This window comes from Streptomyces yangpuensis, from assembly GCF_001005295.1.
Lineage (GTDB): Bacteria > Actinomycetota > Actinomycetes > Streptomycetales > Streptomycetaceae > Streptomyces > Streptomyces yangpuensis.
In genome coordinates this window covers 1-46,012 of sequence record NZ_LBMK01000010.1, presented here as the reverse complement: position 1 = coordinate 46,012, position 46,012 = coordinate 1, and the positions used below count along the sequence as shown (strand labels likewise).

Sequence of the window (46,012 nt, the reverse complement as noted above, 5' to 3'; positions counted from 1 at the left end):
CTCGCCCAGCGGGATCCTGATGTCGATCAGGTCCTCCAGCCGGTTGAGGAGGGCCAGCGTCGCCTTCGGGTTCGGCGGCTGCGACACGTAGTGCGGCACGGCCGCCCACAGCGACACGGCCGGCACCCCGGCGTGCGTACAGGCCTCCTGGAGGACGCCCACGATGCCCGTGGGGCCCTCGTACTTGGTCTCCTCCAGGTCCATGGTCCGCGCCAGGTCCGCGTCCGAGGTGACCCCGCTCACCGGCACCGGCCGGGTGTGCGGCGTGTCCCCGAGGAGCGCCCCGAGGATGACGACCATCTCGACGCCCAGCTCGTGCGCGAAGCCGAGGATCTCGTTGCAGAACGACCGCCACCGCATGGACGGTTCGATTCCGCGTACCAGCACCAGGTCGCGAGGCTTGGCCCCGCCGATCCGGACCACCGAGAGCCGGGTCGTCGGCCACGTGATCTTCCGTACCCCGTTGTCCAGCCACACCGTGGGCCGGTTGACCTGGAAGTCGTAGTAGTCCTCGGCGTCCAGAGCCGCGAAGACCTCGCCCTTCCACTCCCGGTCCAGGTGTGCGACCGCACCGGAGGCCGCGTCACCCGCGTCGTTCCAGCCCTCGAACGCGGCCACCATGACCGGGTCGATCAGCTCGGGCACGCCCTCAAGCTCGATCACCCAGGTCTCCTTCCGAAGTTCCTTGCGTACGTGGGTCAGCCTAAGCCTTGGAGGGACACCGGCCACAGCCCACGACAGAGGGGCGGTTCCCCTCGGAACCGCCCCTCTTCCCCACCTGCGTGAGAGCTATGCCTTGCGGGCCAGCATCTCCTCGACCCGGGCCTTCACGGACTCGTCGTCCAGGCCGCGGATCGTCACCGTCGTGCGGCGGCGCAGCACGTCGTCGACCGTCTCGGCCCACTCGTGGTCACGGGCGTAGGCGACCTGCGCCCAGATCTCCGGACCGTCCGGGTGGATGCGCTCGGCCAGCGCCGGGTCCTCGTTCGCCAGGCGGGCGATGTCGAAGGCGAGGGAGCCGTAGTGCGAGGCCAGGTGGCGCGCGGTCAGCGGGTCCATCCGGGTGCCGGGCTCACGGTCCACCAGCAGCCGGTGCGCGACCGCGTTCGGGTTGGCGACACCCGGCAGCGCGATCCGGCGTACGAGGGACTTCACCGGCTCCATGTCCTCGGTCAGCGGGCTGCCCGGGAGCTTGGCGAGCTTGTCCATGACGACGCGGCCGATGTGGCGGTACGTCGTCCACTTGCCGCCGGCGACCGACAGCATGCCGCCCGCGCCCTCGGAGACGACGGTCTCGCGCTTGGCCTTCTCCACGCCGCCGGGGCCGCCGGGCAGCACGCGCAGGCCGGCGAAGGCGTACGTCATCAGGGAGCGGTCGAGGTCGGCGTCCTTCACCGAGAAGGCCGCCTCGTCCAGGATCTGCTGGATGTCGGACTCGGTGGCGCGCACGTCCGCCGGGTCGCCCTCGTACACCTCGTCGGTGGTGCCGAGCAGCAGCTGGTCCTCCCACGGGAGGGCGAAGGTGATGCGGTACTTGTCGATCGGGGTGGCCATGGCGGCCTTCCACGGCGACTTGCGCTTCATGACGATGTGCGCGCCCTTGGAGAGGCGGATCGACGGCAGGGAGTGCTTGTCCTCCATGCGCCGCAGGTGGTCCACCCACGGGCCGGTGGCGTTGAGCACGACGCGGGCGTCGATCCCGAACTCGGTGCCGTCCAGACGGTCCTTGAGCTCGGCGCCGGTGACCCGGCCGCCGGTCTTGCGCAGGCCGGTGACCTCGGCGTGGTTGAGGACGACGGCACCCGACTCGACGGCCGCGCGGACCGTCATGACGGCAACGCGGGAGTCGTTCATCTGGTGGTCGTAGTAGACCGCGACGGCCTTGAGGTTGTCGGTCTTCAGACCGGGGTTGTCGGCGACGGCACGGGCGGGGGATATGACCTTGCCCATGCCGTCGCCGAAGGCCGAGAGGGCGGAGTAGGCGAAGACGCCCGCGCCCAGCTTGGCCGCACCCACCGGACCGCCCTTGTAGACCGGCAGGTAGAAGGTGAGCGGGTTGACCAGGTGCGGGGCCACGTCCTTGGCCAGCACCCGCCGCTCGTGGTGGTTCTCCGCGACCAGCTTGACCGCGCCGGTCTGCAGGTAGCGCAGGCCGCCGTGGACGAGCTTGGAGGAGGCCGAGGAGGTGGCGCCGGCGAAGTCGCCGGCGTCCACCATGGCAACCCGCAGGCCCGACTGCGCGGCGTGCCAGGCCACCGAGGTGCCCAGGATTCCACCACCGATGACCAGCAGGTCGTACGTGGCCTTCGCCAGCTGCTCGCGGGTCTCGGCACGGCTCGCGTTCGCGCCGGCGGTCGGGTGCGTACCCAGGGCGGGGACGCTCTGCAGGGTGCTCATATCTCTTATCGCTCCTCGTCGATTGACTCAGCTGGTGCGGATCAGCTGGCGTCTTCGTCGTCGACCCAGCCCATGGACCGCTCGACGGCCTTGAGCCAGCTCTTGTACTCGCGCTCCCGCTGCTCGGCGGGCATCCGCGGGGTCCACTCCGCCGCGCGGCGCCAGTTGGCGCGCAGGGCGTCGGTGTCGGGCCAGAAGCCGACGGCCAGGCCGGCGGCGTAGGCGGCGCCGAGGCAGGTGGTCTCGGCGACCATCGGGCGCACCACGGGGGCGTCCAGGAAGTCCGAGAGCGTCTGCATCAGCAGGTTGTTGGAGGTCATGCCGCCGTCGACCTTGAGGGCGGCGAGCTCGACGCCCGAGTCCTTGGTCATGGCGTCGGTGATCTCACGGGTCTGCCAGGCGGTGGCCTCCAGGACGGCACGGGCGATGTGCGCCTTGGTGACGTACCGGGTGAGGCCGGCGATCACACCGCGGGCGTCGGAGCGCCAGTACGGGGCGAACAGGCCGGAGAAGGCCGGCACGAAGTAGGCGCCGCCGTTGTCCTCCACGGAGGAGGCGAGGGTCTCGATCTCGGCCGCGGACTTGATCAGGCCCATCTGGTCGCGCATCCACTGGACGAGCGAGCCGGTGACGGCGATTGAGCCCTCCAGGGCGTAGACCGGCTTCTGGTCGCCGATCTGGTAGCCGACCGTGGTCAGCAGGCCGCTGTAGGAGTTGATGATCTTGTCACCGGTGTTCAGGAGCATGAACGTTCCGGTGCCGTACGTGGACTTGGCCTCGCCCTCGGCGAAACACGTCTGGCCGAAGAGCGCGGCCTGCTGGTCACCGAGCGCCGAGGCGACCGGGACACCGGCGAGGACACCCTCCTTGACGTGGCCGTAGACCTCGGCGGAGGACTTGATCTCGGGGAGCACGTTGAGCGGGACGCCCATCGACTCCGCGATCTTCTCGTCCCAGGCCAGGGTGTGCAGGTTCATCAGCATGGTGCGCGAGGCGTTGGTGACGTCGGTGACGTGCGCACCGCCCTGGGCGCCGCCCGTGAGGTTCCAGATCACCCACGAGTCCATGGTGCCGAAGAGGATGTCGCCGGCCTCGGCGCGCTCGCGCAGACCCTCGACGTTGTCGAGCAGCCAGCGGACCTTCGGGCCGGCGAAGTAGCTCGCCAGCGGCAGGCCGGTCTCGCGGCGGAAGCGGTCCTGCCCGACATTGCGGCCGAGCTCCTTGCACAGGGCGTCGGTGCGGGTGTCCTGCCAGACCAGCGCGTTGTGGACCGGCTCGCCGGTGTTCTTGTCCCACAGGACGGTGGTCTCGCGCTGGTTGGTGATGCCGATCGCCTTGACGTCGGCGGCGGTGATCTCGGCCTTGGCGATGGCCCCGGCGACGACCTCCTGGACGTTGGTCCAGATCTCGGTGGCGTCGTGCTCGACCCAGCCCGGCTTCGGGAAGATCTGCTCGTGCTCCTTCTGGTCGACGGCGACGATACGGCCGTCGCGGTCGAAGACGATGCAGCGGGAGGAGGTGGTGCCCTGGTCGATCGCGGCGATGAAGGGGCCGGTGCTGCTGGTCATGATGGCTGCTCCTGGCAGGTCTGGTGAGTAGGCGGAATCAGGAGTGCGGTGCGGATCTTACGAGCGCTGCAGATGCTGATCAGGCGAACGCGATGTTGTAAAGACCGCCGGCGAGCACGGCACCGACGAGCGGGCCGACCACCGGGATCCAGGAGTATCCCCAGTCGGAGCCGCCCTTGTTGGGGAGCGGCAGCAGGGCGTGGACTATTCGGGGTCCGAGGTCGCGGACCGGGTTGATGGCGTAACCGGTGGGACCACCGAGCGAGAGGCCGATGCCGACGACCACGAAGGACGTGATCAGGACACCTATGACACCGAGGCCCTTGCCGCCGTCCTGGAGGCCCTGGGTCAGGATCGCCAGGATCAGGACGGCGGTGCCGATGATTTCGGTCGCGAGGTTCTGCACGACGTTACGGATCTCGGGGCCCGTGGAGAAGATGCCGAGCACGGGGCCGGCCACGTCGTGCGGGTGCGGGTCCTCCGGACCGAGCTTGGCGTCGCGGATGTGCTCCGGGTCCGCCAGGTGGGCGCGGAACTGGCCGTAGTAGGTGACCCACATGACGACCGCGCCGAGCATCGCGCCCAGGAGCTGGCCCGCGAAGTAGACGGGGGTGTCGCCCCACTCGCCGGTCTTGACGGCGAGGCCGACGGTGACCGCCGGGTTGAGGTGCGCACCGGAGAGCGGCGCGGAGACGTAGGCCGCGATCAGAACGGCGAAGCCCCAGCCGAAGGTGATCGCGAGCCAGCCCGCGTTGCGGGCCTTGGAGCTCTTGAGGGTCACTGCGGCGCAGACGCCACCGCCGAGCAGAGTGAGCAGGGCGGTACCGATGGTCTCGCCGATGAAGATGTCGGAGCTGGACACCCGCGACTCCTTACGTACGTCCAGGGGTGGGCGGAAACCGGGTCCCTCCGGTGGTTCCGCGCACTCGGTGAGTGCTGCACCGGTCCTTGGCCTTGTCGCATCCTAGCGCGTATTGCCGGTAGGTGTTCGACAATGTCGACCGGTGAACGGCAGTTTTCCGCCCAGGTGAAGAATGCGTCAAGGGTCGGCCAGGCCAATGTGTCGGATCGTTACCCGTAGGTGCGATCAGCCAAATCCGGCCATCTCAAGGTCGAGATATGGCGAAAAATGGGCAGAAGGGTGCCAGGTGATGGCCGAAGCCTGCTAAAGGGAGGTCAGAACCGGCCTGCGCCGAGGTCGCGTGAAACCGCGCGCGCACAGTCCCGCACCGAGGCCACGAGGGCCGCACGGGGCTCCCCGGACTCGCCGCAGACCCGCTCCACGGCGCCCGCGACCGCCACGGCACCCACCGGCATCCGGCGCCGGTCGTGGATCGGCGCCGCCACCGAGGCGATGCCCTCCCACGTCTCCTCGACGTCCGCGGCCCAGCCGCGCGCCCGGGTCAGGCCCAGGATCTCCTCGAAGCCGGCCGCGTCCGTGACCGTACGGGGGGTGAACGCGTCGCGCTCCACCTCCAGCGCCTGGGTGTGCGCGACCGGGTCGTACGCCGACAGCACCTTGCCCAGCGCCGTCGAGTGCAGCGGCTGCATCGCCCCGACCTCCAGCACTTGACGGCTGTCGTCGGGCCGGAACACGTGGTGCATGATCAGCACCCCGCTCTGGTGCAGCACGCCCACGTACACGCTCTCGCCGCTCGCCCGGGCCAGGTCGTCGGTCCACACCAGGGCGCGGGCCCGCAGCTCGTGCACGTCGAGATAGCTGTTGCCCAGGCGCAGCAGCTCCGCGCCCAGCTGGTAGCGCCCGGAGGCCGGGTCCTGCTCGACGAAGCCCTCGGCCTGCAGGGTGCGCAGGATGCCGTGGGCCGTGCCCTTGGCCAGGCCCAGCGACGAGGCCACGTCGGAGAGCCCCAGCCGGCGCTCGCCGCCCGCCAGGAGTCGCAGCATCGCAGCGGCTCGTTCGAGCGACTGGATGTTCCGTGCCATCGCGCAGCCTCCTGCTGACCTTCGTTACTACTGACATCTTGACGCGGTTCGACAATGCTGAACAGTATCGGTCGATGCCGACCTCGCGCACCGTCGGCCGATCTGTTCGCCGTACGGGCAACGGGACACCCCTGACAACTTCCCGCCACAGAATGCAGTCCGCCACGTGGGACACCCACACCGGGGCCGGTGCCTCGCGGTTACCCTGGCCGCGTGCACCCCTGACACAGCGGGGGTGCAAAGCCGACAGCCGTCGCATCCCAGGGAGCACTCCATGGCCTCGTTGCCGAACCCGCCCGCCGACACCCAGACCAGGGCCGATGCGCTCCGGGAGGCGCTCGCGACCCGCGTGGTCGTCGCCGACGGAGCCATGGGAACGATGCTCCAGGCGCAGGACCCCACCATGGAGGACTTCCAGCAGCTCGAAGGCTGCAACGAGGTACTCAACATCACCCGCCCCGACATCGTGCGCTCCGTCCACGAGGCGTACTTCTCGGTCGGCGTGGACTGCGTCGAGACCAACACCTTCGGCACGAACTACGCGGCCCTCGCGGAGTACGACATCGCCGAACGGAACTTCGAGCTGTCGGAGGCCGGCGCCCGCATCGCCCGCCAGGTCGCCGACGAGTTCACCGCCTCCACCGGACAGCAGCGCTGGGTCCTCGGCTCCATGGGCCCCGGCACCAAGCTGCCCACCCTCGGCCACATCACCTACGCGCAGATCCGCGACGCCTACCAGACCAACGCCGAGGGCCTGCTCGCCGGAGGCGCCGACGCGCTGCTCGTCGAGACCACCCAGGACCTCCTGCAGACCAAGTCCTCCATCATCGGCGCCCGCCGCGCCATGGACGCCCTCGGCGTCAGCGTCCCGCTGATCTGCTCCGTCACCGTCGAGACCACCGGCACCATGCTCCTGGGCTCCGAGATCGGCGCGGCCCTGACCGCGCTGGAGCCCCTCGGCATCGACATGATCGGCCTGAACTGCGCCACCGGCCCCGCCGAGATGAGCGAGCACCTGCGCTACCTCGCGCGCAACGCCCGCGTCCCGCTCTCCTGCATGCCCAACGCCGGCCTGCCCGTCCTGACCAAGGAGGGCGCGCACTACCCGCTGACCGCCGCCGAGCTCGCCGACGCCCAGGAGACCTTCGTCCGCGAGTACGGCCTCTCCCTGGTCGGCGGCTGCTGCGGCACCACCCCCGAGCACCTGCGCCAGGTCGTCGAGCGGGTCCGCGGCGCGGCGGTCGTCCAGCGCGACCCGCGGCCCGAGCCCGGCGCCGCCTCGCTCTACCAGACCGTGCCCTTCCGCCAGGACACCTCGTACATGGCGATCGGCGAGCGCACCAACGCCAACGGCTCCAAGAAGTTCCGCGAGGCCATGCTGGAGGGCCGCTGGGACGACTGCGTCGAGATGGCCCGCGACCAGATCCGCGAGGGCGCGCACATGCTCGACCTCTGCGTGGACTACGTCGGCCGCGACGGCGTCGCCGACATGGAGGAGCTCGCCGGCCGGTTCGCCACCGCCTCCACCCTGCCGATCGTCCTGGACTCCACCGAGGTCCCCGTCATCAAGGCGGGCCTGGAGAAGCTCGGCGGCCGCGCGGTCATCAACTCGGTGAACTACGAGGACGGCGACGGGCCCGAGTCCCGCTTCGCCAAGGTCACCCGGCTGGCCCAGGAGCACGGCGCCGCGCTCATCGCGCTGACCATCGACGAGGAGGGCCAGGCCCGCACCGTCGAGCACAAGGTCGCCATCGCCGAACGCCTCATCGAGGACCTCACGGCCAACTGGGGCATCCGCGAGTCGGACATCCTCATCGACACCCTGACCTTCACCATCTGCACCGGCCAGGAGGAGTCCCGCGGCGACGGCATCGCCACGATCGAGTCCATCCGCGAACTCAAGCGCCGCCACCCCGACGTCCAGACCACCCTGGGCCTGTCGAACATCTCCTTCGGCCTCAACCCCGCCGCCCGCGTCCTGCTGAACTCCGTCTTCCTCGACGAGTGCGTCAAGGCCGGCCTCGACTCGGCCATCGTCCACGCCTCCAAGATCCTGCCGATCGCCCGGTTCGACGAGGAGCAGGTCTCCACCGCCCTCGACCTGATCTACGACCGGCGCACCGAGGACTACGACCCGCTGCAGAAGCTGATGGCCCTCTTCGAGGGCGTCAACACCAAGTCCCTCAAGGCCGGCCGCGCCGAGGAACTCCTCGCGCTGCCCCTGGAGGAGCGCCTGCAGCGCCGCATCATCGACGGCGAGAAGAACGGCCTGGAGGCCGACCTCGACGAGGCTCTCCGGACCCGCCCCGCCCTCGACATCGTCAACGACACCCTCCTGGAGGGCATGAAGGTCGTCGGCGAGCTCTTCGGCTCCGGCCAGATGCAGCTCCCCTTCGTCCTGCAGTCCGCCGAGGTCATGAAGTCGGCCGTGGCCTACCTCGAACCCCACATGGAGAAGACGGACGACGAGGGCAAGGGCACCATCGTGCTGGCCACCGTCCGCGGCGACGTCCACGACATCGGCAAGAACCTCGTCGACATCATCCTGACCAACAACGGCTACAACGTCGTCAACATCGGCATCAAGCAGCCCGTCTCCGCGATCCTCGAAGCCGCCCAGGAGCACAAGGCCGACGTCATCGGCATGTCCGGCCTGCTCGTGAAGTCGACCGTGATCATGAAGGAGAACCTGGAGGAGCTGAACCAGCGCAAGCTGGCCGCCGACTACCCGGTGATCCTCGGCGGCGCCGCCCTCACCCGCGCCTACGTCGAGCAGGACCTCCACGAGATCTACGAGGGCGAGGTCCGCTACGCCCGCGACGCCTTCGAGGGCCTGCGCCTCATGGACGCCCTCATCGCCGTCAAGCGCGGCGTGCCGGGGGCCGCCCTGCCCGAGCTCAAGCAGCGCCGCGTCGCCAAGCGCACTGCGACACCAGGGGGCCCGGCCCTCCAGGCGGAGGAGCCGGAGGAGGCCGGCGGCCGCTCCGACGTGGCCGTCGACAACCCGGTGCCCACCCCGCCGTTCTGGGGCACCCGGGTGGTCAAGGGCATTCCGCTCAAGGACTATGCCTCCTGGCTGGACGAGGGCGCCCTCTTCAAGGGCCAGTGGGGTCTGAAGCAGGCCCGCGCCGGCGGAGCCACCTACGAGGAGCTCGTCGAGAACGAGGGCCGCCCGCGCCTGCGCGGCCTGCTGGAGAAGCTGCACACCGAGAACCTGCTGGAGGCGGCCGTCGTCTACGGCTACTTCCCCTGCGTCTCCAAGGGCGAGGACCTGATCATCCTCGACGACGCCGGCAACGAGCGGACCCGCTTCACCTTCCCGCGCCAGCGCCGCGGCCGCCGCCTGTGCCTCGCGGACTTCTTCCGCCCGGAGGAGTCCGGCGAGACCGACGTCGTCGGCCTCCAGGTGGTCACCGTCGGCTCGAAGATCGGCGAGGCCACGGCCCGGCTGTTCGAGTCCGACTCCTACCGCGAGTACCTGGAGCTGCACGGCCTGTCCGTCCAGCTCGCCGAGGCCATGGCCGAGTACTGGCACGCCCGGGTGCGCGCCGAGCTCGGATTCGGCGGCGAGGACCCGGCGAAGGTCGAGGACATGTTCGACCTCAAGTACCGGGGTGCCCGCTTCTCCCTCGGCTACGGCGCCTGCCCCGACCTGGAGGACCGCGCGAAGATCGCCGGCCTCCTCCAGCCGGAGCGGATCGGCGTCCACCTCTCGGAGGAGTTCCAGCTCCACCCGGAGCAGTCGACGGACGCGATCGTGATCCACCACCCCGAAGCGAAGTATTTCAACGCACGCTGAGCTCCGCCGACGTACACTTGTCGGTCCCATACAGGCCGGTCGCCTGTTCCGAGGGGTGGTATGCCCCGAGGAAGAGGTGACCGGCCTTCTCGTCCCTTCGGAGAGGCATGCGCATGACGAGCACCGTTCCCGCCCCGGTCACCCGCACGGCCGACGGTTCGGCCCTGCAGGCGGTGCTGCTCGACATGGACGGCACCCTGGTGGACACCGAGGGCTTCTGGTGGGAGATCGAGGCGGAGATCTTCCAGGAGCTCGGGCACCGGCTGGAGGACGCCTGGCGCGACGTGGTGGTCGGCGGCCCGATGAGCCGCAGCGCGGGCTTCCTGATCGAGGCCACCGGCGCCGCCATCGGCATCGCCGAGCTGAGCGTCCTGCTCAACGAGCGCTTCGAGGCGCGCATCGCCGACCGGGTCCCCCTGATGCCGGGCGCCGAGCGGCTGCTGACCGAGCTGGCCCGGCACAACGTGCCCACCGCCCTCGTCTCCGCCTCCCACCGCCGGGTCATCGACCAGGTCCTGCTCACCCTCGGCCGCGACCGCTTCACGCTGACGGTCGCCGGCGACGAGGTGGCCCGTACCAAGCCGCACCCCGACCCGTACCTCTTCGCCGCCCGGTCGCTGGGCGCCCACCCCTCGCGGTGCGCGGTCATCGAGGACACCCGCACCGGCGTGGCGGCCGCCGAGGCCGCCGGCTGCCGGGTCGTGGCGATCCCCTCCGTCGGTGTCATCGAACCGGCTCCGGGGCGCACGGTCGTCCGCTCACTGGAGGACGTCGACCTCACGTTCCTGCGCTCCCTCATCGCCCCGATGAACTGAGCGAGGCTCACCGAGAGTGACGATCCGGCCGGTCCCGCCGCCCGGCGCACTCCTCGTCCGGCATGTACACAGCGCAAGCGGACACATCGGCATGCAGTGACCTACATCGGTATGCATTGCCACGCACCGGATTGCCGTGAACACGCTCCGTACCGAACGGAACCCCGTCCATGCGCATCACGACGGGAGGATCTTCCGCCGCAGGCCCCGGAGGCTGAAATTCCATCCCCTCCGAGGTCGTTGCGCAGGGTGACCTTGGTCACGCGTCACGCCCCCGACGGCCCTGTCCGAGGGTCCATCCGGCTTCCCATGTGTCCGGATTGATCAGCCCCTGACCGAATCTGCGGAGCCCTGCCTGTGAACAGGCAGTTCGCTCCGATCACGGTGCGATTACGCCCCAAGTCCGGTGCGTTCCAGCCACCCCGCCCCGGACCACTAGTGTCGATCCGGGCACTACGCCGCACCCAGCCGCGTTCCGGACACACACCCCTGGTCCGGAACCGCGTGGACCGATCGTCACACCACCGGCCCGATCGTTCCGCCCTGAACGGGCGGCCGCCGCGAAGTGCCCTTCACACCGCTTTGACCAAGTGCCGGTTACAGGGAGTACTTCCAGCATGAACCGCAAGACCATGGTGCTGACGGCCGCGGCCGGACTGCTCACCCCCGCGCTGGCCGCATGCGGCACCGCGAGCGGTGGAGGAGCCGGATCCGCGGCGATCGTCGTCGGGACCACCGACCGGTTCGAGGCCGCAGACTTCGCTCCCGCCCCCTTCGACCCCGCCTACGCCTACGACGCCGGCGCCTGGAACATCCTGCGCCAGACCGTCCAGACGCTGATGCACACCCCGCGGGGCGGCGGCCAGCCCGTCCCCGAAGCAGCCTCCGCCTGCCGCTTCACCGACTCCGGCAACGAGAGCTACCGCTGCACCCTGCGCCCCGGGCTCAAGTTCGCCAGCGGCGACCCGCTCACCGCCAAGGACGTCAAGTTCTCCATCGACCGGGTCCTCGCCATCAAGGACGAGAACGGCCCCTCCTCGCTGCTCTCCACCCTCGACAACGTCGAGACCAAGGGCGAGGACACCGTCGTCTTCCACCTGAAGACCCCGGACGCGACCTTCCCCTTCAAGCTCTCCACCCCCGCCGCCGGCATCGTCAGCGAGAAGAGCTACGACGCCAAGAAGCTCCGCGAGGGCTTCGAAGTGGACGGCTCCGGGCCGTACACCATGAAGGCCGAGGTCAGGGAGAACCGCCTCGTCCGCGCCGTCTTCAGCAAGAACCCCCACTACAAGGGCGACATCAAGCTGCAGAACGACAAGGTCGAGCTGCGCACCTACCGCGACTCCACGGCCATGGGCAAGGCCCTCACCGACGGGAAGATCCACATGGTCTCCCGCACCCTGTCGCCCGCCCAGATCACCGAGCTCAGCGCCAACCCGCCCAAGGGCGTCAAGCTGGTCCCGATGCCCGGCCTGGAGATCCGCTACCTCGGCTTCAACACCGACGCCCCCGTCGTCAAGGACAAGGCCGTCCGCCAGGCGCTCGCCGCCGCCGTCGACCGCGGCGCGCTCATCTCCAAGGTCTACGGCAAGTCCGCCCAGCCGCTCTACTCGCTGGTCCCCACCTCCGTGACCGGCCACGTCAACTCCTTCTACAACAAGTACGGCGACGGCAACACGCCCAAGGCCGCCGCACTCCTGAAGGAGGCCGGGATCAAGACTCCGGTCAAGCTGACGCTGCACTACACCAGCGACCACTACGGCGACGGCACGGCGGCGGAGTTCGAGGCCCTCAAGGCCCAGCTCAACTCCACCCAGCTCTTCGACATCACCGTCCAGGGCAGCGAATGGGGCGACTTCCGCCCCGCGCAGAAGAAGGGCGACCACGCCGCCTACGGGCTCGGCTGGTTCCCCGACTACCCGGACGCCGACAACTTCCTCGCCCCGTTCCTGGAGCAGGACAACTTCCTGGGCACGCCGTACGCCAACAACGCGGTGCGCACCAGGCTCCTCCCCGAATCCCGGCGCGCGGTCGACCGTAACGTCGCCGCCCCCGCGATCACGGAGATGCAGGACATCGTCGCCGAGGACGTACCCGTCCTGCCCCTGTGGCAGGGCAAGCAGTACGTCGCCGCACGCGACGGGATCACCGGAGTGGAGTGGTCGGTCAACGCCATCTCCGACCTCCAGTTGTGGGAGCTCGGCCGCGGCGTAAGCGGCTGAGCAAGGCAAAGACCGGCAGCGGGTGTCGCGGGCCGGAGCAACGAAACAGTTCGACTGTGAAGGACGTTCGCGTGAATCGACGTAACCAGTGGCTCGCGGCCCCGCTCGGCGCGGCCACCGCCGCCGCGCTGCTCAGCGGTTGCGGTTCGACCGATGGCTCCAATGCCGGCAGCGGCAAGGGCGTGGTCATGGGCATATCCGACAAGGTGAAGTCCACCGACCCGGCCTCCGGCTACGACCCGGGCTCCTGGCTGCTCTTCAACAACGTCTTCCAGTCGCTGCTGAGCTTCCCCAAGGGCGGCACCACCCCCGAGCCCGACGCCGCGCAGAGCTGCGCCTTCGAGGGCGGCGACAGCAAGCTCTACAAGTGCACGCTGAAGCCCGACCTGAAGTTCAGCAACGGCCACGACCTCACCTCGAAGGACGTCAAGTACTCCTTCGAGCGCACCCTGAAGATCAACGACGAGAACGGCCCCGCCGTCATGCTCTCCTCGATCGCGGGCATCGACGCCCCCGACGAGCAGACCGTCGTCTTCCGCCTGAAGAACTCCGACGCCACCTTCCCGAGCAAGATCGCCTCGGGTGCGGGCTCCATCGTCGACCACCGCGAGTACCCGGCCGACAAGCTCCGCACCGACAACAAGGCCGACGGCTCCGGCGTCTACAAGCTCGACTCCTTCAGCGAGAAGAGCGCCACCTTCTCGGTCAACGAGTCCTACACGGGCAAGGCCAAGCCCAAGAACACCGGCGTCACCCTGAAGTTCTTCAACGGCGACCAGGCCGGTCTCAAGAGCACCCTCGAAAGCGGAGACGTCGACTTCGCCTTCCGCAGCCTCGCCGCCAAGGACATCGCCGCCCTCGCCTCCTCCAAGACCGGCGACAACAAGGTCGACGTCGTCCAGGGCACGGGCGCCGAGGTCGAGCACATGGTCTTCAACGTCAACGACCCCGTCGTCGGCAAGCTCCCCGTGCGCAAGGCCATCGCCTACCTCGTGGACCGCGAGGCCCTCGTCAAGGACGTGTACGCCGGCACCGCCACCGCGCTCTACTCCATCGTGCCGACCGGCATCGCCGGCCACACCACGCCGTTCTTCGACCGCTACGGCGGCACCCCGCAGCCCGAGAAGGCCAAGGCCGTCCTCAAGGCCGCGAACATCAACGGCAAGGTCAAGGTCACCCTGTACTCGACCCCGTCCCGCTACGGCCCCTCCACCGACCAGCAGTTCGAGGTCATCGCCAAGCAGCTCAACGACAGCGGCCTCTTCGAGGCCGACGTCAAGTCCGTCGAGTACGAGCAGTACGAGAAGGACATCCAGGCGGGCAAGTACGGCATCTACGTCAAGGGCTGGGTCCCCGACTACCCGGACGCCGACAACTTCACCCAGCCGTTCTTCGGCCCGGGCAACGTCCTGAACAACAACTACGACAACAAGGAGATCACCGGGACGATCATCCCGTCGACCTCCGCGAAGTCCGACCGCACCGCGGCCAACACCGACTACAACCGGCTCCAGGACATCGTCGCCGACGAGCTCCCGCTCCTCCCGCTCTGGCAGGGCAAGCAGTACGCCGTCACCCGCCAGAACGTGAACGGCCTGCAGTGGTCCCTGGACGCCTCCACGGTCTTCCGCTTCTGGGAGATCAGCAAGGGCTGATCCTCCGGCCCGCCCCGGACACACCACGGGGCCGCACGCGCGACCTTCCCTCGCACGTGCGGCCCCGTGGCCGTCCCCGGGCCGCCTTCCCGGCCGGACAGGAAGGCGGCGCCGGATGCGACTACTGCGCCCCGGGCCGGACCAGACCGCTCTCGTACGCGTACACCGCCGCCTGGACCCGGTCACGCAGCCCCAGCTTCGTCAGGACGTGCCCCACATGCGTCTTGACCGTCGTCTCGCTCACGAACAGGTCCGCGGCGATCTCCGCGTTCGACAGCCCCCGCGCCACCAGCTTCAGGACCTCCACCTCGCGCTCGGTCAGCGTCCCCAGCGTGTCCGGGAGACGCTCCTCACCCGACGGCAGGTGCCCCGCGTACTTGTCCAGCAGCCGGCGCGTGATGCTCGGCGCGAGCATCGCCTCACCCGCCGCCACCACCCGGATCGCCTGCACCAGCTCGCCCGCCGGCGCGTCCTTCAGCAGGAAGCCGCTCGCCCCCGCCCGCAGCGCCTCCACCACGTACTCGTCCAGATCGAACGTGGTCAGCACCAGCACCTTCGCCGGACCGTCCCGCCCCGGACCGGTGATCCGGCGCGTCGCCTCGACCCCGTCCATCCGCGGCATCCGGATGTCCATCAGCACCACGTCCGGCTGCAGCGCCCGCACCTGGTCCAGCGCCTGCAGGCCGTCCCCGGCCTCGCCGACCACCGCCAGGTCCTCCTCCGCCTCCAGGATCATCCGGAAGCCGGTGCGCAACAGGGGCTGGTCGTCGACCAGGAGAACGCGGATGGCCACGGGCGATACCTCGTATTCGTCGGACAGCTCGGACGGCTCGGGCGGACACGCCCATTCTGCCCTGACCCGACGATCAAGAAATCCCGCCCCCGGGCCCGTGCGACGCAGACCCTTCCCGGCCGACAGACTGAGGGGATGAAAGCCTGGAGCACCGCCACCGAGAACGAACTGCGGCACCTGATCAACGACTGGGATCCGATCGGCGTCGCCGACTCGGTGCGGGACGAGTACGACTGCATGCTCCCCCCGCTCCTCGGACGGCTCCGCGGCGGCGCCGGCCGGACGGAGATCGCCGCGTTCCTGCAGCACGAGCTGGAGGACCACTTCGGTCTCGCAGCCCCGTGCCCGCGGCCCGACGCGATCGCCGCCCGGCTGGTCACCTGGTGGGCCACGACCGCCCCGGCCCGAGAAACCCCCTAGGGGGTGTCCGGCCCCACGGCCGGCCTCGGCACGACCGGCAGCGGATACACCGGGGGAGTACCACCGAACTCCGGACACGACGCCTGGTGATCGCACCACCCGCACAGCTTCGTCGGACGCGGCCGCCACTCACCCGACTCCGTCGCCTCCCGGATCGCCTCCCACAGCGCGAGCAGCTTGCGCTCCACCCGCTCCAGGTCCGCCACCACCGGGTCGTACGTCAGCACATCCCCACTGCCCAGATACACCAGCTGCAGCCGCCGCGGCACGACCTGCTTCAGCCGCCACACCACCAGCGCGTAGAACTTCATCTGGAACAGCGCACCCTCGGCATACTCCGGCCGCGGCGCCTTGCCCGTCTTGTAGTCGACGATCCGCACCTCACCCGTCGGCGCCACGTCCACCCGGTCGATGATCCCGCGCAGCCGAAGCCCCGACTCCAGCTCCGTCTCCACGAAGAACTCCCGCTCCACCGGCTCCAGCCGCGTCGGATCCTCCAGCGTGAACCAGCGCTCGACCAGCGCCTCGGCCTCCGTCAGCCAGCGCGCCAGCCCCGCCCCCTCGTCACCCTCCGGGAACAGCTCCGACAGCTCCGGCCGCGACTCCAGCAACCGGTCCCACTGCCCCGGAATCAGCTCCTTCGCCCGCGGCGCCGTCCGCTCCTGCGCGGGATGATCGAAGAGCCGCTCCAGCACCGCGTGCACCAGCGTCCCCCGCGTGGCCGCCGCACTCGGCTTCTCCGGCAGCTTGTCGATCACCCGGAACCGGTACAGCAGCGGGCACTGCATGAAATCGCTCGCCCGGGAAGGAGAGAGCGAAGAGGGCGCCACAGCGCCCGGGCTTGCGGCTTCGGCCGCACCGGGCACGGCACCGGGGCTCGTCGTCATGGACAAAACCCTACGACCCGCGACCGACAGCACGCGCATACCATCGACGCCAGGCCCCCTCGCACTGCATGATCGGAGCATCACCCGGCGCTACGCACACCGCGCCCCACACCGCGAGAATCCCCCCGGAACCGCACGAGAACCGCATAAGAACCCCAGCACCGAACGAAGGACAGACGTGGCAGACACCGACCAGACCGGCGAGCGCGACAAACGGCGCTCAGGACCGGGCGGCGGACTCCTCATGGGCCGCCCCTTCGGCGTGCCCGTCTACGTCTCACCCAGCTGGTTCCTTGTCGCCGCCCTCATCACCTGGGTCTTCGGGGACCAGCTCGACCGCGTCCTGCCCGACCTCGGACCCGTCCGCTACCTGGTCTCCCTCTTCTTCGCCGTCGCCTTCTACGCCTCGGTCCTCGTCCACGAACTCGCCCACACCGTCGCCGCCCTCCGCTTCAAACTCCCCGTCCGCCGCATCCAGCTCCAGTTCTTCGGCGGAGTCTCCGAGATCGAGAAGGAATCCGAGACCCCCGGCCGCGAATTCGTCCTCGCCTTCGTCGGCCCCCTGCTCTCCCTCCTCCTCGCCGGCGGCTTCTACCTCGGCATGAAGGCCGTCGACCCCGCGACCGTCCCCGGTGTCCTCCTCGCCGGCCTCATGATCTCCAACCTGCTCGTCGCGGCCTTCAACCTGCTCCCCGGCCTCCCCCTCGACGGCGGCCGCATGCTCCGCGCCGTCATCTGGGGCATCACCGGCAAACCCATGGCCGGCACCGTCGCCGCCGCCTGGGTCGGCCGCGCCCTCGCCGTCGCCGTCCTCCTCGGCCTGCCCCTGCTCACCCACACCGGACTCCTCGGCAACCGCACCGAGGAGATCGGCGGCATGGACACCGTCATGGACGCCCTCCTCGCCGCCATCCTGGCCGCCATCATCTGGACCGGAGCCGGCAACAGCCTCCGCATGGCCCGCCTGCGCGAACACCTCCCCGAACTGCGCGCCCGCAGCCTCACCCGCCGCGCCATCCCCGTCGAGAACGCCACCCCCCTCTCCGAAGCCCTCCGCCGCGCCAACGAAGCCGGAGCCCGCGCCCTCGTCGTCGTCGACGGCCAGGGGGACCCCACCGCCATCGTCCGCGAGAGCGCCATCGCCTCCGTCCCCGAACACCGCCGCCCCTGGGTCGCCGTCAGCACCCTCGCCCAGGACCTCACCGACGGCATGAAGGTTTCCGCGGAACTCACCGGCGAAGAACTCCTCGACCACCTCCGCGCCACCCCCGCCACCGAATACCTCGTCCTCGAACCCGGCGGCGCCATCTACGGCGTCCTGTCCACCCTCGACGTCGAGAAGGCCTTCGTGAAGGCCATGGCACGGCCCCAGTCCTGAAGCCAATACACTGGTCACATGTCCGAACCGACCGGTGCCGCCCGCCGACGCGGGCCCTTCAAGGTCGGGGACCAGGTTCAGCTCACCGACCCCAAGGGCCGCCACTACACGTTCACGCTCGAAGCCGGGAAGAATTTCCACACCCACAAGGGTTCCTTCCCCCACGACGAGCTGATCGGTGCTCCCGAAGGCAGTGTTGTCCGTACCACGGGGAACGTCGCGTACCTCGCGCTGCGCCCCCTGCTCCCCGACTACGTCCTGTCCATGCCCCGCGGCGCCGCCGTGGTCTACCCCAAGGACGCGGGCCAGATCCTGGCCTTCGCCGACATCTTCCCCGGCGCCCGCGTCGTGGAAGCGGGCGTGGGCTCCGGCTCCCTGAGCAGCTTCCTGCTGCGCGCCATCGGCGACCAGGGCATGCTCCACAGCTACGAGCGCCGCGCGGACTTCGCCGAGATCGCCACCGCCAACGTGGAACGTTACTTCGGCGGCCCCCACCCGGCCTGGCAGCTCACCGTGGGCGACCTCCAGGACAACCTGTCCGACACCGACGTCGACCGCGTCATCCTGGACATGCTCGCCCCCTGGGAATGCCTGGAGGCCGTCTCCAAGGCCCTCGTCCCCGGCGGCATCCTCTGCTGCTACGTGGCCACCACCACCCAGCTGTCCAAGACCGTCGAGTCCATCCGCGAGATCGGCTGCTTCGCCGAGCCGCAGCCCTGGGAATCGATGATCCGCAACTGGCACGTCGAAGGCCTCGCCGTCCGGCCGGACCACCGCATGATCGGCCACACCGGCTTCCTCGTCACCGCCCGCCGCCTCGCGGACGGCGTCGAGCCCCCCATGCGCCGCCGCCGCCCCGCCAAGGGCGCCTACGGCGAGGACTACGAGGGACCCGGCAGCGACCGCTCCGCGTAACCCCCGTCCGACCCAACACGACGGCGCTGTGGCGTAGTTCCCCCGACCCCGGGGGAACTACGCCACAGCGCCTTTTCGTTGTCCCCGTGCCGACCCGGCCCCTGCCGTTCCGCCCCCGTGTGAGGTGTGGCACGATGCTGGCTCCCCGTCACCCTTCGCACAGGAGACACCCCGCGTGCTGCCCACCCCCGCCACGCTGGCAACCCCGGACACCCTGGCCCACACCCGGACCAGGCCCCTCCACTGGCTCGCCACGGCCACCGCCATGGCCGCCGTCATAGCCGCCGCGGGACTCGTACAACCGGCCACCGGCACCCCCGCCGCCGCGGACGAGCCCGCCGCGAAGGGCCCCCAGGCCACCGCACCCGACCCGGCGGCGGCCACCTACCCCCTCGACTGCAAGGGCGCGCCCCAGGCCGTCACCGCCACCGCCCAGGGCGACCTCGACGGCGACGGCCGACCCGAGACCGTGGCAGCCGTCCGCTGCGACGCCGGCTCCGGCACCCCGCCCCACGCCATCTACGTACTCACCCAGGACCGGGCCGAAGGCGCCCGCCCCCGCGTCGTGGCCACCCTCCTGGACACCCCGCAGCGCCGGACCGCCACGGAACTGACCGTAGGCGACCGGACCGTCACCGCGAGCCTCCTCGGCTACTCCGGACCCGAGGTCCCGCGCTGCTGCCCCGACAAGAAGCAGCTCGCCAAGTGGCGCTGGGCCGACGGAAAATTCCGCCAGGAGCTGACGGACTCGGCCGCCAGGAGTGTTTGAAGCGTCACTCCGCGTCCGGGCCGAAGACCTCCACCCCGTCCGAAACGCGCCTTACGTGAATGCAGTCGCCCGGGCATTCCTTCGCCGAGTCCACCACGTCCTGGAGCAGCGGCAGCGGCACCGGAGTGGTCGCCCCCACCTCCTGCAGGAGCTCGTCCTGCGCGCTCTTCACGTACGCCAGACCGTCGATGTCCAGCTCGAACACCTCGGGCGCGTACTGCGCGCAGATGCCGTCCCCGGTGCAGAGGTCCTGGTCGATCCAGACCTCGAGCGGCTCGCCGGCCCCACCGGCGCCGCCCGTCGGAGCGTCCTGCTGCACGGTCATATCTCCTGCCGTTCCCTGCGCTGAGTGATCCATCCCGGTCACAACCCGCAGCAAGTCGCGCGGGCCCTGACGGGTGTTGAACACTTCGACCTTACAACCGGCGGCTTCCCGAGTTTGAGGGGTGGGTATTTCTTTGGCGTGAGGGAGTACGCAAGGGTGAAGATCGGACACACCTCTATCGTCTTTGTGATCTAGGGGTTTCAATCACCACCAGCCCAGGTAGGGTCAGGAAGCGTCCAGCTCCCCTTGGAGGAGGTGAGGACCGTGGCAGCCCACGACGACGACATCAACCGCGGCATCCGGCCCGCGCGAGGGTCCGAGGACCCCGCCGGCCAGGTTGCCTATCTCGAGCAGGAAATCGCCGTCCTGCGACGTAAGCTCGCCGACTCTCCGCGACACACGAGGATTCTCGAAGAGCGGATCGTCGAGCTCCAGACGAATCTGGCCGGCGTCTCCGCACAGAACGAACGACTGGCGAATACCCTCCGTGAGGCCCGCGACCAGATCGTGGCCCTCAAGGAAGAAGTCGACCGGCTCGCACAGCCGCCGGCAGGCTTCGGTGTCTTCCTCCAGGCGAACGAGGACGGCACCGTCGACATCTTCACCGGAGGCCGGAAGCTCCGCGTGAACGTCAGCCCCAGCGTCGACCCGGAAGACCTCCGGCGCGGCCAGGAAGTCATGCTCAACGAGGCCCTCAACGTGGTCGAGGCCATGGAGTTCGAGCGGGCCGGGGACATCGTCACCCTCAAGGAGATCCTCGAGGACGGCGAGCGCGCCCTGGTGGTCGGGCACACCGACGAGGAACGGGTGGTGAGGCTCGCCGAGCCGCTCCTGGACATCACCATCCGCCCCGGCGACGCCCTCCTGCTCGAACCCCGATCCGGCTACGTCTACGAGGTCGTCCCCAAGAGCGAGGTCGAGGACCTGGTCCTCGAAGAGGTCCCCGACATCGACTACGACAAGATCGGCGGCCTGGGCGACCAGATCGAGCTGATCCGCGACGCGGTCGAGCTCCCGTACCTCTACCCCGACCTGTTCAAGGAACACGAACTGCGGCCCCCGAAGGGCATCCTGCTCTACGGCCCGCCCGGCTGCGGCAAGACGCTCATCGCCAAGGCAGTCGCCAACTCCCTTGCCAAGAAGGTCGCCGAGGTGACCGGACAGGCCCAGGGGAAGTCGTACTTCCTGAACATCAAGGGCCCCGAACTCCTCAACAAGTACGTCGGCGAGACCGAGCGGCACATCCGCCTGGTCTTCCAGAGGGCCCGCGAGAAGGCCAGCGAGGGCACCCCCGTCATCGTCTTCTTCGACGAGATGGAATCCCTCTTCCGCACCCGCGGATCCGGTGTCAGCTCGGACGTGGAGAACACCATCGTCCCGCAGCTCCTCGCCGAGATCGACGGCGTGGAGGGCCTGGAGAACGTCATCGTCATCGGCGCCTCCAACCGCGAGGACATGATCGACCCGGCCATCCTGCGCCCCGGCCGCCTCGACGTGAAGATCAAGATCGAGCGTCCGGACGCCGAGGCCGCGAAGGACATCTTCGCGAAGTACCTCAAGGCCTCGCTGCCCCTGCACACGGACGACCTGTCCGAACACCAGGGCTCCACGGCCGGCACCGTCCACAGCATGATCCAGACCGTCGTCGAGCAGATGTACGCCGAAACCGAGGAGAACCGCTTCCTCGAGGTCACGTACGCCAACGGCGACAAGGAAGTCCTCTACTTCAAGGACTTCAACTCGGGCGCGATGATCCAGAACATCGTCGACCGTGCCAAGAAGATGGCCATCAAGGCCTTCCTCGAACACAACCAGAAGGGCCTCCGCGTCTCCCACCTCCTCCAGGCATGCGTGGACGAGTTCAAGGAGAACGAGGACCTGCCCAACACCACCAACCCGGACGACTGGGCCCGAATCTCCGGTAAGAAGGGCGAGCGGATCGTATTCATCCGCACCCTCGTCACCGGAAAGCAAGGCGCGGACACCGGACGCTCCATCGACACGGTGGCGAACACCGGTCAGTACCTGTGATGCGGAGCGGCTGCGGATGCCCTCCCCGGGCATCCGCAGCCGCCTGCTTTACCCCACCGATCGACCGGCGGTATTCCAGCCGGTGACAGGGCAGATTCAATGACGGAAATGATCTCCCCACGAGCGCGCAGTGGTTCTAGGCTCTTCCGTACCGCCGGTCGCGCAGTGCGGGGACGGGCACCGCACAGTCACACGCACCGGAGCACCAGCGGTACTTGAGCGCCGCCCCCGGACGGGGGCGCCGCCGGGCAAGGAGGGCCGCATGACCGTACGGCGAGTAATGGGGATCGAGACGGAGTACGGGATCTCCGTCCCCGGTCACCCGAACGCCAATGCCATGCTCACCTCGTCCCAGATCGTCAACGCCTACGCGGCGGCGATGCACCGGGCGCGACGTGCCCGCTGGGACTTCGAGGAGGAGAACCCGCTGCGGGACGCCCGCGGCTTCGACCTCGCCCGCGAGGCCGCCGACAGCAGCCAGCTGACCGACGAGGACATCGGCCTCGCCAACGTCATCCTGACGAACGGCGCACGGCTCTACGTCGACCACGCGCACCCCGAGTACAGCTCCCCGGAGATCACCAACCCGCTGGACGCCGTGCTCTGGGACAAGGCCGGCGAACGGATCATGGCCGAGGCCGCCGTCCGGGCCGCCCAGCTGCCCGGGGCCCAGCCCATCCACCTCTACAAGAACAACACCGACAACAAGGGCGCCTCCTACGGCACGCACGAGAACTACCTGATGAAGCGGGAGACCCCCTTCTCGGAGATTGTGCGCCACCTGACCCCCTTCTTCGTCTCGCGCCAGGTCGTGACCGGAGCGGGACGCGTGGGCATCGGCCAGGACGGCCGCGAGCACGGCTTCCAGATCAGCCAGCGCGCGGACTACTTCGAGGTCGAGGTCGGCCTGGAGACCACCCTGAAGCGGCCCATCATCAACACCCGCGACGAGCCCCACTCCGACGCCGAGAAGTACCGCCGGCTCCACGTGATCATCGGAGACGCCAACCTCTCCGAGATCTCCACCTACCTCAAGCTCGGTACCACGGCCCTGGTCCTGTCCATGATCGAGGACGGCTTCATCGGCGTCGACCTGGCCGTCGACCAGCCCGTACGCACCCTTCACCACGTCTCCCACGACCCCTCGCTGAAGTACCTGATCACGCTGCGCAGCGGCCGGACACTGACCGCGGTGCAGCTCCAGATGGAGTACTTCGAGCTGGCCAGGAAGTACGTGGACGAGCGTTTCGGCACGGACGCGGACGAGCAGACCAAGGACGTGCTGTCCCGCTGGGAGGACGTCCTGGGCCGGCTGGAGAGCGACCCGATGAGCCTGTCGGGCGAGCTGGACTGGATCGCCAAGCGGGAGATCCTGGAGGGCTACCGGCGCCGGGACGGCCTCGACTGGGACGCGGCGCGGCTGCACCTGGTGGACCTCCAGTACTCGGACGTACGGCCCGAGAAGGGCCTCTACAACCGCCTGGTGGCCCGCGGCAAGATGAAGCGGCTGGTGGACGAGCCGGCGGTGGAACGGGCCCAGAGCAAGCCTCCGGAGGACACCAGGGCCTACTTCCGCGGCCGCTGCCTGGAGCAGTACGCGGACGACGTGGCCGCGGCCTCCTGGGACTCGGTGATCTTCGACCTCCCGGGCCGGGACTCGCTGCAGCGCGTCCCGACGCTGGAACCCCTGCGGGGGACCCGCAACCACGTCAAGGAGCTCCTGGACCGCTGCCGCACGGCGGAGGACCTGGTCCGGGTGCTTTCGGGGCAGTGAGCGGGCCTGAAATGCGATCGGTCCGGGAATCATGAAGAGAACCGGACTGTGAAAGTACGGGGACGAATGCCGGACCCTCCCTATAGGGTCCGACGTAGGGTCTGATCTTGAGAGATCCCGAAATCCCGGGGTCTCTCGACATGAGCGTGCGAACCGAGCGGGGTGAGGTAGACATGGCGACCAAGGACACCGGCGGCGGACAGCAGAAGGCGACGCGCTCGACCGAGGAGGTCGAGGAGGCGGCGGTCGAGGAATCGACCGACCTCAAGGAGCGCCAGGAGAAGCTCTCCGACGACGTCGACTCCGTACTTGACGAGATTGACGATGTCTTGGAGGAGAACGCCGAGGACTTCGTGCGGTCCTTCGTTCAGAAGGGTGGAGAGTGATTTTGCCTTTGAATCGAAGGCGGAAGGCTCTCGGGAGGGTGTGTGTCGGGGGAGGGGAAGCGGTGCCCGCGGTGCGGCTTGCTCAAGCCGCTTGAGGCGTTCGCCGCAAACAAGGCCATGCGCGACGGCCTGCAGTGTTACTGCAGGCCGTGCGCGGCCGAATATCACCAGCAGCGCCAGATGGCCAGGGGCATGAATGTGCGTCCCCGCGTCGAAGCACCCGAGGGGCACAAATACTGCCGTCGGTGTGGGGAGATCAAGCCTCACGCCGAATGGGATCGGAACAAGACGGCATCAGATGGATTATCGACACGCTGCAAGGCGTGCCGCGCCGTCGAGAGCCGGGCTGCCCATCTGAAGCGGGCGTACGGCATGACCGAGGCCGATCGGGACGAGATGATCGCAGCTCAGGACGGGCTCTGCTGCATCTGTCTCAAGGCTCCGGCCGTACATGTGGATCACTGCCACAAGACGGGTAGGGTCCGAGGCGTACTGTGCTTCAACTGCAACACGGCCATCGGCAAGTTGGGTGACGACCCCGACGCAGCCCGTCGGGTCGTCTCATACTTGGAGGGACACGCGTGGAAGCCAACAATCGTGGCACAGGGCGTCTACCGGCAGCCTTCCTGACGCCGGGGTCGTCGTCCTTCATGGACTTCCTGGGCGCGCACTCGCCGGAGATGCTGCCCGGCAACCGCAAGCTGCCGGAGGGTGTCGTCGAGGCGCCGCACGGGACGACCATCGTGGCCGCCACCTTCCCCGGCGGGGTCGTGCTCGCCGGTGACCGGCGGGCGACCATGGGGAACATGATCGCGCAGCGGGACATCGAGAAGGTGTTCCCGGCCGACGAGTACTCCGCGGTCGGCATCGCCGGTACGGCCGGACTGGCCGTGGAGATGGTCAAGCTGTTCCAGCTGGAGCTGGAGCACTTCGAGAAGGTGGAGGGGACGACCCTCTCCCTGGAGGGCAAGGCCAACCGGCTCTCCACCATGATCCGCAGCAACCTCGGCATGGCGATGCAGGGCCTGGCCGTGGTACCGCTCTTCGCCGGCTACGACGAGGCCAAGGAGAAGGGCCGCATCTTCTCCTACGACGTCACCGGCGGCCGCTCCGAGGAGCACGGGTACGCGGCGACCGGTTCCGGTTCGATCTTCGCGCGGGGCTCCATGAAGAAGCTCTACCGCCCGGATCTGACCGAGGAGCAGGCCACCACGCTGGTGGTGCAGGCGCTGTACGACGCTGCCGACGACGACTCGGCGACCGGCGGGCCGGACCTGTACCGCCACATCTATCCGATCGTCACCGTCATCACCGACGAGGGCTTCCGCAGGCTGACCGAGGACGAGTCGCAGGCGCTCGCCCGTTCGGTCACCGATCGTCGTCTCGAGCAGCCCGACGGCCCGCGCGCCGCCCTGCTCTGACCGCCCGTCACCTCGTCGCCCAGAAGAAAGGGACGGAAAGCCGGTGTCGACTCCGTTCTATGTGTCACCCCAGCAGGCCATGGCCGACCGGGCGGAATACGCCCGGAAAGGCATCGCCCGCGGTCGCAGCCTTGTCGTGCTGCAGTACGCCGACGGCATCGTGTTCGTCGGCGAGAACCCGTCCCGTGCGCTGCACAAGTTCAGCGAGATCTACGACCGGATCGGCTTCGCGGCCGCCGGCAAGTACAACGAGTACGAGAACCTGCGGATCGGCGGTGTGCGCTACGCGGATCTGCGTGGATACACCTACGACCGTGACGATGTGACGGCCCGTGGGCTGGCCAACGTGTACGCGCAGACCCTCGGCACGATCTTCTCCAGTGCCGGTGAGAAACCGTACGAGGTGGAGCTGGTGGTGGCCGAGGTCGGTGCGACGGCCGCCGGTGACCAGATCTACCGGCTGCCGCACGACGGGTCGATCGTGGACGAGCACGGTTCGGTCGCGGTGGGTGGCAACGCCGAGCAGATCAGTACCTACCTGGACCAGCGGCACCAGGACGGGATGACGCTGTCGGAGGCGCTGAAGCTGGCGGTGGCGGCGCTGTCCAGCCAGGCCAACGGCGCCGACAAGGCGATTCCGGCGGAGCGGCTGGAGGTGGCGGTGCTGGACCGGACCCGGTCGCAGCAGCGCAAGTTCAAGCGGATCCGTGGCCGGCAGCTGTCGCGGCTGCTGGAGGCGGACGTGCCGGCCGCTGCGCAGGCGGACGCGGTGTCGAACGACGAGGCGCCGGAGGACGACGCCGAGTAGGACCAGGAGCCGGGTGCGTGGCCCCGGTCGCCCCTTCGGGGGTGGCCGGGGCTTCGTCGTGTCCGGGCTCAGGGTGCGGGGGCGGGTGCAGGGGCGGGGCCGGTGGAGTCGCGGACGACGAGGGTGACGGGGATGTCGGGGGCGGTCCAGGGGGTGCCTTCGAGGACGGCGAGGAGGGCGGTCATGCCCTGTTCGCCGACGCGTTCGGCGGGGAGGTGGACCGTGGTGAGCTCGGGTTCGACGGCGGTGGCGAGGGCGAGGTCGTCGAAGCCGGTGACGGAGAGGTCCTCGGGGACACGCAGGCCGAGGCGGCGGGCGGCCTTGCAGGCGCCGGCGGCGAGGATGTCGTCGTCGCAGACGACGGCGGTGGGCCGGCCCAGGGGGGCCGCGAGGGCCGCCTCCATGGCCGTACGGGCACCGTCGGCGGTGAGGGGGGACCGTACGGTGCGCAGCTCGGTGCCGGGGCCCAGGAGGGTCGTGAGGGCTTCGGCGCGAGTGTCGAAGGTCCAGGAGTCGACGGCGGACGCGAGGTGGAGGAAGTGTCGGTGGCCGAGGGCGAGGAGGTGTTCGGTGACCTGGCGCATGCCGTCGGCCATGGCGAGGTTGACGTGGGCGGCGGCGCCTCCGGCGCGGGGGTCGCTGTCGAGCATGACGAGGGGGAGGGTGTCGCCGCCGATGGCCTGGAGGGCGTGGGCGGCCATGGAGGAGGCGATGACGCCGTCGAGGGCGGCGCGGGCGGAGGCGAAGGGGTCGCGGGCGGGGCCGGTGCCGTCGGGGGAGGGGTAGAGGACGACGCCGAAGCCGTGTTCGGCGGCGACGCGGGCGGCGCCGGTGTAGACGCGGGCGAAGAACTCGTTGGTGAGGGCGGGGACGACGAGGAGGGCGGTGCGGGTGGAGCCGAGGCGGAGGTTGCGGGCGGCGAGGTTGGGCCGGTAGCCGAGGCGGGTGGCGGTCTCGCGGACGAGGGCGGCGGTGCGTGTCGAGACGCGGCCGGGCCATTTGTCGCCGAGGACGAGGGAGACGGTGGCCTGGGAGACCCCGGCGGCGGTGGCCACGTCCCGGCTGGTGGGTCTCGTCACACGGGGCTCCTGCGGGGCGGGGTCGGGGGTGGTTTCGTGGTCCGCGGGTGGACCCGTGGACTGTGGCCATGGTACGTATGACGAGTCACGTTATACGTATTACCCCGGCTGGGTCCGGGCAGAAGGGGGCCGTCATGGCCGCGGGATACGCGGAGCTGCTGAGGACCCGGCACGCCGCGAGGCTGCTGGCGGGGACGCTCGTGGGCAGGCTGCCGAACGCCACCGCGCCGATCGCGATCGTGCTGTTCACGCGCGCGGAGGGTGGCAGCTACAGCCTGGCGGGGGCGCTGGCCGCGGTGTACGGGCTGGCGAACGCGGTGGGCCAGCCGTTGCTGGGGCGGGCCGTGGACCTGTTCGGGCAGCCGCGGGTGCAGCTGCCGGCGGCGCTCCTGTCAGCGCTCGGGATGGTGTGGCTGGCGCTCGCGGGCACCGGCTCGGCGGTCGCGGCGTACGGCGCGGTGGTGGTCGGCGGGCTGTTCACGCCGCCGCTGGAGGGCGGGCTGCGGGCCCTGTGGCCGGGCGTGCTGGGGGGTCGCGAGGAGAAGGTCCACGCGGCGTACGCGATGGACGCGGTGGCCCAGGAGATCATGTTCACCGTCGGTCCGCTGCTGGTGACGCTGTTCGTGGCGGTGTGGTCGCCGGCCGGGGCGCTGCTGGCCCTGAACGCTGTCGGGGTGCTGGGCGCGCTGTCGGTCGTGGCCAGTGAGCCGTCGCGGGCGTGGCGCTCTCAGCCGCGGGAGGCGCACTGGCTGGGCGCTCTGCGCTCGCGCGGGCTGCTGGCGCTGCTGGGTGCGTTCTTCTTCGTGGGCATGGCGCTGGGTTCGATCACGGTGGCCGGTGTGGCGTACGCGGACGGCAACGGAGGCCAGGCGGTGTACGGCTGGCTGATGGCGGCGCTCGGGCTGGGCGCGCTGATCGGCGGGGTGTTCTACGGCGCCCGTCAGTGGGCGGGTGCGCCCGAGCGGCGGCTGCGGCTGCTGGTCGCGCTGCTCGCGGTCTGCTACGTGCCGTTGCTGCTGACTCCGGGGCCGGGGGCGATGACGGCGCTGGCGGCGCTGTCGGGCGTGTTCCTGGCGCCGGCTCTGGCGTGCGCGTTCATCGTGGTGGACCGGCACGCGCCGACGGGCACGGTGACCGAGGCCTTCTCGTGGCTGGTGACCTTCTTCGGGGTGGGGGCGGCGATCGGTACGGCGGCCGCCGGTCCGGCGGTGGAGCTGGGCGGCACCGCGTGGGGCTTCGGCGTGGCGTGCGCTGCAGGCGGTGCGGCGCTGCTGGTTCTGATGGTGACTCAGGGGGTGCTGTCAACTGGTGGGCGCAGCCGTGCGGTGGCGGGTTCGTCGCAGGAGGTGCCGGACGGCAACGGCTCCGGCGAGGTGGCCGCGCAGGCCCGGTCGGCGCAGTGAGGTCCGGGCGCGCCGGTGCGGCGCGCCCGTGGTGGTCACGGCCCGTGCGGCGGGCGTTCGGCGGCCCGTTCGGCGGCCTGCTCGGGGGCACTGATCGAAACGGCGGCTGCGAACCCGGTTTCAGAAGAGGGCAGAAGGCGTAATGTTCAGTCATGGACCGCCGCATTTTCGGGCTGGAGAACGAGTACGGCGTCACGTGCACGTTCAGGGGACAGCGCCGACTGTCTCCTGACGAAGTGGCGCGCTACCTCTTCCGCCGTGTCGTGTCATGGGGCCGCAGCAGCAATGTGTTCCTGCGGAACGGTGCCCGCCTCTACCTCGACGTGGGTTCGCATCCGGAATATGCAACTCCCGAATGCGACAACGTGACCGAGTTGGTCACGCACGACAAAGCAGGCGAGCGCATTCTCGAAGGCCTGCTCGTCGACGCCGAACGCCGCCTGCACGAGGAGGGAATCGCGGGCGACGTCTATCTCTTCAAGAACAACACCGACTCGGCGGGCAACTCGTACGGCTGCCACGAGAACTACCTGGTGGCCCGGCACGGGGAATTCTCCCGCCTGGCGGACATTCTCATTCCGTTCCTCGTCACGCGTCAGCTGATCTGCGGCGCGGGCAAGGTGCTGCAGACCCCCCGGGGCGCGGTCTACTGCGTGAGCCAGCGGGCCGAGCACATCTGGGAGGGCGTCAGCTCCGCCACGACGCGTTCGCGGCCGATCATCAACACGCGCGACGAGCCGCACGCGGACGCGGAGCGGTACCGCCGCCTCCACGTCATCGTGGGTGACTCGAACATGTCCGAGACGACCATGCTGCTGAAGGTCGGGGCGACCGACCTGGTGCTGCGCATGATCGAGGCGGGCACGGTGATGCGGGACCTGACCCTGGAGAACCCGATCCGGGCGATCCGCGAGGTCAGCCACGACATCACGGGCCAGCGCAAGGTGCGCCTGGCGAGCGGCCGGGAGGCCTCCGCGCTGGAGATCCAGCGGGAGTACTACGACAAGGCGGTGGACTTCGCCGAGCGCCGGGGCATCCGTACCGGTGTGGTGGACCAGGTGCTGGAGCTGTGGGGCCGCACGCTGGACGCGATCGAGGCGGAGGACCTGGACCGGATCGGCACCGAGATCGACTGGGTGATGAAGTACCAGCTGATCGAGCGGTACCGCGGCAAGCACAACATGACCATGTCGAATCCGAGGGTGGCTCAGATAGACCTCGCCTACCACGACATCCACCGCCGTCGTGGGCTGTACTACCTGCTGGAGCGCAAGGGGCAGGCGGCGCGGATCTGCAACGACCTCAAGATCTTCGAGGGCAAGTCGGTGCCCCCGCAGACCACGAGGGCGCGGCTGCGCGGCGACTTCATCCGCCGGGCGCAGGAGCAGCGGCGGGACTTCACGGTCGACTGGGTGCACCTGAAGCTCAATGACCAGGCGCAGCGGACGGTGCTGTGCAAGGACCCGTTCCGGTCGGTGGACGACCGGGTGGAGAAGCTGATCGCCGGTATGTAGCGGGCGGTGTGACGCCTCACTTCTCGCCCGGGGCCCCGTACGTCTCTCGTACGGGGCCCTGTGCACGGCTTAGAGTGGCGGGCGACCGCCTTGCCGTCTGAGATCTGAGGAACACGTGCGCCGACTTGCCGGCCTGCTTGTCGTACCCCTTCTGCTGCTGTCGACAGCGGCCTGTGGCGACGACAGCGGCTCCGACTCCGCCCAGATGAAGAACGGGGCGCCCGCGATCACGAAGGGCGCCGAGTTCGGGGAGACGCCCACCCTGGCCAAGGGGAAGGGCGAGCCGCCCAAGGAGCTGAAGGTGGTGACCGTCAAGGAGGGCACCGGCCAGGTGCTGAAGAAGGGCGACATCGCCCAGGTCAACTACTACGGCCAGGTGTGGGACGGCGCCGAGCCCTTCGACCAGAGCTTCGGCAAGGGCAAGCCGTTCGACGTGACGATCGGCGCGGGCGCCGTCATCAAGGGCTGGGACCAGGGCCTGGAGGGCCAGAAGGTCGGCAGCCGTGTCGTGCTGGTGATTCCGCCGGACCTCGGCTACGGAGCGCAGGGCTCGCCCCCGAAGATCAAGGGGAACGCCACGCTGGTGTTCGTCGTGGACATCGTCAAGGGTGCCACGGTCCCGGTCTCGGCCACGGGCAAGGAAGTCGCGCAGGACAACAAGGACCTGCCGAAGGTCGGTACGAACACGGACGGCAAGGAAGTCTCCGTGGCCGTCCCGAAGGATGTCACCCCGCCGGCGAAGCTGGTGTCGAACTACGTCCTGGAGGGCGACGGTCCGGCGGTGACGGACACGAACAGCGTCGTCGTCAAGTTCCACGGCAAGACGTGGAAGGACGACAAGACGTTCGAGAGCACCTACACCTCGGACCAGTCGGTGACCTGGCCGCTGGACCAGCTCCAGGTGAAGGGCCTGAAGGACGGCATCGTCGGCAAGAAGGTCGGCAGCCGCATCCTGCTGGTCATCCCGCCGGACATGGGCTTCGGGGACAAGGAGCAGGGGACCATCCCGGCCAACTCGACGCTGGTCTTCAGTCTCGACATCCTCGCGGTGATGTAAGACTGTCCCGGTTGTCCACATAGTTTGAGGAGCAGTTCCGTGAGCGACAAGCTCGAAAAGCCCGAGATCGACTTCCCCGAGGGCCCGGCCCCGACCACGCTGGTCAAGGAGGACATCTGGCTGGGCGACGGTGCCGAGGCCAAGGCCGGCGACCGTGTCTCCGTCCACTACGTGGGTGTGGCCTTCTCCACCGGTGAGGAGTTCGACGCTTCGTGGAACCGCGGTTCCGCGCTCCAGTTCCAGCTCGGCGTCGGTCAGGTCATCGCCGGCTGGGACCAGGGTGTCCAGGGCATGAAGGTCGGCGGCCGCCGCAAGCTGGTCATCCCGGCCGACCTGGCCTACGGCGACCGTGGCGCGGGCGGTGCGATCGCCCCGGGCGAGACGCTGATCTTCGTCTGCGACCTGGTCAAGGTCGGCTGAACGGAACATCCGTGAGCAGTGCAGGGGCCCCCGCCGTGAGGCGGGGGCCCTCGCTTTTTGTCCGGGACCGCCGGGGCGGTACGGTCAACGGTCACGAGTGTGTGTCGAGAACGGGGGGAAGGGCGTCGATGGCGATTGCCAAGGCCGAGCGTCTGATGAATCTGGCGCTGTGTCTGCTGGGGACCCGCCGGCCGCTGAGCAAGCGCGAGTTGCGCGGTTCGATCGAGGCCTACATGGAAGCCGGCAACGACGAGTCCTTCAACCGCATGTTCGAGCGGGACAAGGACGACCTGCGTGAACTCGGTCTGGTGATCGAGACGGTGGAGAACCTGGAGGGGGAGACGGGCTACCTGGCCCGCCGGGACAGCAACCGGCTGCCCCCGGTCTCCCTCGACGCGGAGGAGGCCGCGGCTCTGGGGCTGGCGGCCAAGGTCTGGCAGCAGGCCCGCCTCGCGGGAGCCGCCAGTGGCGCCCTGCAGAAGCTGCGGGCGGGCGGGATGCCGGAGGCCGACAACCCGTACGAGGGTCAGTCCAGCGCCATCGAACCGCGGATCCCGGTCCACGAGGCGGCCTTCGAACCGCTGATGCTGGCCTGCCGGGACCGTCGGCCGGTGGTCTTCGACTACCGCAAGTCGACCGCGGCCCGGCCCGAGACCCGTCAGGTGGAGCCCTGGGCGCTGGAGTGCTGGCGCGGCCACTGGTACCTGGCCGGCTTCGACCGCGACCGGGGGGCGGAGCGGGTGTTCCGGCTCTCGCGGATCACCGGGAAGGTCCGCTCGCGCGCGGCGAAGTACACCGCGGAGGTGCCGGACGTGGTGACCGTACGGGAGACCGTGGCGAGCTGGGCCGGGGAGAGCGCGGACCGGTCCGCGCTGATCCGGCTGCGGGCCGGGGCCGGCTACCCGCTGCGGGCCAAGGCCACGGCGGTCCGCGAGGGCGCTGACGGCTGGGACGAGCTGGAGATCCCCTACGGGCACGGGCTCGACGCCTGGCTGGTGGAGTTCGGCCCCGACGTCGTCGTGGTCGGTCCCGCCGATCTGCGGGCGGACGTGGTCGACCGGCTGCGGGCCGTGGCCGGGGCCTGACACGCTTTCCGGGTACTGCCCGCGGTGCGGGGCCGGTCCGCGCGACGCCGCACCATTGATCACCGCGACATCCACAGACGTGCCCTGAGGGGGAGACGTACCAGCATGGCTGCCAACGCCATCGACCAGACCCGCCGGATGCTGTCCCTGGTGACGTACTTGCGCGAGCGCCCGGGTGCGCACGTCGCCGACGTCGCCCGCGCCTTCGGCATCACCGAGGACGAGCTGATCTCGGACCTCGACGTGCTGCCCATGTGCGGCACCAGCTTCCGGGGCGGGGACCTGCTCGACATCGACACCGACGGGGAGCGCATCTGGTGGCGCAATCCGGACGCCTCGGGAGAATCCACCGCCGAGCCGCTGCGGCTGGCCGCAGACGAGGCGACCGCGCTGCTCGTCGCCGCGCGCGCGGTGGCGACACTGCCGGGGCTGCGGGAGAGCGACCGGGACGCCCTGCTGCGGGCCACCGCGAAGCTGGAGGCGGCCGCCGGTGAGGCGGCCGGGGCCAGCTCCCGGCTGTCGGTGACCTTCGAGTCCGAGGGCGGGGTCTTCGCGGACGTCGACCGGGCCATCGCGGAACGCCGGCGGCTGTGGCTGCGCTACTACTCGCCGGCCCGTGACGAGCTCACCGAGCGCGAGGTCGACCCCATCCGGCTCTTCGCGGTGGGGCACACCTACATGGAGGGCTGGTGCCACCTCTCCGAGGCCCGGCGCACCTTCCGGCTCGACCGGGTGGCCGAAATCCGGCTGCTGGACGAGCGGGCGGAACCGCCCGCCATCGAGCCGCGCGACCTGTCCGAGGGCCTCGTCCAGCCGTCCGCCGAGGACCCGGAGGTCGTCGTCGAGGTCGGCCCCGGCGGACGCTGGGTCGCCGAGTACTACCCGCACGACAGCGCCGAGGAGCTCGCGGACGGTGGCCTGCGCATCACGCTGCGCACCCCCGACCCGGGCTCGCTGCGCCGTCTCGCGCTGCGGCTGGGCCGGGAGGGGCGGATCGTGGCCCCCGCCGAGCTGGCGGACAGCGCGCGCAGCGCCGCCCGGGAAGCCCTCGCGGGGTACGGGGAACAGGTCTGAGGGGAGCGCGGTCGATGTCTCCAACGTCCGGGCCGGTCGCCTTCAAGGCCTCCTGTCCCGAGTGCCGCGCCCGCTTCGAGCTGGACGCAGGCGCCCTGCGGCTGGCCATCGGCGGCAGCCGCAGGGCCACGTTCTACTCCTTCACGTGTCCTGAATGCGGTGCCGCCGTCCGCAAGCCGGCCGGCGACCGCATCGTGGAGCTGCTGACCGGCGGCGGCGTCAGCACCCTGCGCAGCATCTGAGGCGGCCGGTGGCCTAGGCTCGGCCCCATGCTGTGGCCGATGTTCGCAATTGTCCTGGGCTTTATCGGAGTGGCCGTGCTCGCCGTGCTCGCCGTGCGCGTGTACACGGAGGTGCGCCGGCTCTCCGCGGAGGTGGCGCTGGCCGGCCGGCGGATCGGCGCCGCGTCGGCCGACCTGGAGCGGGAGGCGGCGGGGCTGGCGCGAGCGGGCCACGACGTACGGCCGTGACGAACGAGAAAGCCGTGTGACCGGGGGGTTGACAACAGGCCAGGACGCAAGCCGGGGTATGCCGGGGGATTGCCGGGCGTTTACCCCCTGGGGTTACGATCCTCGGTAGAGACAGTCCCAGGCGCCCGTGTCCGGTGTGCTGTGAACCTCGGAGAAAAGGAAGATACCTATGTTCGGCAACCTCAGGGGTTGGGAAATCTTCGTCATTCTCGGAGTCATCATCCTGCTGTTCGGCGCCAAGAAGCTCCCCGACATGGCCCGCTCCCTCGGCAAGTCGGCCCGCATCCTCAAGAGCGAGGCCAAGGCCATGAAGAAGGACGGCGAGTCCGACGACGCGGCCGCCGCCCCGGCCGCCGACGCCTCCGCGCAGCAGCCGGTCGCCCCGCGCACCATCCAGGCGGCACCCGGTGACGTCACCAGCTCCCGGCCGGTCAGCGAGCCGAACCGCACCGCCCAGGGCTGACGGACGCCCGTCACGCCAGTCATCTGCAACGAGACAAGGGACGTGGGTTGCTCAAGTCTGCCCGCAAGCAGGAGAAGCCGGAGCGAAAGGCAAAGGACGCCGAAGGGCGCATGCCTCTCGTCGAGCACCTGCGCGAACTGCGTAACCGCCTGCTGAAGTCGGTCCTGGCGATCCTCGTCATCACGATCGTCGCGGCCTTCTTCTACCGGGACATCATCAACTTCCTGTTGAAGCCGATGCTGGACTCCGTCGGCTGCACCAACGGGGTGGTGACCCAGCGCAACGGGCGCCCCTGCGCCGACATGACCGTGAACGGCCTGATCTCGGCGTTCTCGATCGCCCTCAAGGTCTCGCTGATGGCCGGTGTCGTGCTCTCCGCACCGGTGTGGCTCTACCAGCTGTGGGCGTTCGCCGCGCCCGGGCTGCACAGCCACGAGAAGAAGTACGCGCGCAGCTTCGTCGCGGTCGGAGCGCCCCTGTTCATGGCCGGCGCCGTGCTCGCGTACAAGATCCTCCCGCAGACCGCGATGATCATGCTCGAGTTCACGCCCGACCACGCGCGCAACCTGCTGCCGGTCGACGACTACCTCGACCTGGTCACCCGCATGGTGATCGTCTTCGGTCTGGCCTTCGAGCTGCCGCTGCTGCTGATCCTGCTGAACTTCACCGGAGTGCTCACGGGCAAGCGCCTCGCCGGCTGGTGGCGGGGCATGGTCCTCGGCATCACGGTCTTCGCCGCCTTCGCGACGCCCACCGGTGACCCGCCGACCATGCTCGCCCTGGCCCTGCCCATCGTGGCCCTCTACTTCGCGGCCGTCGGCCTCTGCCTCCTCAACGACCGCCGGCGCCGCCGCAACGACCCCGACGCGGGCCTCAGCGACGACGAGGCCTCGCAGCTCGACCTCACCCCCGAGCCGATCGGCCGGCTGGACACCGTCCAGGCCCCCGCCGCGCTGCCCGGACAGGACGACGGCGGACGCCGGCGGATCAACGGGTACGACGACGCCACCTGACGGATACGCCCCGGCCCCGCCGGGGGGCCCCGGGGCGCCCCGGACCCGCGGACGGGCTCCGGTACATTCCCGGGAGTGAGCTACGAGGTCACCCTCTTCGTCAATCCCACCGCGGGACGCGGCCGGGGCGCGCACGCCGCGCAGCCGGCCGCTTCCGCTCTGCGGGCGGCAGGCTTCTCCGTACGGACCCTGGTGGGCGCCGACGCACCCGACGCGCTGGCCCGGCTGACCGGCGCGGTCCGCGAGGGCACCGGCGCAGTGGTCGCGGTGGGCGGCGACGGCATGGTCTCCCTGGCGCTCCAGGCGCTCGCCGGCACCCCGGTGCCGCTCGGCGTGGTCGCGGTCGGCACCGGCAACGACTTCGCCCGGGCCACGGGACTGCCCGTACGCGATCCCGCGAGGGCGGCCCGGCTGGCCGCCGAGGCGCTCAAGGAGGGCCGGATCCGCGACGTCGACCTCGGTCGCGTAGGCAGCACCTGGTACGGGACCGTGCTGTGCTCCGGCTTCGACTCGAAGGTCAACGACCGCGGCAACCGGATGCGGCTGCCGGCCGGCCGCTTCAAGTACGACCTGGCGATGATCGCGGAACTGGCCGCCTTCCGGCCCTTCCCCTACCGCATCACCCTCGACGACGGCCCGGTGATCGAGACCGAGGCCACGCTGGTGGCCGTCGGCAACGGCTCCTCCTACGGCGGCGGCATGCGCATCTGCCCGGACGCAGCACCCGACGACGGCCTCTTCGACGTCACGGTCGTCGGCGACTGCGGCCGGGCCACCCTGCTGACGGTGTTCCCGCAGGTCTACCGGGGCGGACACGTCACCCACCCGAAGGTGAGCGTCCACCGCGCCCGGAAGATCACCCTGGAGTCGCCCGGGCTGACCGCGTACGCCGACGGGGAGCCCCTCGGGCCCCTCCCGGTGACCGCCGAGTGCGTGCCCGGGGCGGTCCGGCTCCTCACATAAATGATCGCGACTGTTGTCAGACCCGGCGGGTAGGCTCGACAGCAAGATGACCGAAGAACTCTCACCCGCCGAGCGGTACGCCGCTGCCCGGATCCGCGCCGCCGAAGAGGCCACCGCCCTGGCCCCCTTCCGCGAGATGTACGACTTCGACCTGGATCCGTACCAGGTGGAGGCATGCAAGGCGCTGGAGGCCGGCAAGGGCGTCCTCGTCGCCGCCCCGACCGGCTCGGGCAAGACCATTGTCGGCGAGTTCGCCGTGCACCTGGCCCTCGCCCAGGGCCGCAAGTGCTTCTACACGACGCCGATCAAGGCGCTCTCGAACCAGAAGTACGCCGACCTCGTCAAGCGCTACGGCGCCGACAAGGTCGGCCTGCTGACCGGCGACAACAGCGTCAACTCCGAGGCGCCGGTGGTCGTGATGACCACCGAGGTGCTCCGCAACATGCTGTATGCGGGCTCCCAGTCCCTCCTCGGCCTCGGTTACGTCGTGATGGACGAGGTCCACTACCTCTCCGACCGGTTCCGCGGAGCCGTCTGGGAGGAAGTGATCATTCACCTCCCCGAGTCGGTGACCCTGGTCTCCCTCTCCGCCACCGTGTCCAACGCCGAGGAGTTCGGCGACTGGCTGGACACCGTGCGCGGCGACACCGAGGTGATCGTCTCCGAGGAGCGGCCCGTACCGCTGTGGCAGCACGTCATGGCCGGCCGCCGGATTTACGACCTCTTCGAGGAGGAGTCCGACCACGGCGGCCGCGGCTCCGCGCGCCGGGAGGTCAACCCCGACCTGCTGCGCATGGCCCGCGAGGAGAACAGCCGCAGCTACAGCCCGAAGGACCGGCGGCGCGGCAAGATGATCCGCGAGGCCGACCGCGAGCGCGAGCGGCGCTCCCGCGGCCGGATCTGGACCCCGTCCCGCCTCGAGGTCATCGCCCGCCTCGACAACGACGGGCTGCTGCCCGCCATCAACTTCATCTTCAGCCGGGCCGGCTGCGAGGCCGCCGTCCAGCAGTGCCTGTTCGCGGGGCTGCGGCTCAACGACGAGGCTGCGCGGCTGAAGGTCCGTGAGCTGGTCGAGGCCCGCACCGCCGCCATCCCCACCGAGGACCTGCACGTCCTGGGCTACTACGAGTGGCTCGAAGGCCTGGAGCGGGGCATCGCCGCGCACCACGCCGGCATGCTCCCGACCTTCAAGGAGGTCGTGGAGGAGCTCTTCGTCCGTGGTCTGGTCAAGGCCGTCTTCGCCACCGAGACCCTGGCGCTCGGCATCAACATGCCCGCGCGCACGGTGATCCTGGAGAAGCTGGTCAAGTGGAACGGTGAGCAGCACGCCGACATCACCCCCGGCGAGTACACGCAGCTGACCGGCCGGGCCGGCCGGCGCGGCATCGACGTCGAGGGCCACGCCGTCGTGCTCTGGCAGCGGGGCATGGACCCGGCCGGACTCGCCGGCCTCGCGGGCACCCGTACGTATCCGCTGCGCTCCAGCTTCAAACCCTCGTACAACATGGCCGTCAACCTGGTCAGCCAGTTCGGGCGGCACCGCTCGCGCGAACTGCTGGAGACCTCCTTCGCACAGTTCCAGGCCGACCGCTCGGTCGTCGGGATCTCCCGGCAGGTGCAGCGCAACGAGGAGGGCCTGGAGGGCTACCGCGAGGGCATGACCTGCCACCTGGGTAACTTCGAGGAGTACGCGCAGCTGCGCCGCGACCTCAAGGACCGCGAGACGGAGCTGGCCAAGCAGGGCGCGGCCCAGCGGCGGGTGCAGGCGGCCAGTTCGCTGGAGAAGCTCAAGCCGGGCGACATCATCCACGTGCCGACGGGCAAGTTCGCCGGGCTCGCGCTGGTCCTGGACCCGGGCGTACCGGCCGGACGGGTCCACGGCAGCCGCGGCTACGAGTACGCGGAGGGCCCGCGCCCGCTGGTGCTCACCGCCGAGCGGCAGGTCAAGCGGCTCGCCGCGATCGACTTCCCGGTCCCGGTCGAGGCGCTGGACCGGATGCGGATCCCGAAGACCTTCAACGCCCGCTCACCGCAGTCCCGTCGGGACCTGGCGTCCCAGCTGCGCAGCAAGGCCGGGCACATCACCCCGGAGCGGCGCTCCCGCGGCCGGGCCGCGGCCGCCGACGACCGCGAGATCGCCAGGCTGCGCACCGAGCTGCGGGCGCACCCCTGCCACGGCTGCGACGAGCGCGAGGACCACGCCCGCTGGGCGGAGCGCTACCACCGGCTCAAGCGGGACACGCAGGCGCTGGAGCGGCGGATCGAGGGCCGGACGAACACCATCGCCCGTACCTTCGACCGGATCCACGCCCTGCTGACCGAGCTGGACTACCTGCGCGAGGACGAGGTCACCGTGCACGGCAAGCGGCTCGCCCGGCTGTACGGCGAGCTCGACCTGCTGGCGTCCGAATGCCTGCGCGCCAGGATCTGGGAGGGCCTGAGCCCTGCCGAACTGGCCGCCTGCGTCTCGGCGTTGGTGTTCGAGGCCCGGCAGTCCGACGACGCGGTCGCGCCGAAGGTGCCGGGCGGCGCGGCGAAGGTGGCGCTCGGCGAGATGGTCCGCATCTGGGGCCGGCTCGACGCGCTGGAGGAGGAGCACCGCATCAACCAGGCGGAGGGCGTGGGCCAGCGCGAGCCGGACCTCGGCTTCGCGTGGGCGGCGTACCAGTGGGCCTCCGACAAGAGCCTGGACGAGGTGCTGCGCGAGGCGGAGATGCCGGCCGGTGACTTCGTGCGCTGGTGCAAGCAGGTCATCGACGTGCTCGGGCAGATCGCGGCGGCGGCCCCCTCGGCCGCCGGCGACAGCGGCAGCACGGTCGCGAAGAACGCCCGCAAGGCCGTCGACGCGCTCCTGCGGGGTGTGGTGGCCTACAGCTCCGTCGGCTAGCCGTACCGGGGCGTCGTCGGCTGGGAGGTGCCCGTCTCCCAGCCGGGGCGGTCGTGCCAGGCCTGGAGGGTGCGGGTGCTTTCGAAGCGGTGGGCGGTGCCGGTGACCGGGTCGGTGAACGCCAGTACCCGGGCGAGGAGTTGCAGGGGCCGCCGGTAGTCGTCCGGAGCCGGGTCGGTGACCTCCGGGTAGACCGGATCGCCCAGGATGGGCAGGCCCAGGCCGTTCATGTGCACCCGCAGCTGGTGGGTGCGGCCGGTGTGCGGGGTCAGCCGGTAGCGGCCCAGGCCGCCGCGGACGTCGACGAGTTCGATCAGGCTCTCGGCGTTGGGCGGACCGGGGACCTCGGTCGCGGCGATCACCCCGCGGACCTTCTCGATCCGGCTGCGGACCGTGCGCGGGAAGGCGAGCGCCGCGTCGCGGGGCGCGAGGGCCTCGTACTCCTTGTGCACCTCGCGCCGCTGGAAGAGGAGCTGGTAGGCGCCGCGGTCCTCGGGCCGGACGCTGAACATCACCAGGCCCGCGGTGAGCCGGTCCAGCCGGTGTGCCGGGCTGAGCCCGGGCAGGTCCAGCTCCTCGCGCAGCCGCGCCAGGGCGGTCTCGGTGATGTGGCTGCCGCGCGGGGTGGTCGCCAGGAAGTGCGGCTTGTCCACGACGAGGAGGTGCTCGTCCCGGTGGACCACGCGCAGCGCGAACGGCACCCGGGGCTCCGGTTCCGTGTCCCGGTGGAACCACAGATAGCCGCCGGGCTCGTACGGGTCCCGCGCGTGCAGCACCCGGCCGCCCGGGCCCAGGACCCGGCCGGCGGCCAGCAGCCGCGCCATGGACTCCTCGCCGCGGGTGCCGGCGTAGCGGGCGGTGAGGTAGCTGCCGAGGTCCGGCCAGGTCCCGCCGGGGTCGGGCGGCAGGCGGAGCCGGACCGGGTCGATGCCGGCCCGCTGGGGGAGGGGCGAGGGGGGCGGCGGGGTTCTGCGTCTCATCGGGGACAGGCTATGCGGCTACTGCCGGGTGAAGGTGCCCAGGTGGTTCTCGTCGAGGTATTCGACGCGGAGTTCGCCGTCCGTGAAGAACACCCCGGTGCGGCCGACGGCGTTCTCGCCGGTGGTCTCGAAGCTGAAGGTGTCGCCGTCGTAGTGGGTCAGCGGGAAGCGCATCGGCTTCGGGCCGAGAGAGAGGGTGAGTGCTCCGTCGCCGGCGGCGGTTACGGTGGCCTTGCCGTAGTAGGGGTTGTCGTAGGTGCCGGTGTACGCGGCGCTGTCGCGGGCCGGCTTCGCACCGGCGGGCGGGTGGGCGTAGTCGGTCTCGGACCGGCCGACTGAGAACGTCTGGGCGTAGCTCGCGGCCACCAGCGGCAACCAGTCGGTGGTGGGCTTGCCGTACTGGGCCGTGTCGAAGAAGTCCAGGGCGACGGAGTCGGCCAGCCCGACCGGGGCGCCGTTGGTCAGGACGACGATGCCGAGCCGCTCCAGCGGGAGCATCGTGACGTTGGAGTTCACGCCGAGGGCGAAGCCCCCGGAGTGGCTCAGGCGCAGCCGGCCCGCGTCGTCGTAGGAGACGTTCCAGCCGAGCCCGTAGAACTGCGGGGTGCCGCGGCCGGTCACGGCCTGGGCCACGATCTCGGGCTGGTAGGTGCGGGCGAGGGCGTCGGCCGGGACGATCCGCTTCCCGTCCAGGCTGCCGGTGTCCAGATGGAGCCGCAGCCAGCGGGACATGTCGCGGGCGGTGGAGCTGGCCCCGCCCGCCGGGGTCTGGGCGTCGGCGTCGCGGACGTAGCGCGGGCTCCAGGTGCCGTCCGGATTGCGGACGTGGCCCCACGCCCGGTCCGGGGCTTTGGCGTAGGCGTCGAACTCGGTACTGGTGCGGGTCATCCCGGCGGGCTTGAAGAGCGTGTCCTCGCTGAGCTTCTGCCAGCTCACGCCCTGGCCACGGGCGACGGCCTCGGCGGCGGCGGTGAGCCCGAAGTTGGTGTAGGCATAGCTCGCACGGAAGGGGGTCAACGGCTCCTCCCGCAGGTGGTCGAGGATGTAGGCCCGGTCGTAGCCCAGATCCTCGAGGAGGTCCCCGGCGTGGTCGGGGAGGCCGCTGCGGTGCGAGAACAGGTCGGCGGGGGTGACGTGGGAGGTGACCCAGGGGTCCTTGAGGGCGAACCCGGCGAGGGAGCCGGCAAGGGGCTTGTCCCAGGCACCGGGATCGGCCAGGGCGCCGGCGATGACGGTGGAGGACACGGGCTTGGAGACGGAGGCCAGCTGGAAGACGGTGTCGGGGTCGACCTTGGCACTCTCGCCGGTGCGACGCAGGCCGAAGCCTTTGAGGTAGACCACCTCGCCGTTGTGGACGACGGCGACCGCGACGCCTGGGACGCCGGTGCGGCGCATCTTTCCCGCGATGGAGCCGTCGAGGGCGGCGACGGCCCTGCCGACGGCCGCGTCGGTCAGTTGGGGGCGCGGAGCGGGGGGCGGGCTCGGTGCCGCCGTCGCCGCCGAGGCGGTGAGGAGGGCCGCAGCCCCGGCCGCTCCGAGGGCGCGAAGCGTACGCATGGGGACATTCTCCCGCCGTACGCCCTTTGGCGCGCGCCGCGGCCGGGGTGTGAGCGGTCCGGCCCCGCGGGCCCGTGCGTCAGGCGTTGGCGGGCTGGGTGTGCGCGGTCCCGCCCCCCGGACCCCGCGCCTCGAACGCCGGCGGGGCTGGGCCGGGGGTCAGGCGGCGGCGCGGTGTTCTTGTTCGGCTTCGACGGTTGCGTTCCAGTCGCGCTTGATCGCGCGCCAGCCCTCGTCCGTCTCGCCCAGGCGCCAGTAGCCCGAGATCGACAGGCGTTCGCGGGCGATGCCGCGCTCCAGGCGGAGGTGGCGGCGCAGGTCCTTGACGAAGCCGGCTTCGCCGTGGACGAAGGCGTGGACGTCCGTCGAGGGGAACTCCATGGCCTGGACCGCCTCGACGAGGGCCGCGCCGACCGGGCGGTCGCCGCGGTGGAGCCAGACCGGTGCGACGCCGTCGCGGGTGGCGACCTTCAGCTCGTCCGCCGGGCCGTCGACCTCCACGAGGGCGTGGACCCGCGCGCCCGCCGGCATCCGCTCCATGGCGGCGGCGATCGCCGGCAGCGCGCTCTCGTCGCCGACCAGGAGGTGCCAGCCCGCCGCCGGGTCCGGGGCGTAGGCGCCGCCCGGGCCGAGGAAGTGCACGAGCTCGCCCGGCCGGGCCCGGGCGGCCCACGGGCCGGCCAGGCCCTCGTCGCCGTGGACGACGAAGTCGAGGGTCACCTCGTTGCGGACCGGGTCCCAGTTCCGCACGGTGTAGGCGCGCTGGCGCGGCCACTGCGCCCGCGGAAAGTCGCCGCGGATACGTTCCAGGTCCCACGGAGCGGGGTAGGTGACACCCTCGGGAGCGAAGAGGAGTTTCACGTAATGGTCGGTGTACTCGCCCGCGTCGAAATCGGCCAGGCCCTCACCACCCAGCACGAGCCGCACCATGTGCGGCGAGAGCCGCTCGGTGCGTACGACAACGGCGGTGCCGACAGTGCGGCCGCGTCCTTCTGCCACGGTATCCCCTGACTCCCATGAAACTTAGCCTTACCTAAGTTAGCACCTCAGAAGCGCAGGGCGCTGCTCAGACGGGACACAGCCCCGCCCAATCCCCACCGATGGGCTAGTGCGTCGATCAGCTCGGGCTGCGCCGGGGCCGCCGGAAGGGCCGCGTCGAACTGCGGAAGCGGCACGTCGGAGGCCACCTTGACCACCTTCGGGGCCACCGCCAGATACGGCCGTGACTCGTCCAGCCGCTTGCGCTGGGTGGGGGTCAGCTTCGACTTCGGGTCGTCGACGGCCGCGACGATCCCGGCCAGGTTCCCGTACGCGTCGAGCAGCTTCGCCGCCGTCTTCTCACCGATACCGGGGACGCCCGGCAGGCCGTCGCTCGGGTCGCCGCGCAGCAGGGCGAGGTCCGCGTAACCGGGGCCGTCCACCCCGTACTTCTCCCGCAGCCACGCCTCGTCGGCCACCTGAAGGGTGCCCACACCCTTGAGCGGGTACAGCACCCGCCGCTGCCGGGCGTCGTCCACGAGCTGGTACAGGTCCCGGTCGCCGGTGACGATGTCGACCGGGCCCGTCGCGCGGGAGGTGAGCGTCCCGATCACGTCGTCCGCCTCGTACCCGGCCACGCCGACCCGGGCGATGCCGAAGGCGTCCAGGGCGGCCTCGATGATCGGCACCTGCGGGGCGAGCGTGTCCGGGGTCTCCTCCACGTCCGGGCCCGTCTCGGTCTCGACGGCGACCCGGTGCGCCTTGTACGAGGGGATCAGCTCCACCCGCCAGTGCGGCCGCCAGTCGGCGTCCATGCACGCGACCAGGTCGTCCGGCCGGTGGTCCTGCACGAGCCGGGCGATGAAGTCGAGGAGCCCGCGCACGGCGTTGACCGGGGTGCCGTCCGGGGCCTTCACGGAGTCCGGCACCCCGAAGTAGGCGCGGAAGTAGAGGGAGGCGGTGTCCAGGAGCATCAGGCGTCGTGTCGTCACGGAGACGATGATGCCGCAATGCGCCGTGGCGCCTTCCCTGCCACCGGGCGCCCCCACGCGCACCCGACCGCCCCCCTGAACACCACGCACCGTGAGCGGGTGGGTACGGGAAGACCGGTGCGGGCGAAACCGGGGGCGGTTGCTGCGTAAGGTGCTTACAGCACACCGATGTGCGACGGACATGGGGAGGGCAGCCCCGAGATGAACGACAAGGACGGCAAGGAACCGCTGCGGGTGGGTGTGGCCGTGCGCAAGCGCCGCCGTGCGCTCCACCTGACGCTGGCCGCCGTGTCGGCGCGAAGCGGCCTGTCGGTGCCCTTCCTGAGTCAGATAGAGAACGAGCGGGCCCGGCCCAGCATGCGTTCCCTGGAGCGCGTCGCGGACGCCCTGGAGACCACGGCCGTCGAGCTGCTGGCCGCCTCCGACACCGCGCGCACGGTGGACCTCGTACGGGCCGGCGACGAGTCCGGGCTGACCCCCGTGCCGGGTGTACGGCCCCTTGTCCGCGGTCACCACCAGCTGCACGCACTGGAGTTCACCGGGGACCAGGACGCCGGGCGCGAGTACCAGCACCGCAACGACGAACTCATGTACGTGGTCGAGGGCGCCTGCCAGGTCGAGGCCGAGGGCCGGGCGTACCGGCTGGAGAGCGGGGACGCGCTCTTCCTCTCCGGGGGCGTGCGCCACCGCTGGCGGGCCGTCAGCGAGGACACCCGGATCCTGGTGGTCGCGGTGGGTGACCACATCCACGCGACGTCCGAGCCCCCGTCACCCGGGCAGTGAGCGGCGTGCGGCGCGTCGTGTCGCTGGTGCCGTCGCTGACGGAGGCGGTGGCCGTGAGTGCGCCGGGTCTGCTGGTCGGGGTCACCGACTGGTGCACGCACCCCGCGGATCTCGGGGGTGCGGAGCGGATCGGCGGGACGAAGAACCCCGACGTGGGCAGGATCGCGGCACTCCGTCCGGATCTGGTGATCGCCAACGAGGAGGAGAACCGGGCACCGGACCTGGACGCGCTGCGCGCGGCGGGCGTGGAGGTGCTCGTCACCGAGATCCGCGACCTTCCGCAGGCGCTGCGGGAACTGGACCGGGTACTGGTGGGGGCGCTGGGGCTGGCGAGGCCAGGGTGGCTGGCGGACGCGGAGGCGGCGTGGGCCCGCGCGGAGCCGGTGGGAGAGCTCACGGCCTTCGTGCCGGTGTGGCGGCGGCCGTGGATGGTGCTGGGCCGGGACACCTTCGCGGGGGATCTGCTGGGGCGGCTGGGCGTGCGGAACGTTTATGCGGGGCATGCGGAGCGGTACCCGAGGGTTGCGGTGGGGGAGTTGGCCGCGGCCGGCTGTGATCTGGTGGTGCTGCCGGACGAGCCGTACGCCTTCGCGGCGGGCGACGGGCCGGAGGCCTTCCCCGGCCTGCCGGCGGCGCTCGTCAGCGGCCGGCACCTGACCTGGTACGGGCCGTCGCTGGCGGAGGCACCGACGGTACTGGCGCAGGCCCTGCGGGCGGCGCACTGACGGGTTCGCGGCTCGGCTCCGCCGGGGGTGTGCTGGGCTCGGCCCCGGACCCCGCGCCTCAATCGCTGGCGAGGCCGGTTCGCTGCGCGGCTCGGCGGTGCGGTTGCCGCTCGGCTCCGCCGGGGGTGTGCTGGGGCTCGGCCCCGGACCCCGCGCCTCAATCGCCGGCGGGGCTGGATTTGCCGGCCGGGAGTGCAGGGTTCGGCTCCCGCCGGGGTGGCGATCGTTCCTGCTGGGCGGTGGTGCGAGGGGGTGGGGCGGT

The 46,012-nt window shown here is 70.4% G+C and carries 41 protein-coding genes; 28 read left to right on the top strand and 13 right to left on the bottom strand.

Going from position 1 to position 46,012, the window contains the following annotated elements; translation table 11 throughout:
- The 5 genes from AAT21_RS32235 to AAT21_RS32215 form a co-directional block, all read right to left on the bottom strand.
- Positions 1-663, bottom strand: a 663-nt coding sequence (locus AAT21_RS32235) for a PAC2 family protein (RefSeq protein WP_046780642.1), incomplete at its 3' end; no start/stop codon positions are given.
- A gap of 126 nt (positions 664-789) precedes the next feature.
- The gene (locus AAT21_RS32230; protein ID WP_046780529.1) at positions 790-2,397 is read right to left on the bottom strand and encodes a glycerol-3-phosphate dehydrogenase/oxidase; all 1,608 of its coding nucleotides are present in this window, start codon (positions 2,395-2,397) and stop codon (positions 790-792) included.
- Positions 2,398-2,438: 41 nt separating this feature from the next.
- Positions 2,439-3,965 (bottom strand): glycerol kinase GlpK, encoded by a 1,527-nt coding sequence (glpK, locus tag AAT21_RS32225; RefSeq protein WP_046780528.1) that lies wholly within the window; start codon positions 3,963-3,965, stop codon positions 2,439-2,441.
- A 79-nt stretch (positions 3,966-4,044) separates the two neighbouring features.
- Positions 4,045-4,827, bottom strand: a complete 783-nt coding sequence (locus AAT21_RS32220; RefSeq protein ID WP_046780527.1) for an MIP/aquaporin family protein — start codon at positions 4,825-4,827, stop codon at positions 4,045-4,047.
- 314 nt (positions 4,828-5,141) lie between these two features.
- Positions 5,142-5,909, bottom strand: a complete 768-nt coding sequence (locus AAT21_RS32215; RefSeq protein WP_046780526.1) for an IclR family transcriptional regulator — start codon at positions 5,907-5,909, stop codon at positions 5,142-5,144.
- Positions 5,910-6,183: 274 nt separating this feature from the next.
- Between AAT21_RS32215 and metH the strand changes: the two genes are divergently transcribed.
- The 4 genes from metH to AAT21_RS32195 all read left to right on the top strand — a co-directional run bounded on the left by metH (position 6,184) and on the right by AAT21_RS32195 (position 14,400).
- On the top strand, positions 6,184-9,708 hold the full coding sequence (gene metH / locus AAT21_RS32210; RefSeq protein ID WP_046780525.1) for a methionine synthase: 3,525 nt from the start codon (positions 6,184-6,186) through the stop codon (positions 9,706-9,708).
- Positions 9,709-9,821: 113 nt separating this feature from the next.
- Entirely contained in the window at positions 9,822-10,523 is a 702-nt protein-coding gene (locus AAT21_RS32205; protein ID WP_046780619.1) for an HAD family hydrolase, read from the top strand.
- Positions 10,524-11,140: 617 nt separating this feature from the next.
- Entirely contained in the window at positions 11,141-12,745 is a 1,605-nt protein-coding gene (locus AAT21_RS32200; protein ID WP_046780524.1) for an ABC transporter substrate-binding protein, read from the top strand.
- A 71-nt stretch (positions 12,746-12,816) separates the two neighbouring features.
- Entirely contained in the window at positions 12,817-14,400 is a 1,584-nt protein-coding gene (locus AAT21_RS32195) for an ABC transporter substrate-binding protein (protein WP_046780523.1), read from the top strand.
- Positions 14,401-14,521: 121 nt separating this feature from the next.
- On the opposite strand, the gene AAT21_RS32190 is transcribed toward AAT21_RS32195, so the two are convergent.
- A complete protein-coding gene (locus AAT21_RS32190) occupies positions 14,522-15,193 on the bottom strand; it encodes a response regulator (protein ID WP_030963767.1) in 672 nt (223 codons plus the stop codon).
- A gap of 135 nt (positions 15,194-15,328) precedes the next feature.
- Between AAT21_RS32190 and AAT21_RS32185 the strand changes: the two genes are divergently transcribed.
- Positions 15,329-15,613: a hypothetical protein gene (locus tag AAT21_RS32185; protein ID WP_046780522.1), complete on the top strand. Its 285-nt coding sequence runs from the start codon at positions 15,329-15,331 to the stop codon at positions 15,611-15,613.
- Here the strand turns inward: AAT21_RS32185 and AAT21_RS32180 are convergent.
- A complete protein-coding gene (locus tag AAT21_RS32180; protein WP_107081449.1) occupies positions 15,610-16,500 on the bottom strand; it encodes a RecB family exonuclease in 891 nt (296 codons plus the stop codon). The two genes, AAT21_RS32185 and AAT21_RS32180, sit on opposite strands and share 4 nt — an antisense overlap.
- 244 nt (positions 16,501-16,744) lie before the next feature.
- Between AAT21_RS32180 and AAT21_RS32175 the strand changes: the two genes are divergently transcribed.
- The 3 genes from AAT21_RS32175 (at position 16,745) to AAT21_RS32165 (ending at position 19,562) form a co-directional block, all read left to right on the top strand.
- The gene (locus AAT21_RS32175; protein WP_200904498.1) at positions 16,745-17,878 is read left to right on the top strand and encodes a site-2 protease family protein; all 1,134 of its coding nucleotides are present in this window, start codon (positions 16,745-16,747) and stop codon (positions 17,876-17,878) included.
- Positions 17,879-17,896: 18 nt separating this feature from the next.
- Positions 17,897-18,793 carry a tRNA (adenine-N1)-methyltransferase gene (locus AAT21_RS32170; protein ID WP_030833375.1) on the top strand — a complete coding sequence of 299 codons (897 nt, stop codon included), beginning with the start codon at positions 17,897-17,899 and terminating at the stop codon, positions 18,791-18,793.
- 175 nt (positions 18,794-18,968) lie between these two features.
- A complete protein-coding gene (locus AAT21_RS32165) occupies positions 18,969-19,562 on the top strand; it encodes a hypothetical protein (RefSeq protein WP_235439298.1) in 594 nt (197 codons plus the stop codon).
- Between the two features lie 4 nt (positions 19,563-19,566).
- Here the strand turns inward: AAT21_RS32165 and AAT21_RS32160 are convergent, their stop codons facing one another.
- Positions 19,567-19,887, bottom strand: a complete 321-nt coding sequence (locus tag AAT21_RS32160) for a ferredoxin (protein ID WP_046780519.1) — start codon at positions 19,885-19,887, stop codon at positions 19,567-19,569.
- Between the two features lie 264 nt (positions 19,888-20,151).
- Here AAT21_RS32160 and arc point away from each other — a divergent pair, with 264 nt between their 5' ends.
- The 6 genes from arc to prcA all read left to right on the top strand — a co-directional run bounded on the left by arc (position 20,152) and on the right by prcA (position 26,307).
- Entirely contained in the window at positions 20,152-21,918 is a 1,767-nt protein-coding gene (gene arc, locus AAT21_RS32155) for a proteasome ATPase (protein WP_030655926.1), read from the top strand.
- A gap of 262 nt (positions 21,919-22,180) precedes the next feature.
- Positions 22,181-23,692: a depupylase/deamidase Dop gene (gene dop / locus AAT21_RS32150; RefSeq protein WP_046780518.1), complete on the top strand. Its 1,512-nt coding sequence runs from the start codon at positions 22,181-22,183 to the stop codon at positions 23,690-23,692.
- Positions 23,693-23,865: 173 nt separating this feature from the next.
- Positions 23,866-24,078: a ubiquitin-like protein Pup gene (locus AAT21_RS32145; RefSeq protein ID WP_030233608.1), complete on the top strand. Its 213-nt coding sequence runs from the start codon at positions 23,866-23,868 to the stop codon at positions 24,076-24,078.
- Positions 24,079-24,195: 117 nt separating this feature from the next.
- The gene (locus AAT21_RS36305) at positions 24,196-24,708 is read left to right on the top strand and encodes an endonuclease VII domain-containing protein (protein ID WP_079026111.1); all 513 of its coding nucleotides are present in this window, start codon (positions 24,196-24,198) and stop codon (positions 24,706-24,708) included.
- Complete coding sequence (gene prcB / locus AAT21_RS32135) at positions 24,660-25,499, top strand: proteasome subunit beta (protein WP_046780516.1); 840 nt, start codon at positions 24,660-24,662, stop codon at positions 25,497-25,499. Before AAT21_RS36305 ends, prcB begins: the two co-directional genes overlap by 49 nt.
- 43 nt (positions 25,500-25,542) lie before the next feature.
- Positions 25,543-26,307, top strand: a complete 765-nt coding sequence (gene prcA, locus AAT21_RS32130; protein ID WP_030655938.1) for a proteasome subunit alpha — start codon at positions 25,543-25,545, stop codon at positions 26,305-26,307.
- A 68-nt stretch (positions 26,308-26,375) separates the two neighbouring features.
- Here prcA and AAT21_RS32125 read toward each other — a convergent pair whose 3' ends face one another.
- Positions 26,376-27,386 (bottom strand): LacI family DNA-binding transcriptional regulator, encoded by a 1,011-nt coding sequence (locus tag AAT21_RS32125; RefSeq protein ID WP_046780515.1) that lies wholly within the window; start codon positions 27,384-27,386, stop codon positions 26,376-26,378.
- A 134-nt stretch (positions 27,387-27,520) separates the two neighbouring features.
- On the opposite strand from AAT21_RS32125, the gene AAT21_RS32120 reads away from it, so the two are divergent.
- The 12 genes from AAT21_RS32120 (at position 27,521) to AAT21_RS32065 (ending at position 39,735) form a co-directional block, all read left to right on the top strand.
- On the top strand, positions 27,521-28,789 hold the full coding sequence (locus tag AAT21_RS32120) for an MFS transporter (RefSeq protein ID WP_046780514.1): 1,269 nt from the start codon (positions 27,521-27,523) through the stop codon (positions 28,787-28,789).
- 152 nt (positions 28,790-28,941) lie between these two features.
- Positions 28,942-30,303 carry a Pup--protein ligase gene (gene pafA / locus AAT21_RS32115; protein ID WP_030655944.1) on the top strand — a complete coding sequence of 454 codons (1,362 nt, stop codon included), beginning with the start codon at positions 28,942-28,944 and terminating at the stop codon, positions 30,301-30,303.
- Between the two features lie 115 nt (positions 30,304-30,418).
- Positions 30,419-31,360 carry an FKBP-type peptidyl-prolyl cis-trans isomerase gene (locus AAT21_RS32110; RefSeq protein ID WP_046780513.1) on the top strand — a complete coding sequence of 314 codons (942 nt, stop codon included), beginning with the start codon at positions 30,419-30,421 and terminating at the stop codon, positions 31,358-31,360.
- A 39-nt stretch (positions 31,361-31,399) separates the two neighbouring features.
- Positions 31,400-31,780 carry an FKBP-type peptidyl-prolyl cis-trans isomerase gene (locus tag AAT21_RS32105; RefSeq protein ID WP_046780512.1) on the top strand — a complete coding sequence of 127 codons (381 nt, stop codon included), beginning with the start codon at positions 31,400-31,402 and terminating at the stop codon, positions 31,778-31,780.
- Between the two features lie 128 nt (positions 31,781-31,908).
- Positions 31,909-32,865 carry a helix-turn-helix transcriptional regulator gene (locus tag AAT21_RS32100; protein ID WP_046780511.1) on the top strand — a complete coding sequence of 319 codons (957 nt, stop codon included), beginning with the start codon at positions 31,909-31,911 and terminating at the stop codon, positions 32,863-32,865.
- A 105-nt stretch (positions 32,866-32,970) separates the two neighbouring features.
- On the top strand, positions 32,971-33,939 hold the full coding sequence (locus AAT21_RS32095; RefSeq protein ID WP_046780510.1) for a helix-turn-helix transcriptional regulator: 969 nt from the start codon (positions 32,971-32,973) through the stop codon (positions 33,937-33,939).
- Positions 33,940-33,953: 14 nt separating this feature from the next.
- On the top strand, positions 33,954-34,181 hold the full coding sequence (locus tag AAT21_RS32090; RefSeq protein ID WP_030025910.1) for a CpXC domain-containing protein: 228 nt from the start codon (positions 33,954-33,956) through the stop codon (positions 34,179-34,181).
- Between the two features lie 27 nt (positions 34,182-34,208).
- Positions 34,209-34,409: a hypothetical protein gene (locus AAT21_RS32085; protein WP_046780509.1), complete on the top strand. Its 201-nt coding sequence runs from the start codon at positions 34,209-34,211 to the stop codon at positions 34,407-34,409.
- 169 nt (positions 34,410-34,578) lie between these two features.
- Positions 34,579-34,872, top strand: coding sequence for a Sec-independent protein translocase subunit TatA (gene tatA / locus AAT21_RS32080; protein ID WP_046780508.1), 294 nt, complete (start codon positions 34,579-34,581; stop codon positions 34,870-34,872).
- 47 nt (positions 34,873-34,919) lie between these two features.
- On the top strand, positions 34,920-35,885 hold the full coding sequence (tatC, locus tag AAT21_RS32075) for a twin-arginine translocase subunit TatC (protein WP_046780507.1): 966 nt from the start codon (positions 34,920-34,922) through the stop codon (positions 35,883-35,885).
- Between the two features lie 75 nt (positions 35,886-35,960).
- Complete coding sequence (locus tag AAT21_RS32070; protein ID WP_046780506.1) at positions 35,961-36,848, top strand: diacylglycerol kinase; 888 nt, start codon at positions 35,961-35,963, stop codon at positions 36,846-36,848.
- Between the two features lie 46 nt (positions 36,849-36,894).
- Positions 36,895-39,735 (top strand): DEAD/DEAH box helicase, encoded by a 2,841-nt coding sequence (locus tag AAT21_RS32065; protein ID WP_046780505.1) that lies wholly within the window; start codon positions 36,895-36,897, stop codon positions 39,733-39,735.
- On the opposite strand, the gene AAT21_RS32060 is transcribed toward AAT21_RS32065, so the two are convergent.
- From AAT21_RS32060 to AAT21_RS32045, 4 genes are all read right to left on the bottom strand, one after another.
- Positions 39,732-40,715, bottom strand: a complete 984-nt coding sequence (locus AAT21_RS32060; RefSeq protein WP_046780504.1) for an RluA family pseudouridine synthase — start codon at positions 40,713-40,715, stop codon at positions 39,732-39,734. The two genes, AAT21_RS32065 and AAT21_RS32060, sit on opposite strands and share 4 nt — an antisense overlap.
- An 18-nt stretch (positions 40,716-40,733) precedes the next feature.
- Entirely contained in the window at positions 40,734-42,272 is a 1,539-nt protein-coding gene (locus AAT21_RS32055) for a serine hydrolase (protein WP_046780503.1), read from the bottom strand.
- Positions 42,273-42,431: 159 nt separating this feature from the next.
- On the bottom strand, positions 42,432-43,271 hold the full coding sequence (locus AAT21_RS32050) for a siderophore-interacting protein (RefSeq protein WP_046780502.1): 840 nt from the start codon (positions 43,269-43,271) through the stop codon (positions 42,432-42,434).
- A gap of 47 nt (positions 43,272-43,318) precedes the next feature.
- Positions 43,319-44,224, bottom strand: coding sequence for a 5'-3' exonuclease (locus AAT21_RS32045; RefSeq protein WP_046780501.1), 906 nt, complete (start codon positions 44,222-44,224; stop codon positions 43,319-43,321).
- 186 nt (positions 44,225-44,410) lie between these two features.
- Between AAT21_RS32045 and AAT21_RS32040 the strand changes: the two genes are divergently transcribed.
- Positions 44,411-45,025, top strand: a complete 615-nt coding sequence (locus AAT21_RS32040; protein WP_412180362.1) for a helix-turn-helix domain-containing protein — start codon at positions 44,411-44,413, stop codon at positions 45,023-45,025.
- A 5-nt stretch (positions 45,026-45,030) separates the two neighbouring features.
- The gene (locus AAT21_RS32035) at positions 45,031-45,750 is read left to right on the top strand and encodes a helical backbone metal receptor (protein ID WP_412180361.1); all 720 of its coding nucleotides are present in this window, start codon (positions 45,031-45,033) and stop codon (positions 45,748-45,750) included.
- Positions 45,751-46,012 lie beyond the last annotated feature (262 nt).

Coding starts and splice junctions, on each gene's coding strand:
- AAT21_RS32205 (WP_046780619.1), top strand. CDS start 9,822: ATGACGAGCACCGTTCCCGCCCCGGTCACCCGCACGGCCGACGGTTCG.
- glpK (WP_046780528.1), bottom strand. CDS start 3,965: ATGACCAGCAGCACCGGCCCCTTCATCGCCGCGATCGACCAGGGCACC.
- dop (WP_046780518.1), top strand. CDS start 22,181: ATGACCGTACGGCGAGTAATGGGGATCGAGACGGAGTACGGGATCTCC.
- AAT21_RS32045 (WP_046780501.1), bottom strand. CDS start 44,224: ATGCTCCTGGACACCGCCTCCCTCTACTTCCGCGCCTACTTCGGGGTG.
- AAT21_RS32120 (WP_046780514.1), top strand. CDS start 27,521: ATGGCCGCGGGATACGCGGAGCTGCTGAGGACCCGGCACGCCGCGAGG.
- AAT21_RS32090 (WP_030025910.1), top strand. CDS start 33,954: ATGTCTCCAACGTCCGGGCCGGTCGCCTTCAAGGCCTCCTGTCCCGAG.
- AAT21_RS32065 (WP_046780505.1), top strand. CDS start 36,895: ATGACCGAAGAACTCTCACCCGCCGAGCGGTACGCCGCTGCCCGGATC.
- AAT21_RS32085 (WP_046780509.1), top strand. CDS start 34,209: ATGCTGTGGCCGATGTTCGCAATTGTCCTGGGCTTTATCGGAGTGGCC.
- AAT21_RS32215 (WP_046780526.1), bottom strand. CDS start 5,909: ATGGCACGGAACATCCAGTCGCTCGAACGAGCCGCTGCGATGCTGCGA.
- pafA (WP_030655944.1), top strand. CDS start 28,942: ATGGACCGCCGCATTTTCGGGCTGGAGAACGAGTACGGCGTCACGTGC.
- AAT21_RS32230 (WP_046780529.1), bottom strand. CDS start 2,397: ATGAGCACCCTGCAGAGCGTCCCCGCCCTGGGTACGCACCCGACCGCC.
- AAT21_RS32055 (WP_046780503.1), bottom strand. CDS start 42,272: ATGCGTACGCTTCGCGCCCTCGGAGCGGCCGGGGCTGCGGCCCTCCTC.
- AAT21_RS32095 (WP_046780510.1), top strand. CDS start 32,971: ATGGCTGCCAACGCCATCGACCAGACCCGCCGGATGCTGTCCCTGGTG.
- AAT21_RS32145 (WP_030233608.1), top strand. CDS start 23,866: ATGGCGACCAAGGACACCGGCGGCGGACAGCAGAAGGCGACGCGCTCG.
- AAT21_RS32060 (WP_046780504.1), bottom strand. CDS start 40,715: ATGAGACGCAGAACCCCGCCGCCCCCCTCGCCCCTCCCCCAGCGGGCC.
- AAT21_RS32040 (WP_412180362.1), top strand. CDS start 44,411: ATGTGCGACGGACATGGGGAGGGCAGCCCCGAGATGAACGACAAGGAC.
- AAT21_RS32160 (WP_046780519.1), bottom strand. CDS start 19,887: ATGACCGTGCAGCAGGACGCTCCGACGGGCGGCGCCGGTGGGGCCGGC.
- AAT21_RS32180 (WP_107081449.1), bottom strand. CDS start 16,500: ATGACGACGAGCCCCGGTGCCGTGCCCGGTGCGGCCGAAGCCGCAAGC.
- AAT21_RS36305 (WP_079026111.1), top strand. CDS start 24,196: ATGCGCGACGGCCTGCAGTGTTACTGCAGGCCGTGCGCGGCCGAATAT.
- AAT21_RS32100 (WP_046780511.1), top strand. CDS start 31,909: ATGGCGATTGCCAAGGCCGAGCGTCTGATGAATCTGGCGCTGTGTCTG.
- AAT21_RS32175 (WP_200904498.1), top strand. CDS start 16,745: ATGGGCCGCCCCTTCGGCGTGCCCGTCTACGTCTCACCCAGCTGGTTC.
- metH (WP_046780525.1), top strand. CDS start 6,184: ATGGCCTCGTTGCCGAACCCGCCCGCCGACACCCAGACCAGGGCCGAT.
- AAT21_RS32200 (WP_046780524.1), top strand. CDS start 11,141: ATGAACCGCAAGACCATGGTGCTGACGGCCGCGGCCGGACTGCTCACC.
- AAT21_RS32185 (WP_046780522.1), top strand. CDS start 15,329: ATGAAAGCCTGGAGCACCGCCACCGAGAACGAACTGCGGCACCTGATC.
- AAT21_RS32170 (WP_030833375.1), top strand. CDS start 17,897: ATGTCCGAACCGACCGGTGCCGCCCGCCGACGCGGGCCCTTCAAGGTC.
- tatA (WP_046780508.1), top strand. CDS start 34,579: ATGTTCGGCAACCTCAGGGGTTGGGAAATCTTCGTCATTCTCGGAGTC.